Below are 57,671 nucleotides of genomic sequence, written 5' to 3'. Positions count from 1 at the left end.
GACAAACTACCGTAGATGAATCTATGTTAACTGGGGAATCTGTACCAATAGTTAAGCAAACCGGAGATGCTGTTGCAGCGGGAACAATTAATCAGTCAGGGGCGATCGCCATTCAAGCCACTAGAACCGGTGATGATACCACATTAGCCCAGATTGTCGCTTTAGTAGAAACTGCCCAAACCCGTAAAGCACCAGTTCAGAAATTAGCGGATACAGTCGCTGGTTATTTTACTTATGGGGTGTTAACTGCTTCCTTACTAACCTTTGTATTTTGGTACTTTTTGGGAACTCACATTTGGCCAGATATAAATATTGCTGGTGGAATGGAAATGATCAGTCATGGAACACATCAACAAGTAGCCAATATCAACAACTCTGGACTATTAATTAGTTTAAAATTAGCGATCGCCGTCATGGTGGTTGCCTGTCCCTGTGCATTAGGACTAGCTACACCCACAGCCATTCTTGTCGGTACTGGTATAGGTGCAGAACAAGGTTTATTAATTAAAGGTGGAGATGTGTTAGAAAAAGTCCACAAATTAAATACTGTAGTCTTTGATAAAACAGGCACTCTCACCACAGGTAAACCTCAAGTTACAGACTGCAAGACATTTACAGATTTAACAGCATCATCACTGCTAGAACTAGCAGCAGCAGTAGAAAGCGGTACTTATCACCCCCTAGCCAAAGCCATCAACCAAGCAGCAAAACAGCAAAATTTATCCATTCCCCATGCAGAAGAATTTCACACAGAACCAGGTATGGGAGTATCTGCGGTAGTAGAAGGAAAAACCGTACTTTTAGGAAACAGGGAATGGTTGAACTGGCAAGGAATTACAATCAGTGAAACAGCCCAAGCACAGGCAGAAACATTAGCCGCGACAGGTAAAACAGTGATTAATGTTGCCATTGGTGATACCTTAGCTGGTTTAATAGCCGTGACTGATACCTTGAGGTCTGATGCTAAAGCAACCGTGGATAAATTACATCAGATGGGTTTACGAGTCATATTATTGAGTGGCGATAGATTAGAAGCCGTCAATGCGATTGCTCAACAATTAGGACTAGATAGCAACGATATCATGTCAGGTATCCCTCCAGCCAAAAAAGCCAGTGCCATCCAATCTCTGCAAAATGGAGAAACTACAATCACTCCTCAATCCATCGTCGCCATGGTAGGAGACGGGATTAATGACGCTCCCGCCTTATCCCAAGCCGATGTGGGCATAGCCTTACATTCTGGCACAGATGTAGCCATGGAAACCGCCGAAATAATATTAATGCGTGATTGTCTCAGTGATGTTGTGCAATCAATTCAACTTAGTCGTGTAACATTTAGGAAAATACGTCAAAATTTATTCTGGGCTTTTGCCTACAATACAATTGGTATTCCCTTAGCCGCAGGAGTTTTATTACCTCATTTTCACTTTGTTCTCAGTCCATCCAGTGCCGCTGCTCTCATGGCTTTTAGCTCAGTTAGTGTGGTGACAAACTCAGTTTTATTGCGAAGTTTTACTCATCGGTTGTAAAATTATCACTGGGAAGTTAATTACGTGAATCTTATAGATTTGATGGTGAGAGATATTTGATTAAACAGCATCAAGACTCAGAAATAGTAATGATGCTAACAAATATACTCTTACCAAACTTAATCACAGTTTAATAATATGTAATTTCCTAGCTTATTAAATTGAATGTCAAAAAATTTTGTGAAGAATGGTCAACAAAAATACCAAACAAATTCTTTTACATCAAAATCAAAGTTCCACAAATTTTAGTAACCATCTTTCAATGCCAGCTGAACCGAATGAAAGCCATCTCCTGATTATTGAAGACGATCAAGGGAGAAAAGAATGCCCTCTTGAATGTCCCATCTATTCTATCGGTAGGGATAAAAAATGTGATATCCGCTTGTTTTCACAATTTGTTTCCCGTCACCATGCCACATTAGTCAGATTACCACGCAAAGGTAATAACTCAGGCTTCTATTACCGAATTCTTGATGGTGATCCCAAAGGTAAACCCAGTTCCAATGGTCTGATGATTAATGGACGTAAGGCTCTTGACCATGACTTAAAAAACGAAGACGAAATCACCTTTGGTCCCAATGTACGTGCTATTTATTATCTGTTAAAAAATACTCGACCTTCAGAACAAACTGATGCGAGTGAATACGATATTACACTAATTAATCCTGGCATGACTGAGGAGGAAGAAAACTAAACAAATCTGGCGTTGACAATTGTCATTAATTGATACAGCAGAATTCAGGAGTCAGGAGTCAGGAGTGAAACTAGCTTGGTGTCTAGGTTTCAATTTTGATTATGTACCTTATTGATCTGCAATCTGCTGTATAGACACTGTAGAGGCGTTGCGTTTAACGTCCCTAGAAAAGTTTTCATCATTGACTATCTTTAATAAGATACAGCATATAAGCGATCGCCAATAATTCCATAAATATCCTTAACTAATTGATCATAAACATGATCAGATAAAACAGGTTCTGAACCTTCTAATTCTACCTGTTCATATAAATCAATCCAAGATTTACAACCACCATATTTAGGTGAATAAGGAATATGCTGTACTTGAGGTAGTTTATAAGTTCGTAATAACAGCACAAATAAAGGTTTACTAGCTTTCCATTTTAGGCGATCGCTAATAAAATGCTCATTCCAAATATGAAAAGGCAATAATTCATTCACAACAGACTTATCTGCAACTGGTAAAATATCTGTAATTTCTGCCCAACTACTGATAGAAATTGTTTCTGGATGCCATCCTGATGTAACTGGAAAAACCAGGTTAGAATATTCATCCTTGAGCATAAAAGACTGTTGATGCTCATAAGTAGGGTAAAGTAAAACCTGTTCATGGGCAACCCTAAAACTTCCCCCCTGTTCATTGATACCGCCTTTACGCAGTAACATAATTGCTTGGCCGCTTTCCAAAGCATTTACAGCTATAGCCCATTCTTTGAGAGCATGAACAGTAGTAGTCATTTCCATGAGCATTTAATTTAACTTTAATGTGGTTTTGATACAGATGATAGATGACAAATCACAGGTAATCAGGTTAAAAGTTGATTGGGTTTCCTCATCACTGTAACAGGTGCAAAAAATAAAAAATTTAGAGAAAACAGAGAAAAAATTATGGAAAAACGCACATTAGGTACATCTACCGTCAAAATTACCCCTATTTTAATGGGAACTTGGCAAGCAGGAAAAAGAATGTGGGTGGGAATTGAAGATGCAGACTCAATTAAAACCATTCGTGCTGCTTACGAGAACGGAATTACAACTATAGATACCGCAGAGGTTTATGGTGATGGACATTCTGAACAGATTGTAGCTCAAGCTTTGTCAGATGTGCGCGATCGCGTGGAATATGCAACTAAAGTTTTTGTCCGTCATCTCAAATATCAACAAGTCATAGAAGCTTGTGAACGTTCCCTCAAAAATCTTAACACTGACTATATAGACCTTTACCAAATTCATTGGCCATCTGGTGCTTTTAACAGTGAAATTGTCCCTATCGAAGAAACCATGAGCGCCTTAAACCACCTCAAAGAACAAGGTAAAATTCACGCTATCGGTGTTTCTAACTTCTCTCGTGAACAACTAGCAGAAGCTGCCCAATATGGACGCATTGATAGTTTACAACCAGCTTACTCCCTATTTTGGCGCAATGTAGAAACAGATACCATGCCCTATTGTGTGGAAAACAATATCTCTATTTTGGCTTATTCACCTCTATCCCAAGGTTTATTAACTGGCAAATTTGCAGCAGGACATCAATCTCCCCCAGAAGATAACCGAGCTAAAAACAGATTATTTCAAGGCGAAAATTTTGAACGCGCTCAACAAGCTTTAGATAAACTTAGACCCATAGCTAAAAAGTATAACTGTAGTTTAGCACAGTTAGCATTAGCTTGGTTAATTGCCCAACCTCAAACAAATGCGATCGCCGGTGCAAGATATCCCCAACAAGCACAAGACAACGCCAAAGCCGGAGAAATCAAACTTTCTCCCGAAGATATCAGCCAAATAGACAATATCGGCCGCATCGTTACCGATCATTTCGACAATACAGGAATTATGTGGGAGTGGTAATTTGGTGAGTGGGTGAGTGGGTGATAAATAATTCAATTACCCATTACCAATATTGCTAATTGCAACAAAACATCAAGTTTAGTAAATAAGTAATTGCATTTGCATTAGGAGATGTTAGATTAAATATGTAAGGACACAGAACAAAAACAACCAACCGGGCAATGACCAAAGTGTCCCCTGTCAGAAGCCCAAGCAAGATTTAGCATCTAATATCAAAAAGTGGCATTCCGACTTAATAGTCGCGCCAAATCCTAAAACGGAAAAACGTAAAAATGCTGAACTTGTAGTTTTAATGTCCACCCTAGTTATTGACTTTCAATCACTTACTTAATCTAAACAATTTGGAAATTCTAATTCGCTAAAACCTGGTCAACCCTGATCAGGTTTTTAGATGTTTAGATATTTAGGGAAAGACTTAATTTTAAACTGAATGAAAATCTCCAATATCCAAAAAACTCTGACAGCAATTACTTTATCTATTCTTGCTGTGTCTTGTGAAGCGAACAAAGCTGAAAATCCTCAGCAAAAACCAGTAAATAATATCAATATATTTAACAATCCCGACAATATTACCTATGGTGATTTAATAATTCAGCAATCATCAGACCATATCATGATTCCTGTAAATTTACCTGATCAAGAACAAGATACAAATATTGACTTAAATCTCTCTCGTTCCTATGAAAGAGAAAATAAAACCTATAACATGATTTTTTATAATCAAAAAAGTGGTGAATCCCATCTTTTATTAGATAAAAAAGCAATTATTAAAGCATATAAATTATTAGAAATAAAACCAAAAGATCAACCAGCTACAAAATTTTGGTCATATCAAATTATTGATCAAGATACCAATAACGATAATAAACTGAATAACCAAGATGGCATCATCGGTTATACTTCTGATTTATCTGGTAAAAATCTACAACAGGTAACACCTAATAACACTCAACTGATAAATTGGGAAATTATCCCCAGTGAAAATGCCATTTTAATTAAAATTATCAAAGACTCCAACCAAGATAAAAAATTCACAGGGACAGATAGTACAAACTTTGTGAGAGTGAATTTAGAAAAACCAGAAATAGGTAAAGAAATTATTAATAGTCAACTAGAAGAAAAAATCAAATCCTATGTAGTTAAATAGAATATTTACAATTTACATATTCGTCGGGTTTGTTAGAACGAAGTTTGTAACGCACTAAAATTTTGATAATGATATTTTGATAATGGTGCGTTACGCTATCGCTAACGCACCCTACAGCTAACGCACCCTACAACTAATTAATTGATAAAACCCAATCTCGGAACAGAGAGTTTATTTGATCTGGTGCTTCATCATGGGGACAATGACCAGCATTGATAAAATGTTCTGTTAATTGGGGATAATATTGATGGAATTTTTGCGAACGTTCCCGTGCTTTCATCCAAGGATCACCTTCACCCCATAACAACAATAAAGGACAGGTTAATTTTTGGAGTAAAACATCCACCTTTTCCCCTTGAGGAGTGCTAAAAACAGAAACAAACACATCTAAAGCACCTTGATCAAAAGCTGGACGTTGAATTTCTGTAACTAATTGATCGGTAATTGCAGTTTTATCTAAATAAACCTTTTCCAAAGTACGACGAATTACCCAACGTTGACGCAGATATTGAAATAATACAGCCTGAAATAAACGTTGTTTAAAAGTCCATTTAAAGGTTTTACCAATCAGTTTTTGTACAGGATTTTGGGTTGGTTGAATTTGGGTTTTTACAGTTTCTACTTCAGAAAAAGGCCCCGCACTATTAAGTAATACTACCCCAGCAACAAGATCAGGATATTCTGCACCCACACACAAACAAGCATAACCACCAAGGGAATTACCCGCTACTACTGTTTTTTCACCAATAACTTCACTAATAAAATCTCGCAGTTGTTCCCGCCATAATTGCCCACTGTACTCTAATTTAGCTTTTTCTGATCTGCCAAAGCCTAAAAGGTCAATAGCGAATACTTGAAAATCTTGGCAAAGTTCAGTGATATTTTTTCGCCAGTGGTCAGTGGAAGCACCAAAACCATGTACTAAAAGTAAAGATGGACGCTGGGGGTGTGGATCTCCTGCTTTTACGTAGTAAATATTATGTCCTCTCCATTGCCAGTATTGTCCGGGAATGGGAGTTGTGGAGGGTGCTATGACTGTTTGCATATCAGGATTAATGTTAAGTATTGTTAATACTTTTAGAATAGCAGTCTAGTTATTAATTGGATAGGGATCTGGTTTAATTTTCAGTTGTTAATTTTTAGTTTTAGGGTTAACCGAACTATAAATATTCGTGGAAACCGAAAACATTTATCTACAAAAATATTGGTACGGTAATTATCATTTCATAAGTGATAAAAACCGAATTTACATTATTTTCAAACATTCCTAAGATAATAATCAAAGAGTTAAATAAACAACTCAAGCAACGAACACCTAACAATATAGAGGTACAAGTATATGACACTCATTCGTTACAACCCCTGGAAAGAAATTGACACTCTAGAACGTAGTGTTAATCGTCTATTTGAAGATTTTGTACCAGCTACTTTAAAAGATTTAACTAATGTTGCCAGAATTCCTGCTGCGGAAATGACAGAAACTGATGATGCGGTAATCCTCAGATTAGAAATTCCTGGCATGGAAGCTAAAGATTTAGATATTCAAGTTACAGAAGATTCTGTTTCTATCAGTGGAGAACGTAAATTCCAACATGATGCAGAAGATAAAACAAAAACCAGAAGTGAATTTTATTATGGTCGGTTTCAACGGGTAATTCCTTTACCTGTAGCCGTTCAAAATACTAAAGTTACGGCTGACTACAAAGATGGTATTTTACATCTGACTTTGCCTAAGTTGGTGGAAGAAAAGAATAAGGTTGTAAAAATCAATCTTGGTTAAAATTAATGATGATTTGGTGGTAGTAGTTTAATGTTTCCTATTATGCCTGGTTGTTTAATACAACTGGGCTATTTTATTTAATTAAAAACTCAGTTGATGATAAATAACCTTGGCGTTTTTTACCTTTTTGGTTAGCTTGCCAAATTTCTCCATTAGTGACATCTAAACAAGTTAACCAACCTAATCCATCTACCCAAGTATCTATACAAATAGCAGAACCTAAATCATTAGGAAAACCACTCGTTTGTGATGTATGACCACAAACCATTTTTTTACCAGAATCATGAGGAGTTGCGTCTTCAAAACCTCCCCAAAATAACATATATTCTGGTTGTTGATTTAATGGTTTATGGGGGTAAACATTAGCATGAACAAAAAAATGAGTATCTGTTTCCCAAAAGTCTAAACAAGTATTTTCTAAAAAGTCCCAATGGGATGCAGGAATATCTATTAATTTTAATGTTTTGGAGTAGGAAGCAAGGGTTTTTTCACCACCGGAACGTCAGCAGTAGCACAACCTTGTATATCTCCAATAGCTAAAATCCCCATGATTTTGACTTTAATTAAGTATAATTTTAGTTATAGCAATAGACAGGGCGGTTAGGACATTAACTGATCATAAGACTCAGATACAAACAGACTTTTAACCCAGTCACCAGTCACCTGCTATAAGTAGTCGTGCAAAATAAATTTTATATTTGGGAGAGGGAACAGGGAACTCTTAACAGGGAACAGCTAAGGAATACAGACGTTTTTGTTTTCACTCAATATGTTAAATTAATTTTGCTTGGGTACTTATAACTAATTTTTGCAATCTCTGTGATGATGAATAACCAAGATCATAATTTTTGTCAGCAAATTACTGGAAAATCTCAATTACTGGGAGTTATTGGCCATCCCATAGAACATTCCCTTTCACCTTTGATGCACAATGCAGCGTTGAGTAATTTGGGATTAGATTATGTTTATTTACCTTTTCCTATTGCACCAGAAAATTTAGAAATTGCGATCGCAGGTTTTGCTGCTATGGGTGTGGTTGGTTTTAGTGTGACTATTCCCCACAAACAAACTATCATCCCTTTATTATCAGAAATTTCTCCCGTTGCTGAAGCTATCGGTGCAGTTAATACTGTGACTCGTCAGGGTGACAAATGGGTGGGAACAAATACCGATGTAGAAGGTTTTATTGCTCCTTTACAAACTACTTATCAACAAAATTGGAGTCAAAAAAAAGCAGTTATTTTAGGAAATGGTGGTGCTGCTAGAGCGGTTGTTGCAGGTTGTATTCAGCTAGGTTTTTCAGAGATTCATGTAGTAGGAAGAAATATATATAAGTTAAAAGATTTTCGTCAAAGTTGGGAAAATTCACCCTTTATAGATAAGTTTCAAGTTCATAATTGGGAAGAATTACCAAACTTAATTTCTCAAGCTGACTTGTTAGTAAATTCTACTCCTGTGGGAATGTATCCTCATGTAGATCAATCTCCTTTAAGTGCTGAGGAAATGGAGAAATTACCAGCGGGTGCGATCGCCTATGATTTAATTTACATCCCCAAACCTACAAAATTTTTACACCTAGCAGCACAACAAGGTGCCGTGATTATTGATGGTTTAGAAATGCTAGTTCAACAAGGTGCAGCAGCATTAAAAATTTGGTTGCAAAGGGAAGAAGTCCCTGTTGCTAAAATGCGTCAAGCACTACAAAATCATTTAGGAATATAGGGAATTAGTAATTACAAATTATTGCGGATTCTTCATGTACCTTTCCTGTCCTTGAGAATTGTAGAGAAATACAGGTAGATTAGAATTCTCGCTAATTACCCCTAAAGCCTGTTGTAAGGTACTGAAATGATTTTGTAATTCAGGACTACCACTTAATAATCTTTGGTCATAATCCGCAGTCAACCGGACGATAATCCGGCCATTTTCAATGGTGAAGTTACAAAAACGTATTCCATTTACACAGGTACTGTTCAAATCAGCGCGAGTTTGGTCTAAATTTCCATAGAGTTGGAATTTTTCTTTTGCCTGTGCCAGAGCAATTGAATATGGTTCTATGAGTGCTTGCGCTTGACTGTATTGTAAACTGTCTTGAGAAACTTGTTGAGCCGTCTTTACAGCTTGCTCCCAAGATAATACTGCTGATTGCCATTGATTTTTATTCTCATAGGTTTTAGCCTGATTAGCAAAGCTAGTGGCTTGTTGATAATTCTGGACTGCCCTTGTTTCTCTTCCCGCAGTATTACGAGCTAAGGTCAGTTTCTGTTGATAATCTATTAACAGGGTTTGGGCTTCTGTGTATGCTGTGCTAGTGTTGGGGATGCTTTTTAAAGTGTTGACGGCTCCTTTCCACCCAAATTCTACCCTTTGCCAGTCGTTAGCTGATCTAGCAGCAGCTTGGCGTTTGATGGCTGCATCGGCTACGGTTTTGGCTGTGGCTAATTTTTTCTGCCAAGCTTCTTCTGTTAGTAGTTGCTTATTAATGGTCTGTAAGTTGTTTTTATAGCTAGGCAGTTTTGTCTTTACTATCTGACTCAGTTCGGAGCTAGATTTTACAGACTCTAGGGGTGTAATAGCTTTTCGCCATAAGGCTTGTCTGCTGCGGAGTTCATCTAAGCTAGTGGCTGGTTTTTGGCTACTCTGTTCCGCTTGAGATCCTGCTTGTAAAGCCTGAATTACTGAATTGATTTTTGTTAACTGTTGAGAAAAATTGTTAGTCAATTCCTGGGCTTCTTGATAACGAGGAGAAAATTGAGGAATTGTTTTTAAGCCATCAATTACTTGATTTAGTTGTTGTTGTAATGGTATTAATTCTTTCTCGGAAGTGGCTTTACTTAACACTTGTTGAGATTCAGTTTTGAATTGTGCGGCCGTTTGTAATTCTTGACATTGACCAACTATACAGGCGCGAGTCATGAAAAAAGTACCTCCACCAAAAATCACTGCTATTCCCAATACTGCACCGACGATGATGGGTATCGGTGGTGGTGAGAAGGGTTTTTTAGTGCTTGATAAATGTTCTTCATCCTCAAAAGGATCATATATTTCCTCATGCTCTGTTTCTAGATCATCATCATTCGATAATGAAATATCAGAGCCAAAGGAAACATCTGATTCAAAGGAATTAGCTGACTCGTTTTCTAGATCATCATCATTCGATAATGAAATATCAGAGCCAAAGGAAACATCTGATTCAAAGGAATTAGCTGATTCGTTTTCTAGATCATCATCATTCGATAATGAAATATCAGAGCTAAATGTGACATCTGATTCAAAGGAACGATTAAAACTAAGGATGGTGTCGGAATTAAAGGAATTATCAGAACTGTGATGATTATCTGAGATATTTTCGTCAGTTAAAGAAGCAAAATCAGGATTAGATGTTTCATCATCTATAAGAGAACTAAAGGGATTATTGGCAATAATATCCTCTGTAACAGGAGGTGAAATTTCAGGTATTTCCAGTGGTGGAAAAATTACTTGCTTATTGCTGCCGTTGTCATCTGAACCGTTGTCATTTGAACCGTTGTGATCTAAATCGTTGTTGAATTCTGGTAGTTGAATTTCTGGAACTTCCGGTGCTTCCTTCGCTTGAACTGTAATTAATTTTTTAGAGTAGGGTAGTTTTTCTCCTGAAACCCTGACATAAAGTTGGATTTTTTCATCATGATATTGAGATTGCCACTGGAGAGATTCTTCCAGGACTGTAAAAATTTTATCCGTATCAACTGATACACCAGGAGGGTGTTGAGTGAGAATCATCAGTTGGTCTTTTGTGACAGCACATTTGACCTCCAGAACTGGAACAGATGGCATCTCCAGTATTAATTCTTCTTGTAAAATACTGGATAGTAGTTGTATATCTTCTTGTTGGAATGCTACTTTCATAATGCTTACACCTAGTGTTCTATATAGTTTTTATTATTTTGGAGCAGATCAAATAAAGTCTTTACTTTTGTTACATAAGGATACATAAATTTATCAATTCCTACTTTATATTTTAAAGAATAACTTTTGAAAGCAAGGTAAGAATTTAGGAGTCAGAAGGCAGAAGGCAGAGGGCAGAAGGCAGAAGGCAGGAGAAATCCACCTTTAAAAAAGTGGTATTGAAACAAGGCCGTTTTATACTTCACTGCCAGCAGTCTCAGTATAATTATTGCTTTTTACCTGGCTTTAGACTAAAATTAAAGTTTTAATTGATACTCGTTACCCCTACCACTTGCCTCCGCACTCCTGCCTTCTTTGTAAGTTTTGACATAACCTTTAAAAAGCTGACTACTAAAAGCTGTTAGGCATTAGCTGAATGCTGACACAGCAAGTTCTTGTATCATTGGAACACAGGGAATCAATGATAATTTTAAGCTTTTGCTTTTTTATACTACTAGATAATAAAATAGGCAATCTCAATATGAGTATAAATTATCTGATGGAAAATATACAAGTATCTAGGAGTATTTTTTGTAACTTACTACTTAATCACAGCGGAGTAGTAGTTAATGCACTGGTAAATTTACCACCATTACCTGATTAGAAAAAATTGATTCGTACTACATTAATTTTCTAGCCAACTAAAGCGTAATTATGTAATCTAATGGCTGTGTAGTCAGCAAATCAGCACTAAAACACTTAAAATTTTAAATTATTAATACAAGGTGTGTATCAATGGATTTATTGGAGTACCAAGTTAAAGAATGGTTTGATCAGATGGGAATTCCTGTTTTACCATCTCAAAGAATTGACCATCCTACGGACTTAAAACGCTTAAACATAAATTATCCCCTTGTCCTCAAATCACAGGTACACGCAGATGACAGGGTAAAAGCTGGAGGAGTGAGAATTGTAGAGACTACCATTGATGCGATCGCCACTGCTCAGAATATCTTTAATTTGCCCATTTTGGGGGAATTTCCCGAAGTTTTACTGGCAGAGTCCAAATATGACGCTCAGAAGGAATTCTATTTAGCTATAGTTTTAGATACTGCATTATGTCGTCCAGTCTTGTTAGGTTGTAAAGAAGCAAATATTGATTGGGAATCTCCAGGGGAAAAAATGCAGTATGTGGTTGTAGAACAGGAGTTTTCATCATTTTACGCCAGAAGATTGACCTTAAAAATGGGCTTACAGGGGGCGTTAATGCAGTCGGTAAGCGACATAGTGGAAAAAATGTATGAGTTATTTATTCAGAAAGATTTAGACTTAGTGGAAATAAATCCTTTAGCTGTGAATGGGTCTGGCCAAGTGATGGTTTTAAATGGTAAAGTCAGAGTCAATGAAAGGGCAATTAATAGACATCCAGAAATAGCAGAAATGGCGGCGAAAATGATAGGTCGTCATAAAAATAGCAAAGTGAATGGCATTTTCGATGATTGGGATGGGGCAGAAATTCAAGGTGAAATAGGAATATTAGCTAATGGTACGGGTTCAGTGTTAACAACCTTAGATGCGGTTTTTAATGCTGGTGGTAAACCTGGTATGTCATTAAATTTAAGACATTCTTTTTTAACGGATACGAAACCTACAACTTTTTGCGATCGCCTAGAAAAAGGGCTAAAAATTCTGGCTGCGGACAACACTATTAAAGTAATTCTGATTAATTTTTTGGGGACTATTCCTGATGTTACGCAAATGTCAGAGGTTATTGCCAATTTTATCCAAATAGATCCACAAGAACTAACATCTTATTTATCTAATGGCAGTAAACCAAAAACTAACAAATTACCCAAATTAGTTATTCGTTTAGCTGGTGTTGATTTTGATGATGCTAGAAAATATTTAGCGACACTAGCAGATGAAAATGAACAACCGATAGTAGTAGAAAATTTAGATGAGGCAGTCAAATTAGCAGTGGATCTGGCTAAGTTACAAAAAATAGAAAAGTCAAAACTAGAAGATAAAAAGCAGAAGACAAAAGGCAGAAAGTAAAAAGATAGAGCAGCTGATAGGTGAGAGTTTTAAAGGTCTTTTAGTATCTGGGCTTGATCGTCTATAAATGTCCTATGACAATTAAAAAATAACAACTTGTATGAACTTAAAATCAGACAGTAAAGTTTTAATTCAGGGTTTCGGTGAATTCATATCAGCAACTCATATTGCTCAAATGAAAGCTTATGGTACTAATTTAGTAGCTGGTGTTGCACCTGGTTCTGGTGGAAAATATAAATATGATTTGCCAGTATTTGATTTAGTAGAAGAAGTAATTTTAAAATTTGGGCAAATTGATACAACAATTATTTGTGTCCATCCTTATCAAGTATTAGATGCAGCTTTAGAAGCGATCGCCTCTAATATCCGACAAATAATCATTATTTCTGCTGGTGTACCACCCTTAGACATGGTGACTTTACTCCGCAAAACAGAAACCCATGAAATTTTGGTAGTCGGTCCCAATAGTCCCGGAATTATTGTGCCTGGTAAAATCCTCTTAGGAACTCAACCCAGTGAATTTTATACCCCCGGTTCTGTGGGAATTGTCAGTCGCAGTAGTACCCTTACCTATGAGGTAGCTTGGGAATTAACCAAAGCTGGTTTGGGTCAGTCAATTAGTGTCAGCATTGGTAGTGATGCGATCGTTGGTTCTTCCTTTCCCCAATGGTTACAAATTCTGGATGAAGATGAAACCACAGAAGCGATCGTGTTAGTTGGCCAACCAGGGGGAGAAGGTGAAGAAATTGCCGCACAATACATAGCAGAAGCAATAGATAAACCAGTCATTGCTTATATTGCCGGTAAACACGCACCAGCAAGTAAATATTGGCATCAGAAAGGAAATGTCGCAACTGTTGTCAAACGCGATCCTAATTTTGGCTCAACAAAAAGCAAATTAACAGCTTTCAAAGCAGCAGGAGTTCCCATAGCCGAACATCTCCCCCAAATTCCTCAATTATTGAAAAAGGTAATGAGTAATAGGTAATGGGTAAATTCCTAATAACTTTCTAATAATTCGGGGATATAATCATAACCATCTACGCCGATGATAGAAATCATTTTAGGGCGGTTTTGTTGTAGCAAAACTTGAAATTTATCTGCTCCAACTTGTCCCCTTAAAATTGTTAGTAAACCTGCTGGTTGTCGCCATTCTTCAGAGGAAATTTGCTCTAACAAATACATTCCCAAACTGCCTGTATAAACAGACTTTTCAAAATTTTGTAACTGATAATAAGCCTCTGCTAAATAGGCTAAATTTCTACCTTGAGTATATAAATCTCCAGAAACTTGGGCTGTTTTAAAACCAAACTCTAAATATTTAATTGCATTCTCATACTGCGAAGTCACTAGATAAGCAATACCCAAACTACTAAAACATAAAGATTGAGTTTGAATATCACCTAATTTTTCAGCTAATTTTAAACCTTGTTCTAAATAATTAATTGCAGTTTCATAAACTTCTGTTTCCATAGTTTCTAACTGCTGTGCTTGCATGACTTCAGAGTAACCTAAATTTACCAGTGCGTTAGTTTCTCCAGTTTTGTCTCCCGCTTGTCTACTTAATATTAATGCCCTTTGACTATAATTAATTGCCTCACCATAATCTTCTGCTTTTACATAGGTACGACTAAGATGATTGAGATTAGCAATTTCGCAAGCTCTATCTTCAGTATGAATCAAAATTTCTAAAGCTTGTTGATGGAAATTAATGGAACGATCATATCTTCCTAAAGCTCGTTGAGAATAACCCAATAACGTTAAAATTCGAGCTTTTTCCTGTGTTCCTGCCGCAGAACTTAAAGGTGCATCTAAATAATCTAGTGCATCTTTTAAATAACCACCAGAAAAAGAAGCAAAAATTCCCCCATACATGGGAAAATAAGGACGTTGGGCAAAGGTTCGCAGAATTTGTAGCATTATTTGGGAAGCAGAATTACTAAATGTTTCTGCTTGAGTTTGTAAGCCGTTTGCTAATTGACTCCAAATAACTGCAAAGGTTAAAAATGTGGAAATTGATAATTTAGGCCCTGCTTGAATATCGTAAGCTTGTTGATCAAACCAAGTAATTAAACCCCGTTGTAAAAACTGTAAAACTATTGTTAATTCTACCCAATCTTTTAAAATCAGATTTTCTCGTGTTTGGATAAATTCAATGATTGATTCTTCTTTAGCTAAAGTCTGAAAAAATGCTGTGGGGATTTCGCTTTTAACTAATTTTGCCCAACTTGCCCAAGGGCCACTTTCTCCGGGTACTCCACCAAAACCGAGAGAACTTTTTTGTTCATACATCCAACTGAGGAGGTTTTCTTGGAGATGTTGCCAAGATGTAATTCCCTGGGTGATACCTATAGATATCTGCGTTAAATCTGCGTTAGCTGCGGCGAATTGTTGTAAACCTTTGGCTAGTTGTTGGAGTTGGGATAAATTGAGGGGATGTTTTTGATTAGGATCTATATAACGCAGGAATACTGCTAAACGCTCTTCGTTACTGGCGATGGTAATTTCTCGGACTGCTGAGGCTATGACTTCTGTAGCTTTGTTAGTTTCTTGCCAGCGTTTGTATTGGGTTTGGATGGTTTTGATGGCTCTTAAACTGCGGGTAGCTTTGGCTTTTTTGAGTTCGTCGCTTTCGCTGTCTACTTGGGTTTGCAGGGGGTTTAAGCGATCGCTCAAAGCTAACTCAAATATTTCCCCAGTACCGGAAGAAATACTTTTGAGTAACATTTGATATACCTGCTCCACAGAGCTAATTTTCCCTTTCAGAGTGGTTTCGACTATTTCATCAATTAATGCTAGGTATTTATCTTGTAGAGATTCAGACACTTTAACTAAATATAGAAAATAACAACAATCTCTATTTTATCTCAAGTTATAAGATCCCTGGCTTGTGAAAGCAGATAATACATAAATAAAGAGATAAATAAAGAAAAACTAAATCCGCACTTAGACTGAAACTGTCTAAAATCTGAATATTAGAAAATAATAGTTAATAAATACATTAGACCTGTTTAAAGAAGTAAAAAATTATGAATGCTTCAAGTATTTACACTTGGGAATAATTTCCCAGATAATAAGAAAATGTTAGGAAAACTCTATGGATTAAGAACATGGGTAGAATATAGTTTTCGGCAGTGTAAACAGGAATTAGGTTGGACAGATTAATGATTGATGCAGAAAATATTGATCTATAATCAAAAAAATATGATAAGATTAATAGTTCTCTAAAACCGTGCTGGGTGAAGAACGTAGAGATAAAACTCAGCACATCTACACACTCAGCACAAAAGAATTTAAGTTTATGGCATTGCCAATTGTTGCAATTATCGGCCGCCCCAACGTGGGGAAATCAACCTTTGTAAATCGTTTAGCCGGCGATCAAACAGCGATAGTCCATGATGAACCAGGTGTAACACGCGATCGCACTTACCGCCCAGCATTTTGGAGCGATAAAGAATTTGTAGTAGTTGACACTGGCGGCTTAGTATTTAACGATGATACCGAATTTCTGCCTTTGATTCGTCAACAGGCAATGGTGGCACTTGCAGAAGCCTGTGCAGCTATTTTTGTAGTTGATGGTCAAACAGGGCCAAATCCCGCTGATGAAGAAGTAGCCTCATGGTTGCGTCAACAACCAGTACCAGTGTTATTAGCTGTCAACAAATGCGAATCACCAGACCACGGCATCATCCAAGCCAGTGAATTTTGGGAATTAGGACTAGGTGAACCTTACCCCATTTCCGCCATTCATGGTAGCGGTACGGGAGATTTATTAGATGAGTTAATTAAACACATTCCCGAAGTCGTAGAAACAGAAGAAAATACGGAAATAAAAATTGCGATTATTGGTCGTCCCAATGTTGGTAAATCAAGTCTTTTAAATTCTTTTGTCGGCGAAGAGCGGGCAATAGTTAGCCCTATTTCTGGAACTACCCGCGACACAATTGATACAGTAATTGAGCATGAAGGGCAAACCTACCGCTTAATTGATACGGCCGGGATTAGAAAAAAGAAACATATCGAATACGGAACCGAATTTTTCAGCATTAACCGCGCTTTTAAAGCCATTCGTCGTGCTGACGTGGTTTTATTGGTTTTGGATGCTTTAGATGGAGTCACCGAACAAGACCAAAAATTAGCCGGTCGCATTATTGATGAAGGTCGCGCTTGTGTAATTGTAGTCAATAAATGGGATGCAGTAGAAAAAGACTCCTACACCATTTATGACTATGAAAAGAGTTTAGAAGCGAGGTTACACTTTACAGAATGGGCAAGTACCATTTTTGTCAGTGCAGTAACAGGACAAAGAGTAACTAAAATCTTAGAATTAGTAGATAAAGCCGCTGAATCTCACAAACGCCGTGTTACTACATCCGTAGTTAATGAAGTTCTCACTGATGCAGTTAGCTGGCATTCTCCCCCAACCACAAGAGGCGGCCGTCAAGGTAAAATTTACTATGGTACACAGGTAAGTAGCCAACCACCGACATTTGCCTTATTTGTGAATGAAGCAAAACGCTTCAATGATAACTATCGTCGCTATATAGAAAGACAATTCCGCAAACAATTGGGGTTTGATGGTACACCAATTCGCATACTATGGCGGAGTAAGAAAGTTCGGGATATGGAAGTAGGTAGTGTCAACCGAGCAACTCGCGTGTAATAGTAGTTTTTAGTCACTTGGTCATTCTTAGCAATGACTAATGACTAATGACCAATGACTAATCACTAAAATATGGACTTATTGCGATCGCTCCCCCTTGGCTTATACTTAGAACAACCAGAAACCTGGCTACACAAATTAGACCCCAGAGTTAAATTAATTTGGTTATTGAGTTTCCTTACCAGCTATGTAGTTGCTAACAACTATTGGCGGATATTTTTAGTGGTAATTTTGATTGTCATTACCCTATTTGCCAGAATTCCCCTGAGAGTGTGGCGGCAGCAAATGGGCTGGCTGTTAGTGCTATCATTTATGGTATTAGCAATCGGTTCTATTAGCCCCGATGGACTAGGTATTAGTTATAGTCCTAGATTACCAGCTAATGAACAGGTATTAAAACCTTTAACAACAGACAAAGAACAGAAAACTAAATCCGCTCCCAAAATAGTAGACAGTAATAAAAAATATAAGTATGTGCTATTTCATGAAGGTCCGATTAGAGTAAATCGTCGTTCCGTAGATTTAGCAATTAGTTTAAGTACCATCGTTTTCACCTTAATTTACAGCACTAATTTATATTTATTAACCACTGCACCAGAAGAAATTACTTCTGGGATGGAAAGCTTAATGCAGCCGTTGAGAAGATTTAAAATTCCAGTGACAGAATTGATGTTAACTTTAACATTATCTTTGCGGTTTATTCCCCTTGTTTTAGAAGAAATTCAAAACCTGATTCGTTCTGTCATGACTAGAGCAATTAACTGGAAAAAGTTGGGATTAAAAGGAGGTGCAAAAGTTTGGTTAATTGTGATTGAAAGATTGTTAGAAAATCTGCTATTGAGATCCGAACAAATGGCAAATGCAATGGTGGTTAGAGGTTTTACCAGTCCTAACGAACATCGAGTTAAATGGCAAGAGTTAAAATTAAGAATAGGTGATTGGTTAGCGATTGGGATTTTAATTGTATTTTGGGGATTAAGGATAGCTTTTGGCACGGATATTTCTTAGGATATTTCTTAAATTAAGCTGGCAAAATCTAAAATTTTCAAAGGTAGCATATTGTTTTAGTGATCATACTGAGTTAGATTAAGATTATTCCTTTAGGAAGATGTTTAAAATACTTATACTTTGTATACTTGAACATATTTTACCCTGAGTGAAGTCTGGGCTTGGTTCTTTCCAAGCCTTTTTTGTTTTTTAGTCAGTAGTTATTAGTTCCTTACTGTTGCTGATTTTTTGGCATTAAACCCGCACCGGGAGGAAGATCAGTTAAAAGACGAAATGGAAATAATCGAGTTGATGCAACTTGAGCATAACCAGGAGTCAAAAACGCTGCATATTGATCAGCTTCCGAGGTTGATTGTGCGGCCATTGCTAAAGTAACAGCTTTGATGTAATTGCGAACATCCACAGCTTTGTCACCGAAAACTTCCCGATTAGAAAAAGATAATTTCGGTTCTCCTGGTTTACCATCAGTCAAACTAGGATCTATCACACTTAAATGAGTAGCACCAACCGCAGCAGCTAACCATTTAGGAGAGGGAATTTTGGCAAAACTAGGAATATGTTCACTTAAAGTAGGGGTGATACTATCCGTTGAACCAGTCAAAATTAAAGTTGGTACTTGCACTTTAGATAAACCTGTTTCCCCAAACAGAAATGAGGTTGCAGGAGTTAAAGCTACTATCTTTTTAACTCTCTCATCTCGAAGTTGGTAACTATTTTCAGGTAAGTCCTTAGCCTGACACATGAACCCTTGTACCAAGTTTAATTTATCTATATTTTGTTCACAACTTTCTCGCAGACTAGATGTTTGAAATTCTCCACCAGCTAATGCTAAAGCTGTAGTACCACCAAAGGAATAACCCACAACCATTACATTATTAGTCGCTAATTTTCCTTGTAATGGATTATCAGTTGCTTGGTTGATTTTTGCTAATTCATCAATTACAAAACTCACATCTTGGGGACGGTCAACAAATTCTTGAGCTTGGAAAGAACCTTTATTTTGATTAGCTGTAAAATTACTACCAGGATGTTCTAAAGCTGCAACCACATAACCATGAGAAGTCAGATGTTCAGCCAGGTATTTTAAATCAGTCCGCACTGAACCATAACCATGGGAAAAGACAATTACAGGTTTTTTTGTATTGGCAGAATTTGACCAATAAATATCAACGGGAATATTACGTTGCCGTTTTTCATCATTTAAGTTTAAGTTGATTATTTGGACTTGGTTATTTCCTGATTTGGTCGGATCAAAAGAGCGATTGATTTTAATTTTGCGAGGATCAAGACGGGGAGTCATGGCCAGCATAAATTGCTGAGTCCGCCAAAAACCCATATTCAAAGTTCTACCCACAGTCAAAGCTTGTGGGACATTAATTTTTAAGTTTTGGCTAGGATAGGCAGAAATAAAACTGAGTATAGATAAACCTTCTGGTGAGTTTGCGGCTAAAATTAAACCTGCTCTCACTGCTTGCACTCCTGCGTCATCTTTGCGATCTAAAGCCGTAGCGATATCGCTCAGAACTGTCTGACCAAGTTGGGTATTCAGTAAGCGATTGAGAGTAACAACATTGAGGGGTATTCTCGCTTTTAATCCCCGCACTAAAAAATTATTTTGTTGTTCAGTTAATCTTTTGGTGAAAGTGCCTATACTATCAGGAAATTTACCATTATCTACTGTTTTTTTTAAATCTGTCAGGGAAGCTGTTTCTTCTAGGGGTCCATAACGGAGAATTACTTGTTCTGCTGCTTTTGCAGCGGAGTTTAATCCTAAAACTGGGGTAACTGCAATGGTACTGATGACACCTGCGAGTAATTTGGCTGTTTTCCAGCTGTTTCTTGTCAACATTTTTTGATTACGTCTCAACAGAAGGGATTTTAACTCACTTTTTGCACATTGTTAGCGATCGCCAGACTGGAAACAATTTATGGAACAATTGGATCAAGTCAAGAGGTAAAAATCAAATGAATAATTTTATAGGTGTACTACCACCGTTTTTGGTGTTAGATCAATTTTTACAAAGTTGGTTAATGGAAGATATTGGTAGAGGCGATCGCACTACTCAATCTCTTTTATCCCCAAACACAAAAACAGGACAAGCAAAATGGGTAGCAAAAGCACCAGGAATAATTGCTGGTTTACCTGTAGCAGCTAGAGTATTTCAATTATTAAATGATCAAGTCAGCTTTGTACCAATAATTTCTGAAGGGACAAAATGTGAACCAGGAGAAGTAATAGCAGAAATTCATGGTTCACTAGATGCGCTATTAATGGGGGAAAGGGTAGCCTTAAATTTGGCAATGCGGTTAAGTGGAATTGCCACCCTAACTAATCAATATGTAGAAAAAATCGCAGATTTACCAACAAAGTTTGTAGACACTCGTAAAACGACACCAGGTTTAAGAATCTTGGAAAAATATGCTACTGCTGTAGGTAGAGCAATTAATCATCGCATGGGTTTAGATGATGCAGTCATGATTAAAGATAATCACATTACTGCTGCTGGTAGTATTGGTGAAGCTATTTCCCTTGTGCGTTCTCAAATTCCCTATCCTCTAACTATTGAAGTAGAAACGGAAAATTTAGAACAGGTGAAAGAAGCTTTAAAATATCAAGCCGACATTATTATGTTAGACAATATGCCTTTAACAACAATGACTGAAGCAGTCAAATTAATTCGTCAATATAACAATCGTATTAAAATTGAAGCATCAGGAAATATCACCCTAGAAACCATTCATGCAGTTGCAGAAACAGGAGTTGATTATATTTCTAGTAGTGCGCCGATTACCCAATCAAAATGGTTAGATTTGAGTATGAAAATAATGTAAAAAATTCAGATTCTTGATACAACACTTCCCGATGTTATGAGGTACAAGAACCCCACCCCCAACCCCCTCCCCGCAAGCGATGAGGGGGCTAAGATGTATCTCATAAGAGCGGAAACCGCTGTATACAAATCCTCTGTAAAAACTGACATAAAGTCTGTCTGGGTTTAGAACTGCTAAACCCTTAATCCTGAATTCTAAATGATGTTAACCAACTTTAGGGGTTAAAGTCCTCTGCTTCTACAAGCAGCGCGTTTTGTGTCGGTCTAAAATCCCCGTTGCAAAACTTAATTCTAAATTCTGCATTCTAAATTCTGCATTCTAAATTCTTTTAATTATCTGCATTTTCTAGAAAAAACTTTTTCAAGATAGTCACACTACTTTCTCCATCAGCAGAACAAGCAGTCATCATGTACTTGAGTAAATTTTCTGAGAAAGGAACACGCAAATGAAAAGTACCATCAGGTTGGAGTTTAATTTGATGACCACCAATAGTCACAGTTGCACCAGGTTCTGTTGAACCATGAATCACTAACTCCGTATCTGCAACAAACCAAAAGTCTCCACTAGGACGACTAAAAATACGAACTTTACTAGAACGTGCCATACACAACCAAGTATTATTCTGAGTGAGATAGCCTATTTCCGCCAGATAGTCACGGTTGCTGGTGGGAATAGCTACATAACAATCACAAATCACTTCTTCACATTCATACTGCTGCACTAATTGAGGATTTTGGTAACTCAGATCAATGTCAGTAGCATCATACAAACGCACTAATAAAACATAACCACCTTGGTTTTTGGCTATTGCTTTCTGATTTTCCGAAATATACCAAGAAATATAAGCCCATTTTGGAGTACGTGGTGTAAAGACAATGCTACTGTTACCATTAATATCTGCAACGGTGAGTTCTGTCGTCTGGATTTGATTATTTAAATCTAAATTTAGAGAAACATTTTCTGTATTAATATCTGAAACTATCTCTTCATCAACTACGAAGTCTGGAAAATGATTTGAATTAACGGGTAAATTTAACGATAGCTCCCTAGCCAAATCTGCATTTAGTTCTTGTTCATCTACTTCATCTATCAAATCATTAAATACTTCACTTAATTCATCTGATAATTCAGATATTAATTGTTGAGCTTCATCTGTCACCGATTTTGTACCTAATTCTGTTTCTTCCTCTGCTGATGATGATATACCCAGTAAATCAGCAAGGGAATCAATTGATCTGGAATTAGATTGATCTGTAGATAAATCAAGTGACTTTAAAATTTCATTATTAGATTCTGCGTTAATATCACCTGAATTACTATTACTAATTATATCCAGTAATTCTGACAATGAAGTGTTGGGATCTATATCATTTCTCGCAACTAAGATTCCAACTTTTTCTAGTAATGAATTAGTAGATTTTTGATCTAATTCATTAGTATTTTCATCAAGTAAATCTGCCAGAGAAGTCTGAGATTCCTGACTGGATAAATCAGGATTTTCGTTTAGTATTTCTAACAAAGCATTAGTGGCTTCTTGACTTGACAAATCAACATCTTCATTAAGTAAATCTGCTAGAGAAGTCTGAGATTCCTGACTGGATAAATCATAACCGTTCAGCATTTCTGGCAAATTATTTTTATCTTCTGGTTGTATATCTGTTTCTTCATTGAGCAAATCTGATAGAGATTTATCTAGATCATAATCTGCTCTTATTTCTAAATAATTGACTGGTATTTTGGGAATATTAGAAACTGATGAGTAGGCAGTATTCACAACAGCAACTGGTGCTTCTGTATCCCACACAACTTCCCCACAATCTAGGGCAATTGTCGGATCATCAAAATCAATATTTTCTCCAATTTTTTCTGTTGTGTTGTTGTTCTTGGTTGTACCATTTGTATTTACAGAATGGTTTTCTTTGGAAATGTAAATAAGATTATCGTCAGTGTTGATGATAGTTGAATTATTGTTGTGAGAATTAGAGTTACCGTTAGTATTGGTAGAACTTGCCAACGGATCAATAATAATGTGTTCTTCCGTGGTTTCTGGTGTTGTTTCTGTAGTTGAGCTTATATAAGTCAAAGATGTTTCTTGACTATCTATATTTTGACTGGTGGATGACTGTTTTTTCTTTAACCACAAAGCTAAAAAGCTGGCCAAACCAATAATTGGTAGTGATGATAATGCAATCAAAAAGATGAGATTTTTATCTTCAAACGGATTATTATCTACAGGATTTACAAACTGTTGGTCATTTCTAGAATTAACTGCACTTGTTGCTGTTTCTGACTCTACAGCAGTCAATGAGGATTTGCTTTCAGATGGGGAATTTGTACCGCTTGTAGTGGTAACATTTTGCAATGTTTTAGCGGCAATCATGGCAGCTTCTGCTTCTCTGGCTGCTATTATTGCTTTTTTACCTATTGGTGCAAGAGTATAACCCAAAAAACTCGCTACTGCTGAGTTAGGATTTTTTTTATAAACGTAAACTAAAGGTTGGGAAAATGGATATTCAGAATCATCTGGAGTCAAACCCTCAACTGTTAAAACTCTAACATCTGCAAGTTTTGAGACTTGATTAGCTAGAGCATAGCTGATTCCTTCTTGACCTAATTCTTTAACAATCTTATCAATTTGATTATCTTCTACTAGAATGGCATTTTTACCTGTAGAAAAGTCCTGAGATTGAAAAAATGGATAATCACGCAAGGAATTTCTCGTATCACTATTTTCAGGATGATCAATAAATCTTATTTTTCCAGATTTTCCTCCTATTTCTGACCAGTCAGTGATTTCTCCTCTAAAAATCTGGGCAAATTGTTTACTGGTTAAATTCCCTGGAAAGGGATTATCTGCACTAACTATAATTGCTATTTTTTCTCTACGTAAGCGAATTTGTTCTAATCCTTGGACTTTTTCTGCTGGGGTGATTCCCCGGCCCATAGCTGCTATATCAATTTTCCCATCTAATAAGTCTTTAATTGCTAAATCAGCACCATTATTACTAATTTCTACTTGTGTCCCAGCAAACTGTTTCTCAAAGCTATCTTTGAGGCCTTGATTAATCATCAATAAGTTGCTAGAACCATCAATTCTAATTTTTGTCCCGCTTTCTACTATTTCTGGTAATGAAAAACCAGGTTGATCAGATTGTGATTCTGCTAGTACAGGTAATGAAGCAAATAGGCTAATTGATAATGGTGTGGTAGCTAATGCCAGCGATAATGCCAGATTAAGGATTACATTATCATTTTTCTTTTGTTTACGCATAGGTAAGCCCCTTATCTCTTATTAAGGTTAAATAAATAGTCAGTTCGGCTAGTTATCAAGATGTTTTTTATAGAGGAGACGGGCTAATTATACATCTTTTATCCCCGGTGATTTTAGTGACTTGAGGGAATATATACTGAGATGTAATTAGGCTAGTATAACAGCAATATTTATTAATGTTAATATTTTTAATTATTTCCTGGCCCTGCGTGAACAAAATTCAGTAGTTTTTTGGTAATTCCTGTGGAATCAAAAAATATGCAAAAAATCTGGACAAGAATTGAATCGTGGTGACAAGAAAACGCACCTTCAGCAATCAAATCATTACAACTAGGAGCTGCTGATGCTCAAATTCAAACCTTGGAAACTACGCTTGCAATTAATTTACCTGAAGATGTGAAACTTTCCTACCGCAACCAGGAGTCAGAAAAGATTGGTGGAATCCTTTGTGGATACCACTCACCTATGATGGTGGTGGTAATCACTGTTGTTTAGATTTAGATCCGGCTGAGGGTGGTAATCTGGGACAGATAATTACTATGTGGCATGATGATGGTGTTAGAGCGATTATTGCTCCTATTTTCCGCGCTTGGTTGCAGCAATACGCAGATAATTTGGGATCTGGTGATTATGGTTTCGAGGAAGATTGATCATCACAACATTTGTTTAGTGATGGTTAAATCTAATACCAATGAAAATGTCATAGACAAATTCGAGGAAGTCCTTTTTTTGCAATAAACCGGAAGTTTGGGGACTACCTTTTTGATCTAACAATGGTTTCATCAGATCATAGGTAGGTTGGTAATTATACCAAGGAATAGAAGGCCACAGATGATGGATGAGGTGATAGTTCTGTCCTAAAATGAGAATGTTGAGTATTTTACCAGGATAGACGCGGGCATTTTTCCAGCGATTGCGTTCTTCAAAGGGACGATGGGGTAAATAATCAAAAAATAAACCCAAGGCAATCCCGACTATAAAGGCTGGAATAAACCAAAAATTAAGAATATAACCCAGAAAATGATACTGGATAGAAATATAAAAGATAGCAATTACGATCGCACGGCTAATAAACCATTCTAGCAGTTCATACTTGCGCCACAATTTTCTCTGAAAGAAAAATACTTCATGATACAAAAATCTCACTGCAATTAACCACAGCGGTCCACCAGTGGAAACATAATGATCTGGATCGTTTTTAGGGTCATTAACATTACCATGATGCTGCAAATGTACCCGTGTAAATACTGGAAAAGCAAAGGCTAGAATTAGGGCGCTACCATGACCTAACATAGCGTTAATGATTGGATTGCGATGGGCAGATTGATGACAAGCATCATGAATGATCGTCCCAGAACAATGTAAGCACAGGGTATTGATAGTAAAACATAACCAATCTGGCCATTGCCAAACCCAATAACCAAAGTTAGATAATACCAACATTGTCACTACTACAAAAAACAGCAGTAGGGTGGGATTAAAATCACCAGGAGGTGCTAAAAGTTCTTTGGGTGGGATTGTCAGCGGCTTTTTTGCCTCCGACGTGAGCATTTTTAACTCCTTGTTGATGAAACATTACAAATATAAGATAAATCTTAGTAAAAAGTAAACTTATGTAAAGTTTTGTATGAGAAGATTTAATCGCAATGTTGATGATTGGCAGATAAATGGAGTTATGATGCCAAACTAGATGATTGCTTTGATTAAAAAAGCTTTGCCAGAAGCAGGTTGCAGATTCAGATTAGTGTACTATATCAAATCTATACCGTAGCTCCATTTTTCACCGCTGGCCACATTGATATAGCAGTGACTGAAAAGGATAGGCAGCTTAACTTACTATTATTTCCCAGATAGATCCAAAAAATTCCGAAATCAGCCCATGACGCAATTAAGAGATTCTCTGCGCCGAACTAAAATTGTTGCTACTATTGGCCCTGCTACCAGCAGTCCAGAAATGCTGAAGGCAATTATTGAAGCAGGTGCAACAACGCTACGGTTAAATTTTTCTCACGGAACTCATGCTGACCATCAACGTAGTATCCGCTTAATTAGACAAACCGCTTTTGAACTAAATCGCCCGGTGGCTATTTTACAAGATTTGCAAGGACCGAAGATTCGTTTAGGAAAGTTTGAAAATGGTTTTATAACTTTAGCTAAGGGCGATCGCTTCACTTTGACAAATCGCCAAGTTGTAGGAACTCAGGAAATTAGCTGTGTTACCTATGATTATTTAGCGGAAGAAGTCCCTGTCGGCTCGAAAATTCTCCTGGATGATGGACGAGTAGAAATGGTAGTGGAGGAGATTAACCGGGATAAAGGCGATTTACATTGTCGGATTACAGTTCCAGGTAAACTTTCTAACAATAAAGGAGTAAACTTTCCGGGAGTTTACTTATCCATCAAAGCCATGACCGATAAAGATCGTGAGGATCTAATTTTTGGCTTAGATCAAGGTGTAGACTGGGTAGCATTATCTTTTGTTCGTAACCCCCAAGATATTATAGAAATTAAAGAGTTAATTTCCAGCACTGGTAAAAACGTGCCTGTGGTTGCCAAAATTGAAAAGCACGAAGCGATAGAACAAATGGAAGCTGTTTTATCTCTGTGTGATGGGGTGATGGTGGCTAGAGGTGACTTAGGGGTAGAACTTCCAGCGGAAGATGTACCAGTCCTGCAAAAACGATTAATTGCTACAGCTAACCGTTTAGGTATTCCCATTATCACCGCTACCCAAATGTTAGATAGCATGGTCAGCAACCCACGTCCTACCCGCGCGGAAGTATCTGATGTAGCTAATGCAATTTTAGATGGTACGGATGCGGTGATGCTTTCCAATGAAACCGCAGTAGGTAGTTACCCGATAGAAGCTGTAGCAACAATGGCCAGAATTGCTGAACGCATTGAACAGGAAGAAATCCAGCAAAATTCCCGCAATATGCGAGATAACAAAAGTTCTATTCCTAATGCTATTAGTCAAGCAGTTGGTCAAATTGCGGAAAATTTAAATGCAGCAGCAATTATGACTTTGACACAAACAGGATCTACTGCTCGGAATGTGTCTAAATTTCGCCCGACAACGCCAATTTTAGCGATTACACCTCATGTTAATGTAGCGCGACAATTGCAGATGGTCTGGGGTATTAGGCCACTTTTGGTTTTAGAATTACCTTCTACTGGTCAGACTTTCCAAGCTGCGATTAATGTCGCTCAGGAGAAAAATCTGTTAACTGAGGGTGATTTGGTGGTGATGACTGCTGGTACATTGCAAGGTGTTTCTGGTTCAACTGATTTGATTAAGGTTGAGGTAGTAACAGCGGTGTTAGGTCAAGGTATTGGTTTAGGACAGGGTTCTGTGAGTGGCCGCGCTAGGGTAGCTCAAACTGGTATGGATGCGAGTAATTTTAATCCTGGAGATATTTTAGTTGCATCTAGTACCGGGGTTGATTTTGTAGAAGCAATTCGCAAAGCTGGCGGTATTATTACTGAGGATGAGAGTCTTACCAGTCACGCTGCGGTCATTGGTTTACGTCTTGGTGTACCTGTGATTGTGGGTGTGAAGGAAGCGACTAAGGTAATTAAGGATGGGGCAATTTTGACTTTAGATATGCAGCGGGGTTTGGTTTATTCTGGTGCGGTGGGAACACCTTAAAGAATTAAGAATTCAGAAAGATGATGATTTTTGGTTTTTAGTTTATTTGTTTTGTAAGTTCTGTTGATATATCTGACGATAGATAGAATGCTGGATTGAGGATTCTGTTTTTATCGTCAGATTCATTTTTATAATTAATTAAATTGTTTGAGTGAGGATGTTGGGGATTTGAGGAATTACAGGATTTAGATGATAGATAGCTGATAAAATTTATAATATTAATTTTTTTTTGGAAACTATTTACTGTTAATGAAAACAGATTCAATTTTTTATCAAATATTTCAAACTTTACCTACTGTTTTGTTTGAATTATTAGGAGAATCTCCTGATCAGGCAAGTGGATATAAGTTTGATTCAGTGGAAGTTAAGGAGTTATCATTCCGTTTTGATGGGTTATTTCTCCCACCTGCGGATGAAAATAAACTGATTTATTTTTTAGAGGTTCAATTTCAACAACGTGATAATTTTTACTGGGATTTGTTTGGGGAAATATTTCTGTATTTAAAGTTATATCGTCCTCAACAAAACTGGTATGCAGTGGCGATATTTCCTAATCGTAGCATTGATACAGCAGAACCAATTCAGTATCAAGAATTATTCCATTCAGGTAGAATATCACGGATATACTTAGATGAGTTAGGGGAAAAAACAGGTGATTCTGTTGGTTTAGGAGTGCTAGAATTGGTGGTAGCACAACAAGAACAAATCAGGGATAAGGTAGTTCAACTGAAAGAACAGGTACGGGTATCTTTAACAGAACCAATGATCCAGGAAAAGGTTTTAGAATTGGTAGATAAGATACTGGTTTATAAGTTTCCTTATTTAAGTAGTCAGGAGTTAGAAGCGATGTTTGGACTAGATGAGTTGAAGCAAACACGGTATTTTCAAGATGTGAAGGAAGAGGGTAAGGCGGAAGGTAAAGCGGAAGGTAAAGCGGAAGGTAAGTTAGAGATGATTCCTTTGTTGTTACGTTTGGGTTTAAGTGTGGAGGCGATCGCGTCTGAGTTGAATTTAGATATAGAATTAATTAGGTCAAGGATAGCGGAAAATAAGCAATCAGTGGATGTTAAGGAAGATTAGAAATTGGATAGATACTCAACTTCTTTAATAAGTTTTTAAAAAAGATTTAAACATTATATTTATACAAATTCGGGAATTATGAGTTCTAAGGTAGGAAAATAAGTGCGGTAACGATTGACATCTCTGGTTAAAAGTATCATATCCATGATTGCTGCATGAGAGCCTATGTAAAAATCAGGTAAAGGCGATCGCTTAGTTCCAGTTTGTTGACGATATTGTGCAAAACATTTTCCAGCTAAAAATGCTGCTTCCCAAGGTAGGTCTAAACGGTGAAAAAACTTTATGGGTAAGATAGCTTCTAACTCTTCTATCTTTTTAAACCCAATGGAAACTTCAGCATAAATAATCGGGTTGATGTTAAGTTTTGTCTGTTCAGCATATTCAGCTAATTTTTTGGATGACCAATCAAACCAATTTGGATCTTCTGTGACAATATCAAGGATTATATTGCTATCAACCAGTATTTCTTTCATTGGTCTTGTCGGGTTAGTGCCATGATTTCATCAGTTGTCATTTTGACGGTGGCTTTACCTCGCATCTGTTCTATTAGAGTTTTACCAGCGGTGGGTTTCGCTTTGATTTTTTTTACGTAAACTGCGTCTCCGATGACTTCAAATTCTACTTCTGTGTTGGGTGTAAGTCCTAATTGCTCTCGTATTTCTACGGGAATAGTTACTTGTCCTTTGGATGTAATTCTCATGTTCTTGCTCTCAAGTAAGAATTTTCTTACTCTTAGTATTACATATTTCTAATTTCTATTCAATAAGTTATGTTTTGGGTATTTTTTAGAACTTTTTAAACTCATTTTAAATATATTGTTTGAAAATCTTGCCTGGTGTGGAGGCGATCGCTTATGAATTGAATTTAGATATAGAATTAATTAGATCGAGGATAGCTGAGAATAATAAATCAATAGATGCTAAGGAAGATTAGAAATTGAATAGATACTCAACTTCTTTAATAAGTTTTTAAAATTGAATATCCATCCAGTTTTTTGCTTCAGCAAAGCGACTTAAATGTTTGACATTGGTAGTTGCTATGACAATATAGCGACCGGGAAAATCTTCTTTAAGTTTTTGCCAATGACTACAGATAATAATATCAATATCTAAACTTTTGTTATCTGCTGTTGGTATTCCTTGACTGCGAGCAGAAGCCCAAAGTGTAGATGCTTCTTTGAGTAATTCCCAGTCTATAGGTAAAAATGTGATTATTTCTGGAAGTTTATCTAAATTCTCAATACTATTTAAGTGAGGTTTTCTCTGATATTCTAGTATTAGATTTCTTCTAACCTCAAAATCACAAATCTGAGAGGAGCAGATATACACACCTTTTGAAAGCAATTTGTAAAGCCATTCTCTACATTTGCTTGGTTCACCAATTTTATTAGGATTGGCAATAATTCCTAGTACACTGGAGTCAATAAATACTATCATACTTCTGAATACAATTTTTGCCCTTGTGGTCTTTCAGCATCCATTCTTTTTTTGAAACTTTCAAATATTTCTTGTCTTTCCCTAGATTCTTCATCGGACATATTTTTATCTTGTTCCATAAGTTGTGCTAAAACTGCCATTGCTTTTTGATTTTTTTGAATTTGTTCCTGTTGATTCCATGTTGATTGGTGGGTAGTAGTTATGGTATTTTGTTTTGATTGCAAGATTGTTTTCAGATGTTGAGCGTCTGATGTTTCTAATTTAATGGGGTGGGGATATCCTTCTAAAATTAGTTGATAATCACTGTCAATGTTATTATTGGGAATTAGGGCAATAAATCGGGCGATGTTGATAATTTTACCGCTGGGAAGTTCTATGGAGTTGTTCATGGGTTGTTCCTTGGTTTAAGTAGTCAACATTTCTTATATTCTATCATATACCAAGAATAACAATTAATTATTAATTAGAAGATTAGTATAAACTTGTGCTGTTTTATCTGCCATATTCTGAGCAGAAAACATATCAGAAACGGTAATTTTACCATTTACGGAAAACTGCTCAAATTTTTGTTTATCTAATATTAATGAAGTCATTAACTCATATAAATTATCTACATCATTTGGATTTACCAAATACCCATTTATTCCATTATTAATAATTTCAGGAATACCATTAACATTAGAAGCAATACAAGGTTTACCCATTGCTAATGCTTCTAATAAAGCTATAGGTTGACCTTCCCATAATGAAGGTAATACAAAAATATCAATAGCTGATAAAAATTCATAAATATCTGAACGCGCACCTAAAAAAGAAACATGATTTTTAATTCCTAATTCTTGAGCGATTTTAATTAATTCTTCTCTTATTTCTCCATCACCTACAATTAATAAATGGGTGTTAGTATAGGAATTAACTATTTTAGCCAATGCTTGTAAAAGTATTTTATGTCCTTTTTGTGGATGCAATCTAGCTACATTACCAAAAATGATTTTTTCAGGTTCTATATTAAATATTTTTCTGGCTTTTTGTTGGTCTAAATTGCTGCTAAATTTATCAATCTCGATACCGTTGTAGATAATTGTATAAGCATTAGGAGCTACGACTTTTGCAGCTAACCCACTCACATAATCTGCTTTGCAAACACAGATGATTTGATTAGTTATAAGTAATAGTAATTGATCAATTAATTTAAAAATTTTTGATTTAATGCTATTTTGATTGAGATAGTGTAATCCATGATAAGTATGAATTATTTTGGATGATTTACTAGATATTTTACCTACTAATCTGCCCCAAAATCCTGCTGTTCCTCCATGAGTATGTATAATATCAAAATGATTTTTAATGAGTAGTTCTTGAACGTTTTTAAAAGATTTCCATGTTATTTTGTTGGAAATATTTAGCTGATGTAGAGGTATATTTAAAGCTGATGCTGTATCAAATAACCAACCTTGAGATTCTGTGGCAATAGATACTTCAAATTGAGATTTATCAAGATATTTTGCCAGTAGAAAAACGTGCATTTGTCCACCACCAAGGGTAGCATCATCTATCATTAATAATATGCGAGTTTTGATCACTTTTTTAGAAACTTATTAAGTAACTGAACTTTTATCATAAGAATTTAGTAGTGAAATGCAATCACAATTAATCGCTAAATTTTTACTCAACTTTACTTACCAGAAATTCTTAAATATAATTTTAAAATTGCCGTTTGAATTGTACCTAGATGTTTTTGATAGTAATATATTTGACTATTTCTATAATAATGGTTAACACTTTTTTTTGCATTTCTGGAACTTCCGCCTAACAAATGAATTAAACTCGTTTGTGGATAATAAACCACTTTAAAGGCAGCATCATTAACTCGTTTACAAAGATCCTTATCTTCAAAATACATAAAAAATGTTTCATCAAAACCTCCCAATTTGTCAAATACATCTCGCCTTATCATTAAACAAGCACCTGTTACCCAACCTACTTCTTTAGTTAATGAATTTTGTTTATCATAAAATCTTGACAATATACTATGAAATTTACTATCTAATCCGTATTTAATTTTGTCAAAAAATTCTACTATTAGGCTTGGTAATTTCCCGGAAGATAATTGATAACTACCATCTTTAAATATTATACGAGGACTTACAACTGCCACATCTTGATATTGTTGAAGATAATTTAATAGTATTTGAGGTGTATTCTCTATAAGAATTGTATCAGTATTTAAAAAACATAAAAATTCCCCTGTAGCTATTTTTGCACCAGCATTGTTTCCCGCTCCAAAACCAACATTTTTCATTAGTTTCATCAATTTAATATCAGCATATTTATTCTCTAAATTATCTATACTATTATCTTGAGAGTTATTATCAACTATGATAATTTCTAAGTTGTCATTAGAGGTAAATTTTTCTAATGAATTTATACAGTCTGTTAAGATATCCGCTCCATTATAGTTAACTAGAATTACTGATATTGATTTAGTTGATGGACAATTCATACTTGTCTTCTAGATATTTTTTACTGCATGGTAGCTATATTCAGTCATTTATAGATAAAATATTGCATAACTAACGTAATATTTTAAGTTTCAAAGCTGTTATCCTTAATACCTCCCAAGTACCCGGGAAACTCTTCTTGAAAAAGCGTGAGTGTTTTTTTATAAAATGTAAATACTTTTCCCTTTTTTCAAGAGATACCAGCTTGAATAAGCTAGAATCAATAACTTCTATTTTTCGTTGGTTATAATTATTAACATTGACTTTTTCTCCAAGTGATCTACTAATACCTTCTTCTATTCTTATTTTTAAACTATGAAAATTTTTTACTTTTAAATAAGCACTCTCAACTATTTTATCTCTTGCAGTATCATTTTTTAAATAAAATTCAAATTTATGTTTTAAATCTTTTTCATCTTCAAAGCAAACAAAATCAACATTTTCTATAAATCCTATCTGATGAAGAGCATTTACTGATGTTTTCTCTGTAAGCAGTAAAGTTTTACAAGCCATTAAGTCAAAAACGCGAATTGGTAGAGAGTGATTTGAAGCTTGATGATGCAAAATATTAATTCCTATTTTTGATTTATTATAAAGGTGTGCTAAATCCTCTGGTGTTCTTATAGGTTCATACTGGTATTTAGCAAGCATACTACTTTTATAAATGCTTAGATACTGAATCCACAGATGATTTGGTTCACCATATATTTTGATATTAAAATCATGCAATGTACTAATAAATCTGATCCTTTTTTCAATTGATATCTGATCGTCGAATATCATTTGCCAGTTTTCTCTAGTATGTTCCTCATAATTTGTATATCCTTTTTCTTGCAAAACAGTTGCTATATCAAAGATGTAGTTACTTTTATGAGATTCAAGAATATGTATCAATATATTCCTTTCCTCTACATCTTCAGCCACACAATTTAAGGTGTTGACAAAGGACTGATTAGAAAATGCAGTGCCTACAAAGCAACCATCAATGGTTCTTTCCTGATTCTGAGGATAGAAAACATCTGTATTAGTAGCAAATGGTGAAAAAATTATTTTATCTGTCTTTACTCCGTATCTGCAACAAAAATTATCAGTGTATTCTCTTAATCCTGTCAGCCAAACAATATCTTGAGTAGTAAATTTTAGTAGGTTTTCTGGAACTCTTTCGTAAGAATCAATGAACCAAGTAATATACACTGCATCAGTAGATATAACATCTGTCAATTCTTTTACTAAGCCTGCTCTATTAATAGAAAAAATAATATCGGGGTTAAACTTTCTTATATCCTCTACTACTTTGTTGAAGTTTTGAAAAAATCTGATATTGGAACTGTTACTATACAAAAAATGGTTGGTTATGACAGCCTTTGTTTCACTGCCATACAAAGATATGGCTTGCAATACTTCCTTTCTGAATGGGTCAAAAGATCCATCTTGCATATAAGAATCTGAAAGAAAAAGAATTTTCATATATCATCAACCTTTTTTGTGAGTAATCTCTATTTTACTATTTTAGCCTTAATTAGCCTTGCCAAATTAATCCATAGTTTATAAATTTTATAAAATCTTGTACTATATTTAGAGAAGATACCATTTAAATTATCTATATCATTAGTTAGCTCATATAATTGAGTTAATCCAAAACTATAATTTTCTTTGGCAATAGCTAGAATATGATGATTTTGTAAAAGGTAAAACAATTTCTCAGCACCAATATTTCTAACATAAATAAAATTAGAATTCAGATATAAAAAAGCCTTTTCTAATTCATATTCAATACCTTCATGAAAATCATTATTTTTTATTTTATCTCTAAAAGATTCTTTAAATAGTTCTATGGAAACATCATCGAAGAAATTTCTATATATTTGGCAACTTTCAAAACCAGATCGTAGATAATTATTGTTTGGATGGCTTAAATTTTTGGAATCATTACGAATTCTGTATTTGACTAATTTTTCTGGTATTACGGAAATTTCATATTTTTTTACTAGCTTTATCCACATATCAAAATCCTGCAACTGAATTGATGAGAGATTGAATAATCCAGCTTCTAATAGTATGTTTTTCTCAATAAATGCAGTTACACTGCATAGATAATTACCGTTAAAAAATAAGGATTTCAAAATTTCTGCTCTAGTTTTATTCGTAGCATTAAAAAAGTTTTTAGCAAAATGTTTACTGGCTAATTGATTACTATCATCATCTATAAAATCAACCCATGAAAAAATTATTCTTGTTGCTTCTAAATTGGAATAGTTATACTGCTTCTGTAAGCGTTCAGGATAACATATATCATCTCCAGACATGAGAGCAATGTATTTTCCATTTGCTTTCAAAATACCTTGATTAACAGCAGCACTAGGTCCTTGATTTTCTTGAAAAATATAAATAATTCTATTGTCATTTAAATAGCTTTGAATGATTTTATCAGTGTTATCAGTAGAGCCATCATTGACAATGATAAATTCAAAGTTGCTAAAAGTTTGTTCTAATACACTTCGTATGGATTCATCAATATATTTTTCGTGATTGTATGTAGTCATTACAACACTAATTAATGGTTGATTTACTCCCATTTAAATTGCCTCAATTAAATTTTTTATGACTGTCTGTACTTCTTCATACGTCATGTGAAATGACATCGGTATACTTAATATTTCTTGAGATATCTTCTCTGTGACAGGAAAACTTCCTACATCCCAATTGTTCCCAGCATAAGCACCTGATAAATGTGGAGGAATTGGATAATGAACAAGTGTCCCTATCCCATTGTTATGTAAGTGCTTTTCTATGTTCAGTCTATCAGAATGACGAATAACAAATAAATGCCACACAGGTTCAGCCCAACTCGGAATAGTAGGCAAAGTTAAATGAGTATATTCAGTCAGACTTTCTAAATATTGATTTGCTACATTTACGCGACGATTGTTCCAATCATCTAATTTAGATAACTTGACTCTCAAGAAAGCGGCTTGCATTTCGTCAAGACGAGTATTAAAACCTTGTATCTCATTCTCATACTTAACACGAGAACCATAATTACGCAACATACGTAATTTCTCTGCTAAATCAGCGTCATTAGTTGTTATTGCGCCTCCATCACCAATAGCTCCTAGATTTTTGGTAGGGTAAAAGCTGAAACCCGCTGCATCTCCCAAACTACCAACACGCTTACCCTTATATCTTGCTCCATGAGCTTGTGCTGCGTCTTCAATTACTTTAAGATTGTGTCTTCTGGCAATTTCTTGAATAGCATCCATGTCGGCAGGTTGACCATAAAGATGAACTGCTAAAATCGCCTTAGTACGTTTTGTAATAGCAGCCTCAATAAGTGTAGTGTTTATATTATAGGTTTGTTCATCAGGCTCTACTGGTATTGGTTTTGCTCCAGCATAAGAAACTGCCAGCCATGTAGCAATGTATGTGTGGGCTGGTACTATTACTTCATCTTCAGATCCAATTCCCATTGCTCTGAGAATAAGATGTAAAGCATCCAAACCATTACCAACTCCAACACAGTATTTTGTTTCAGAGTAATTTGCAAACTCACTTTCAAAAGCCTCAACTTCCTGACCAAGAATGTACGAACTTGATCGCATTACTCTATGGTAGGCTATGTCTAGTTCTTCCTGAATCTCTTTATAGTTAGCTTCCATATTAACAAATGGAACTTTTACTATTTTGTTTTCCATACATCTCCTAAAAAGTCTTCATAGTCTCTGTAGTAATCAGCTTCGTCATAAAAGTTAGATGCTAGAACCATACAAACAGAACCGGATGAGAAATTATCAATAGATCTCCAAATCATGGGGCAAATATAAAGTCCATAATAAGACCGATTTAAATAAAAACGTTTTTTATCATGCCCGTCGTCTAACAAGATATCAAAGCTGCCAGACATTGCGATAATTAATTGATGTAACTCTTTGTGAGCATGACCACCTCGTTCTGCACCACCTGGAACATCATATAGATAGTAAACACGCTGAATGTCAAATGGAATATGTTTTCCACCTTCTATAAAAGTTAAGTTTCCCCGAGGATCTTTTATTTTAGGTAATTCTATAATTTTACAGTTGCTTATCATAAATTTACAAGGTTTAAAAATGCCAATCAATACTGTTATGTGTAAATGAATTCATGATATCTGATAAACGCGGCAATCTATATACTTTATACTTGTACAATTGCGTTTTCAAAAAACTAAATTTATTTCTATCATGAATTTATTCATGCAAGATATTTACAAAATAGATGATTAATTAAATTAATGTTTTCATAGGTGGTTACATTTTTATTCACTTACAGTTTTAATTGAACGCGCTGGATTCCCCGCAACCATTTTGCCAGATGGGACATCTTTATTTACTACAGATGCAGCAGCAATGACAGATCCGTCACCAATGCAAACTCCAGGAAGAATGTTTGCTCCTGCACCAATAGCCACTTTGTTGCCAATTTTTGGTCCTTGAACACGTTCTTCATCATATCCCAATTTGCCAATTGCACGATCATTAGTAGTAGCTACTAAAACACTTATAAATACATCATCCCCAATTTCACAGTTACCTGTAATGTGAGTTAAATCCATAATTTTTGTGCGATCACCTATACAAGTATTATAATTTACAGTAACTCCTCTACTAAGAATACAAAATTCTCCTATCTTAACTCCTTCTCGGATAGAAGCGTTATCACCAATTAAAGTATTTTTTCCAATCTCCACATCATAATAAATTATGCTGTTAGGACCAATAGAGCAATTATCAGCTATAACTATTTTTCGCTCAAAATCTAATACTCTCGTTGTAGCACCTGCTCCTTTTGGCTGTTTACCAATATATGCTCCTGGAAATATTTCCACTCCATTTCCGATAACTACTCCCGATTCTATGGTTACATGAGGATGGATAATAACATTATTACCAATTTTTACGTTTTCTTCAATTACAACAAAGTTTTTAATTTCTGTATTTTCGCCAATGAAGTTACTCTTAACTATTGCAGTTTCACTAAACATAAGTTGGGATGCTTCAAGTTTCAAATATGAATATTTTGTAGTAACAATTTAATTACGAAATGCAAGTTAGCACTACATCAAATTTAAATTGGTTTCAAATTACTTAAATAACATTCTACTGTTTTATCGGCCTTGTCCATGAGGTTTAATTTACCTTTCTCAATCCAAACCGCGTGATCGCAAGAACTTTTTATGAATCCTAAATCATGTGAAACAACTAAAACAGTAGTATCCCCATCCCAAAAACTATCCATCCGCTGCTTACACTTATTCTTAAAACTCTCATCTCCCACAGATAAAACCTCATCCAAAATCAAAATATCCGGCTGCATATCCGTAGCAATCGCAAAACCCAAACGAGCCACCATACCGGATGATAAACCCTTGACTGGAACTAAAGCATAATCCTCCAACTCCGCAAACTCTAAAATAGACCTGGCTCTTTCTTTCATCTCAGACCTAGAAAATCCTAACAATACACCATAAAGGAGTATATTGTCCATAACTGAAATTTCTGGATCAAAACCCGCTCCCAACTCAATCAAAGGAGCAACTTGACCCTTTACTCTTACTGTTCCGGTGGTAGGTTGTAAGATTCCGGAAATTATTTTTAACAGCGTGGATTTACCAGAACCATTCGCACCTATTATCCCAATTTTTTCGCCTTTGTCAACTACTAAATCAACATGATCTAAAACTAATTTTTTGGCAGGTTGGCGATATTTACCTTCTACTATGGATAGTATAGTTTTCTTCAAGTCATAAGAAAACTCTTCCTGTGTACGTCTCCATAAACAAACTTGATCTAGTCGAATGACTTCCATTTACAATAAATCCATAAACTGATGTCGCCACAAATGAAAACAAGTCCATCCCCTGTTAGGTTTGTTGTAGTCATTATGTTCTCTTAACTTACACTATCAGGATCTATCCCTAAATCACGCAGTTTTGCCGCTAATTTATCCGCTCGTTGACGTTCACTTTCCGCTCTTTCTGCCAGTTCTGTTGGTATCAGTAATTTATCACCTGTATCTAATCGGTAAAATCTCAAAAGTTCTCCTTCTACTTCTAGACGTAATCCCAAAGGTTGAGATAGGTTATCTGTAATGGATTGATAAATCTCATTTTGTAATCTATAACCTTGCAATTTTTGATTTACCCATTCTCCCTTGGGATCAAATAACCAATATTCTAAAATACCTAATTGTTCATACAATAATTTTTTTTGTTCTTGATCTTGTTTCTGAGTGCCAGCACTTGTCATCTCAAATACAACTTGAGGAACTTGTCCTTCTTCCCAAACTTTATAATTATCTCTACCACCAGGAGGTACATCAAAAATTACCATGACATCTGGAGCAACTCTTAATTTGGGAAAACCTTGGGCGTAATATAAAAATTGATTTGCTAGTACCGTCGCTTGTCTGCCTGTAAGATATTGTTTGAGAACTTCTAAGGTTGTTAAAATTGCATAAAGATGTATGTAGGTTTCTGCCACTGGTTCATTATCACTACTAGGATATTCAATCTTGACCTCTGTTAATTTTACAGTTGTAGTCATAGTTTTTGCTTAATTTATGCCTAATTTACAAACTATCAGGTTCAATACCTAATTCTCTCAATTTTTGAGCTAGAATAGCTGCTTTATTCTCCGCTCCATCAGCACGCTGACGTTCAGATTCAGCTTTTTGGCGTTCAGCCTCAGCTTTTTCTGCTAATGTTGGCAACCAACCATCAGCATTATACCAACGCAACCACAAACCCTCTATATTTTGATAACTTCCCTGCCATAAACCTAAACCCATTTCTATTTCTTCTAACCAAAGGCGGTTTTCTGAGAGATTTATAGATTCATAACGAGTACCATGTAGTTTAAAACCACGAAATTTATTTTCATAGCGGTCATAAACAACATAATAAGGAATACGCAAAATGCGTTCATATACTTCCCATTTTGTTGGGGGTTTATTTACTTCCCGGAGAGTTCGTCCTAAGTCTTCTTGTTCTGTTCCTGGTGATAGTAATTCAACTGCTAGAAAAGGAGCAATTCCTTCTTGCCATACTACATAACTTAAACGTAAATGTTCCTGTTGATTACTATTAATAATCCCTAATACCATATACCAATCCGGGCGTTTATACCAACCAGGATGACGAGGATCATAATAAAGGTTTAAATCGCTGGCTAGTAAAATTTCCTCAGATGAATAATTGATAGGTTGACAAGTTTCACTGAGTAAATCTGCTTGTATACAATGAAATTCATCCGGCAATCCTGATTCTCCTACTAACTCGCTAGGTAAATCATACATTGTCGGCATAGTTTCTTCGGGTGGCAGAGGTGGATTATTTTGATACATACTCCATTCCCATCCTTAACTATCACAAATTCATTCCAAAAACAAAATAATTATCCCACCAATAACGCCTTCATTTACAAACTATCAGGTTCAACGCCTAGTTCTCTCAATTTTTGAGCTAGAATAGCTGCTTTATTCTCTGCTTCATCAGCACGTTGACGTTCAAATTCAGCCTTTTGACGTTCAGATTCAGCTTTTTTACGTTCAGATTCAGCTTTTCGTTCTTCAATTTCTGCCCTTTGGAGGGCAATTTCAGCTTTTCTAATTTCTTCTAAATTAGCTTCTTCTGGTGTAGGAACTAATTTTCCTTCAACCGTGAAATATCTTAACTTATCTTCCCAAACTCCTAAATATAAACCTAACTCTTGACTCCAATACCAGGAATTTTCTGATGCTGGAATAGTTTTATATTCACTATCTGTTAATCGCCATCCTACCAATTCTAAGGTATTAGGAGAAAACCAAAAATACTCAGGAGTGCGGAATTGATTTTGATACAACTGTTTTTTCAATCCCTTATCTACTTTGGCTGTAGAATCAGAAAGTAATTCAATGATCACATTGGGATATTTACCATCTTCTTCCCATGTTACCCAAGACAGACGCGGACGTTTTTGGGTGTCTTTGACTAGAAAAAAGTCTGGTCCTCTAAAGTCTCGATTTTTTAACTGTTGTCGGCTATAGTAAATGCTAAGATTTGCACCAATAAAAAAATCTTTCCGATCACGCCATAACCATTCTAAACAAGTGACTAATATTAATAATTGTGTATAGTGTAATGAGCTTTCCATTTCTGGTTCGTCGCTGAGAAGTTCGGTGCAATCTGGCATTAATGCTTCTATTTCTTGTGCGGTTAAAGCCATAGTTTTTATTAGAAGTATGAGGATAAATTACTATCTTTAAATTAATTATAAACTATCACTATCTAATTTGTATTATTATCAAATAATAGCTATATTAAACCGAATCAATAAACTGATATCGCCATCAATTAAAACAAGTCTATCTACAATAAATCCATAAACTGATGTCGCCACAAATGAAAACAAGTCCATCCCAAAGATAAAATAATTATGCCACCAAGTAACGCCCCCCATATTAACCCTAAATCTGGTGCTGCACCTGATAATGTAATTTGACGTAGACTTTCAATTATCGGTGATAAGGGATTTAAACTTAAAAATGGCTTAACTTGGGGTGGTACAATCGCTGCGGGATAAAATACCGGACTACTAATCCAAATCACAAATGTAACTAACTCATAAAAGTAAGGCAAATCTCTGAAAAATACATATAAAGCACTGACCAAAAACCCAATTCCTGTACAGACTAGAATTAATGCCAGAAATGGAAACACTAAGGCTAGGACATTGATCAGACTTTTGGAGTTGAATAAAGTGATTAATGCTAGTAACGGAAATGCCCCAACAGAAAATTGAAATACATTTGCTGCTATCATTGATACAGGAAAAACACTAACTGGCAAACGGATTTTATTTAATAATGCTCCATTCCCAACTACACTGGCTAGAGCTTGGGATGTGGAAGCTGAGAAAAAATTAATTACTATCAGTCCTGTAAATGCTGCTAATACGTAGTTAATGATCGAGTTTCCATAGTAAGATGCAAAGGTAGCTCCAAAAATGGCAGTGTAAAGTCCTGTCATGATTAAAGGATTTAGTAACGACCAATAAACACCCAGGAATGAACCCCGATAGCGTACTTTTAATGTCCGCGATACCAAGACGTGCAATAATTCCCAGTAACGCTGCACCTGTAATTTAGTTAAATTATTTTTAATAGAAAGGGTCATTCTTGAGTACCACCACAGGCCATTGCCAAATCATTCCGGCATTTTATCCTATTTTCAGCATTAATTTAACTCCAACTATCAGGATCTACACCTAATTATTTTAACCTTTGAGCTAGGATAGCTGCTTTAACCTCTCCTTTATCAATGCCAACAAAGTCCCAGATTCCGCTACACTGAGACTTGGATTATTGGATTGTAACTAAATATGGAAATCGGACAAAAGGTTAAAGTAGTTCGTTTGCGCGATCGCGTATCTGCCTCTATCGCTGGAAAACTCGGCAAAGTAGGCATAATTGAAGGCTACAAAGTTACTGATGGTATGGGTATTGGCGTAGTAGTCAAATTTGACGACAACTTCTCCACCTGGTTCTTTGATGATGAAATTAAAACTGTATAGTCAAGTGACAGTTTTAGATGAATGCTAAGTTAGGAGTTGAAACGATAGGCGGTAATTGGAACTCAAGAAATGGCCTTGATACTGACATTTTTAGGCAAAAACGGCATCGTTCGTAGCAAAATAGCGATCGCCGCAGCCAAGCTATTGGCAAACCAAGGCAAACGGGTACTTCTAGCAGGATTAGCAGAACCAACGTTGCCAATTTTACTGGAAACTACCCTGTCTCCTGACCCCCAAGAAATCGCTCCCAACTTGCAAGCAGTACAGTTTCAAGCATCTGTACTGCTAGAACGCAACTGGGAAGAATTGAAAAAACTAGAAGCTCAATATCTCCGCACACCAATTTTTAAAGAGGTGTACGGGCAAGAACTGGTAGTTTTACCAGGTATGGACAACGCCCTCGCTCTCAATGCTATTCGTGAATATGATGCCAGTGGCAAATATGACGTAATTATCTATGATGGCACAGGAGATAACTCCACTTTGCGGATGCTGGGAATGCCAGAATCCTTGAGTTGGTATGTGCGGCGCTTTCGGCAATTATTTGTTAACTCTGACTTGGGTAAAGCAATATCTGAATCTCCTCTGATTCAACCGGTGATCACCAGTTTATTTAATGTTAACTGGACAGCTGATAATTTTGCCCAACCCACTAACCAAGTTAATAATTTACTCGATCAAGGAAAAGCTGCTTTAGCTAATCCAAACCGGATCGCTGCTTTTTTGGTGACAACACCAGATACCCTAGATGTAGCAAGTTCCCGTTACCTTTGGGGTACTGCTCAACAAATTGGTTTAACTATTGGTGGCACTATTTTAGTATCTGCCGATAATAACACTGACCTAGCCGCAGAATTTACACCTCTACCAGTGACCATTGTTCCCGATGTATCTCAAGGTGAATGGCAACCCCTGATAGATGCCCTACCTAATTTTATGGAACAAGCATCAAAAGCACCTAAACCAATGGAAATAGACGTACATAATCGTCAAGTACGCTTATTTTTACCAGGTTTTGATAAAAAACAAGTCAAACTCACTCAACAAGGGCCAGAGGTCACGGTGGAAGCTGGAGATCATCGCCGTAATATCTTCTTACCCCCCGCTCTCAGTGGTAAACCCATAACCGGGGCAAAATTTCAAAATAGTTATTTGATAATTTCTTTTTAGTTTTGACAGGTGACAGGTGACAGGTGACAGGTGACAGTAGGAAATAGCGAGATAGTGAGAAAATTCCCTGTTCCCTGTTCCCTGTTCCTTTCTTTTCCTAGCACCAATTACCTATTACATCTGATGTCTGAATCAAATCCCATTAATCAAAATCCTCAACCAAATGAGGCAGTAGAATCTACAAATCAGCCAGCAACAAACCTAGAAGATCGTAATGCGAAAACTCGTCAACTTCTGGGTATGAAAGGTGCTGCAACCGGAGAAACATCAATCTGGAAAATTCGTTTACAGTTGATGAAACCTATCACCTGGATTCCTTTAATCTGGGGTGTGGTCTGTGGTGCAGCATCTTCAGGAAATTACACCTGGAGTTTGGAAAATGTCTTAAAAGCAGCTTTGTGTATGTTGCTTTCTGGTCCTTTGTTAACTGGTTACACCCAAACCATCAATGATTATTATGACCGGGAAATAGACGCAATTAATGAACCTTACAGACCGATCCCTTCTGGGGCAATTTCGGAAAAACAAGTAATTAGCCAATTCGTGCTTTTAGTATTATTAGGATATGCAGTAGCCTACACTTTAGATTTATGGGCAGGTCATGAATTTCCTAATGTTTTAATGTTGTCTGTTTTTGGGTCTTTTATCGCCTATATCTATTCTGCACCACCATTAAAATTAAAACAAAATGGTTGGTTAGGAAACTATGCTTTAGGTGCAAGTTATATCGCTCTACCTTGGTGGGCTGGTCATGCTTTATTTGGTGAGCTAAATTGGAAGATTGTAGTTCTCACTTTATTTTATAGTTTGGCTGGTTTAGGTATTGCTATTGTTAACGACTTCAAAAGTGTTGAAGGCGATCGCCAACTCGGTTTAAAATCATTACCAGTCATGTTTGGTATCCAAACTGCGGCTTTAATTTGTGTAGTCATGATTGATTTATTCCAAGGTTTAGTTGCAGGTTATCTCGTCACCATTCACGAAAATCTCTACGCTGCCATCCTGGTATTATTAATCATTCCTCAAATCACTTTCCAGGATATGTATTTTCTCCGTGACCCCATCGCTAATGATGTTAAATATCAAGCCAGCGCTCAACCTTTCCTAGTCTTTGGAATGTTAGTCACAGGTTTAGCATTAGGACACGCAGGAATTTAGCTTAATATATCTTTAGCTAGAAGTGATCAATCAGGAGTTAGGAGTTATATTAGTTCCTAACTCCTCACTTTTATTAGAATTTGCCGTGTTAAGTTTTTTATCTTTTCTCATTCATGGAATACAACCATTCCTAATTCCGATTTGCTTTGTTGTTGCTTGGAGTATGATTATTTTAGTATTTCTAAACTTATGGATAGTAACTAAAAATACTGTAAAAACTGCCAAAAAAATGCACCAAATCCCCTGTCATAAATGCCAGTTTTTTACTAATAATTACCGCCTTAAATGTACGGTAAATCCTTACATTGCTAACACAGAAGAAGCCATTAATTGTAAAGATTATCAGGCTAATTAATATTTTAGTTTGTGGAAAAAGGCTCTGTACCTCTATGATAATTAATCTGATAAATGAGAAGATTACTAAAAAACAAGTTGGGGATCTGATACCATCCTCTATATCCTTAAATCCTGTACTTCGACTATCGCTCAGTAACCAGATATCATGATTCTGACATCAAATTATGTAAATTCCCATACAAACTACAAATATTTGTTACAAATATTGCCATCTTCACAACTTCCTCAACTTTGTAAGTTAAATTACAACAAGTAAATAGCAAAGCTAAAGGATAAATTATGAGTATAGATCCAGTAGTATTTATGACTACCTTAGTCAGAAGATTTGATTTTACAGAAAAAGATAAAGAAATTTTAAAAGCAAATGCAGATTGGGGATTAGAAATTGCCGCAGAAATGGCAGATCATTTCTATGGTTATTTAGGACGTGATGAGGAAATGAACGCGGTTTTAAACGAAACCGAAGGAAGAGTTCATAGATTAAAACAAACCTTTGTTACCTGGTTTCATGAAATGTTTACAGGTATTGATAATTGGGGTGATAACTATGCCCAAAGAAGATGGAAAATAGGTTTAGTTCATGTTAAAGTTGGCATTCAACCCCAACATATAGTCCCAGGTATGGCTACAGTAGTTAATGAAGTTGGGAAAAAGCTGAAAACTGAAGGAAAATCAGAAGAATTACAAGCAGCTTTGGGCAAAATTTGCATGATTGATTTAGCATTTATTGAACAATCTTATATAGATGTTGCCACAAATGCAGTTTTAAAAGAAACCGGTTGGTCAGCAGCTTTATTTAAACGTTTAGTTAGCAATGGTGCAGCATCAATGTGAGTTGATTTGTTTTTTAAATTTACTAATTCATATCCAACAATACCTTTAAAACTCCCTTCGTTTGGGCTTTTTCAAAAGCTGCTAGACCTTCACTTAGGGAATAATAACTATTAATTAGTGGTGTGACATCTACCTGGTTTGTCGCTAATAATTCCAACGCGGGAGAAAAGGGACCACAACGAGAACCTATCAGGGTGATTTCATCTACCACTAATGAAGACATATCCACACTTAAATTACCAGCATAGGTACTTTTTAAAACTAATGTACCTCTAGGACGTAAAGCGCGACGTGCAGTAGCAAAACCTTCAGGATTTCCTGTACAATCAACAGCAATATCAAAACTTCTATCTTTGATACTATCAGCTAAACCTGTTTTTATTCCCAGATTTTCTAAATTTTGTAATTTATCTTTGTGTCTTCCCACTACTAATAAATCACAACCAGTTAAAGCTAAAGTTTGAGAAATTAATTGTCCTAATTTTCCATCTCCCACTACTAAAACTCTATCATCTGGAGTTATTTTTACCTGTTCTTGAATTTCTAAAGCTGCTGCAATAGGTTCAGTAAAAGTTGCTGCGTCTGTAGAAACGTTTTCTGGAACAATATGCAGGTTTTTTTCAGGTAAAGATAGATATTCAGCAAAAGCACCATTTCTATTCACAATACCTAAAACGGTACGATTTTCACAATGGGTAGGTACTCCTTGCAAACAAAAACGACAATAACCACAAGCTGCGTTAATTTCTCCAACAACTCTTTTATTAATTAAATGTTCTGAACCTTTTTCAACAACTCCTACAAACTCATGACCTAAAATTCCTTGATAGGGATAATAACCTCTGAGTAATTCTAAATCAGTGTTACAAATTCCTGCACGCAAAACTTTTATTAAAGCTTCTCCATCTGCTGGTTGAGGAATGGGAATATCTGTTTTTAATTGTAGTTGATTATTTTCTAGCCAAAGTGCTTTCATGATTTTATTATTAGTCATTAGTCATTAGTTATTAGTCATTAGTTTTTCCCAATCACCAATTACTAATTACAATTTAATACCTTCTAGAAATGGTGTAAATACAGATTCCACTTTTGGATCACTAACAACCATTGTGGGAAAAGATATATTGCTATAATCTGTCCCTGATATTAATGGAAAAGGGTCATTTTTTAATGATATCCAACTTCCACCAGCAGCTTGTAGAATTACCCATGCACCTGCAATATCCCATACTTTGGGAGTCGCTTCAATACCTCCCAAAACTGCACCAGTTGCAACGGTTAAAAAGTTATAACTTGCAACTCCTAACATTCTTAATTTACAAGGAAATCCCGGTTGAATAATTCCCGTACTCCGAGAACAAAGATTAAAAAAGTGATTCCCACTCGGATAATCTTTACTGGTATGAATAGGATGGTTATTTAAAAATGCTCCTGTTGGTGTTTGTAACCCTGATGAACCAGGCCAAAAACCATGAAATGCTTGATTTAATGGTGGGGCGTAAACATAACCAAAAATGGGTGTACCTCGATAAAGTAAACCGAGAGAAATTGACCAAATAGGAATACCCCGTGTAAAGTTGGTTGTCCCATCTAAAGGATCAATTACCCAACACCATTCTGTATCGGGAAAAGTTTTATCACTTTCTTCACTTAAAATACCATAACCAGAAAAATTAGAGGCGATCGCATCTCTAATTTCTTGATCAGCCCATTTATCAGCTTGAGTAACTAAACTACCATCGGCTTTTTGAGAAGCTTGTACTTTGCCAAAATCCCGCATTAATTGTTTTCCGACTCTGGTAGTAGTAGTTTCGGAAAAATCTAAAATCGAATTCCAAAAATCATTCATTTGTTATTTGTTATTAGTCATTGTTCATTAGTCATTAGTTATAGGAAAGTAGATAAATTAAATTACCTATTACCTATTATCTAATCTAGATCACTTTCTAAAACAGAAGCTAAAGCTTGTTTAGTATTAGTTTGAAATTCCTGCACATTTATTTTACTTAAAAAACTTAGTGATATGATCATTCCTAATGCTTCTAAAGCAAAAACTAAACCGTAAGCTAAGACTAAATTATTAGGTAATAAATTACGACCTATATCTAAAACAGTACCACCGATAAAGATAGCTATACCTCTAGATATAGATTGTGCTAATCCCCAAGCACCAATAAAAGTACCTGCGGCTTCTGCAACAGTTAAATCTAACATTAAACTAACAGCAGCAGTTGTTAAGAAACCTGTAGATAAACCAAATATCACTAACCCAACTTTTAGCACGTTAGGATTAGCAGAAAACCCAGAAAAGCCAAGTAGTAAAGCCGAAAAAGCGACTAAAAAACAACCTAATCTTATAGTTCTTTTTTTACCTAATCTTGGCACAATAAAAAACCCTGTGATCCCATAAGCAATTAAAATTCCTGTCCCATAAAAAACGTTGAGTTGGGTACTTTCAGATAAAGGCATATTAAAAACTTGACCCGCATAAGGTTCTAAAATTGGGTCTTGCATAAACAAACTAATTGTCATCACTAATAAAAATGTGAAAAACAAACCTGTTTGGGGACTAGCTGTTAATATTGACCATGCTTTACCTAAACCAATACTATCTTCTCGGTTTCCTGGTGTGGAACGTTGGGAAAATCGGGAATATTTTTTTTCTACACCAAAGGTAGCAATTATTGATAACCCAAAAACAATACCGGGAACAACCATAAATAGGCGATTAACGGCATTTTGTAAGGTTTCCAAGGTTGCATCACCATCTAGTTGTTTTAATAAACTGGAACTAACAATTGCTCCAACTATAATTCCTACCATTAGCATTGACCAAACAATACCAACGACTTGGGAACGGTTATCTTCTTCGGAAATATCTACTAATAAAGCTGCAAATGTTGTCCCACTTAAACAAATTGCTAAACCATAAATAGCAAAAACTAAACCTAAAAGTGCTGTTAAACCCATGGTTTGGGTTGTCCATACCCAGGTATCACCACTTGCTGCGTTTAACAACCATATCACTTGTATCGCTAAAAAGGCAGCGATCGCAAATATTCCCGCTCCTACCCATACATAAGCTGTGCGATGATAACCTAAAAAGGGTTTAACATCGGAAATCTGTCCAAACCAAATCCTTGTCGGTGCAACAAAAGCTGGTAAGGCTAAAACTAAGGAGACTAAGGTTGCAGGAATAGCTATTTCTTGAATCATGACTCTGTTCAGTACCCCCAGAGTCAAAATAGACATCATACTTAACCCCATCTGGAATAATCCTAGCCTAAACATTGTCACTATATTGACTTTTGGTTTTGCTAGATATTCTGTTGGGGGATCAAAAATTTCACCTGCCATAGTTACTTGCTGCTATTGCTTACAGAATTTAACCTTTCATTAAATAAGATAAACTGAAATCCCTCAACTCTTTCGATTCACCTGAACAAGTTGAGAGAAGACGCTAAACTAAAAAAGGTAAAGAAATGTAAATATAATTATTTTAACAACATGGAAACTATCACACTAGGTAAAACTGGCTTAACTGTCCCCCCCCTATGTATAGGAACTTGGGCATGGGGTGATAAACTTTTTTGGAATTACGGTGATGCTTACGGGGAAGAACAGTTACAAGCGGCTTTTAATGCTGCTGTAGAAGCTGGGGTGACATTCTTTGATACTGCGGAAATTTACGGGTTAGGACTTTCTGAACAGTTTTTAGGAAAGTTTATGAAACAAAACCCCGAAAAAGTGCAAGTTGCGACTAAGTTTGGTCCTTTACCCTGGCGTTGGGATGGCAAATCTGTATCTGAAGCGTTGACAGAAAGTCTCAAACGGCTACAGGTTGAAAGAATAGAATTATACCAAGTTCATTGGCCATTTACATTTTTACTTAGTCAAGAAACTTTGATGAATACCTTAGCCGACGAAGTACAGCGGGGAAGAATTGGCTCAATCGGTGTCAGTAATTATTCGGCGGCGGAAATGCAAGCAGCACACAAAACTTTATCCGCACGGGGAGTACCTTTAGCAGTTAACCAAGTGCGTTATTCTTTATTAACAAGACAAATCGAGACTAATGGTATTTTACAAACTGCCCGTAATTTAGGCATCACAATATTAGCTTACAGTCCCTTAGCTCAGGGATTATTAACAGGTAAATATACAACTGCTTACAAACCTACAGGTGCTAGAAGCATAGACCCGCGATTTAGTCAAGATGGTTTAAATAAAATTGCGCCAGTTTTATCTTTATTAACAAAAATTGGGGAAAAATATGATTGTACCCCTGCCCAAGTAGCCCTTAACTGGTTAATTGCCCAGGGGAACGTAATACCCATTGCGGGAGTCAAAAACGCCGATCAGGTAAAACAGAATGTCGGCGCTTTAGGTTGGAACATGACCGATGATGAGTTAGGCGAGTTAGAGCAAATCACCCAACCCTGGAAATAAGAAATTTCCACACAAAATCCCATTTTTGATTGAGAAAGGGAAAAATAGTCAATCATCCGTCATCTGTCACAGAGGCGTAGTGCCTGTTACCTATTCTCTATGAGAGCCTAATTTCTGATTACCGGGTGTAATGGAAGGTTCACGGCGATCATTCCGTAATTTTGGTTTGGGGGTTGGACGGTTATCACCACCATTTCTGTCAGATTTAGACCAAGAACGGTTGCGATCGCCACCATCACGACGCTTTTTGGGTTTGGGGGTAGGTTCTTCTGCGGGAACATCTACACCATTTTGCAACCAAGCGGGACGGGTTTGATCATAGGCAATTTGTAAAGCCGCAGCAGCGATCGCCTGAGCATCATATTTTTCAGTCAATTCGCTAATAATAGGCAAGAATGAAGCCAACCGTTCACCGGCTAAAGCTTCGGAAACCTGATCTTTCAACTTCTGAATATGTCGAGCTTCAATTTGCGCTCTGGTAGGAATTGTCAACACCTGCCAAGTTTGGCGGTTATGGCGTTCAAATGCCTGTTGCTTACGACGTTCAAAGGGTTGTACTAAAGAAATTGCAGTTCCTTCCTTACCAGCACGACCGGTTCTACCAATCCGGTGAACGTATGTTTCTGCGCTATCCGGTAAGTCATAATTAATGACGTGGGAAAGCAGATCCACATCTAAACCACGGGCGGCAATATCTGTAGCTACCACCCAGCGCACTTGACGGTTACGGAAACGAATCAATAATCTTTCCCGTGCTTGCTGAGATAAATCACCATGATATTCGTCCACACTATGACCGGCGGCTTGCAATTGATTGGTTAATTCTGCTGCTGTCCGTCGAGTCCGCACAAAGATTAAAGCTGTTTCTGGATCTTCCATTTCCAAGATTGGCTGTAAAGCTTTAGCCTTTGTCCAATGTCGAGGAATTAAATAAGCTACCTGGTTAATTTTGTTAGGTGTAGCTTTAGGTTGTTGCACGGTAACGGTAACTGGAGAATTGAGGAACTTGTTCACCAGTTGACGAATAGATGGGGGCATGGTTGCCGAGAATAACGCGGTTTGACGCTCGTTAGGAGCTTGGGACAAAATTTTGATCACATCATCAATAAAGCCCATACTCAACATTTCATCAGCTTCATCTAAAACAAACCATTTCACTTGGTCTAGTTTTAAAGAACCCCGATCTAATAAATCAATCATTCGACCGGGAGTACCGACAACAACATGAACACCACGTTTGAGTTGGGAAATCTGCCGATCAATTGACTGTCCACCATAGATAGCTAATACCCGCAATCCATCGTCACCCATAAATTGGGAGATGGCATCATGAACCTGCATTGCTAGTTCACGGGTGGGTGTTAACACAATGGCTTGCACTGCTCTTTTGCCCACATCCAATTTTTCTAACATTGGTAGCGAGAAAGCAGCGGTTTTACCTGTACCTGTTTGGGATTGACCAACTACATCACGACCTGATAACAGTTCAGGAATGGCTTGAGCTTGAATATTTGTAGGTGCGGTAAAGCCAATTTTTTCTAATTGCTCAACACGCTCTTGGGAAATACCTAGTTCTTGGAAAGTAAGACTCATTAATTCTCCTAGATTTTTTTGTGTTTTTTGGACTTTTAATACCGATACTTATTAAATTTGGTCATGGGTAATAGGTAGTTAATTGAAAATCATCTCTTACCTGTCACCTGTCACCATTCCTTAGCTGACAATTTGACCATAGAGGTCGTAAGCATCGGCACTGTGAATTTTTACTTGTACGATAGTTCCTAGCCTGGCTTGGCCTGCAACATATACTTGACCATCCACTTCTGGAGAAAATCTGCCAGAACGACCGATTAATTCTCCACTCTGGGGGTTTTCTTGCTCAATCAGGACATCAACTATTTTGCCGATTTCCTGTTGGTTTTTTTCCAGGGAAATTGGTTGTTGGAGTGCCATAATTTGGTCACGACGCTCCGCCATTACTTCTGTGGAAACTTGATTAGTTAAGCTGTAGGCAGGTGTTTCTGCTTCTGGGGAAAAGGTGAAGACACCAACATGATCAAATTCATGTCTTTGAGTAAAGTCTAGTAAATGCTGGAAATGCTCTTGTGTCTCTCCAGGAAAACCAACTATAAATGTGGTTCGCAACACAGCTGATGGTATTTCCACTTTCAACCGCTCAATAATGCTGTCATTAACACGACCCTGCCAAGGACGATTCATGGCACGCAGTATTTCTGGATGAGAATGCTGTAAGGGCAAGTCTAAATAGGGTAGGACGTTTGGCGTGTCTTGAATTGCCGCTATTACATCTGGAGTCAGCCCGGTAGGATAGGCGTAGTGCATTCTAATCCACGGTATCTCTACTTTCCCCAAAGCTCGCAGTAATTCCGCTAGTTTTGGCTTACCGTAAATATCTAAGCCGTAGTTGGTGGTGATTTGGGATATGAGAATGATTTCTTTTACCCCTTGTTGAGCCAGTTGTTCGGCTTCGGCCACTATTGATTCAATAGTACGCGATCGCTGGTTGCCTCGAAGATGAGGAATGATACAAAATGCACAACGATAATCACATCCTTCTGCAACTCTTAGGTAGGCTACTCCTTCCGTTGTAGTCCTATACCTTGGTGTTGTTTCATCAGCTATGTAGGTCGGTTCAGCACTGATTTCTTTGACTCGCTCTCCCTGCTCTACTCGCTCAATCACATTGACTATTTTGTGATAATCTCCTGTCCCTACTACTGCTACTGCTTCTGGCAACTCTTCCAATAATTGCTCTTGAAAGTGTTGCGCCATACAACCAGTAATTACTACTTTTTTGTTGGCTTCTGCCAGTTCTACTAAGGTTTTTACCGATTCTTCCCTAGCGGCTTCAATAAAACTACAGGTATTAACGATTACATAATCAGCTAACTCTTCATTGGAATCAACACCATAGCCTGCTTCTACCAACAGTCCTAACATATGTTCTGTGTCTATTCGGTTTTTCTCGCAGCCCAGGTGTGAAATGGCAATTGTTGGCTTGTCACCCATATTTTGAAAATATCTTCAATTTTTTTTCCGTAAAGTTAAACATTTTCAAGCATTACAGAGATTTTCAGGCGCTTTCTCCTGCACCTTTTAATAGGACTTGACAATGGTTTTTACCACTGCTAGTAAATGCCCGTAGAAGTATCACCCTAATCATTATTCATGATTAAGGTCATGCTATGATGTTTTTATTAATTTGTTTCCCAGGGTAAATTCAAGTGTCTTGGGTTAATTTTGACACTTTCAATATTTGTTAACGATTCGCCTATTTGGTATTTTACACCACCGCAGCGTGTGCGTTGTTAATTTACCCATCGGGAAGCCGCCCAAAGGGCTGTTTTTGAGAAGTCGCTACCCTCAGGGAAATCGCACTATGCGACTACGCCTTATAAACCAGTAGTGCTGCCCTATATCTGAGACTGCTGCTACGACTGTGTGCGTACAAGATGCCTAGTTAAAGGGAAACTGCCTTAGTTCTTGTGAGTGGCAAACTCCTCTTCGAGTCAGGTTTTATCTTAACATATCTTATGAAAGGTTTAACGTTAATTTCCATCTTCAGCAAGAGGAGATTGATTAAATCTTGAATGAACCGCCGAAGCAATTAGCTATTAGCTATCAGCTATCAGCTTTTTAAAACTTTTGTTTGATATGGATCTGAAAATTTGTGATCGCTGTATTTTGACCAATAATTTTTTGATGGTACAAGCAATTGATTCTGGGAATCAATCCTCAATCGAAAATTCAAAACCAGGGCAAATTTCTGAATTTTTGCTCTTGCTGTTATTGGCTAATTGCTGATTGCTTACTTAAAAACTTTGAATAACGCATTAGTAAATTTAAAGACGTGGAATTACATCAACTTTTCAAAACTCACAGACCGATTATTGGGGTGGTTCATTTGCTACCCCTACCGACCTCAGCCCGTTGGGGAGGTAGTCTCAAAGCTGTAATTGACCGCGCGGAACAAGAAGCTACAGCCCTAGCTAGTGGAGGGGTAAATGGTTTAATTGTGGAAAACTTTTTTGATGCTCCGTTTACAAAAAATCATGTTGATCCGGCTGTTGTCAGTGCCATGACGGTGGTAGTACAACGGATACAAAATTTAGTCACTTTACCTGTGGGTTTAAATGTTTTAAGGAATGATGGTAAAAGTGCAATGGCGATCGCCAGTTGTGTAAAAGCCCAATTTATCCGGGTAAATGTCCTCACAGGAGTGATGGCCACTGATCAAGGATTAATTGAAGGGGAAGCCCATGAATTACTGCGCTATCGTCGGGAATTAGGTGCTGATGTGAAGATATTGGCTGATGTGTTAGTTAAACACGCCCGTCCTTTAAGTTCTCCTAACCTCACAGTTGCAGTTAAAGACACGATAGAGAGGGGTTTAGCTGATGGGGTAATTTTATCAGGTTGGGCAACTGGCAGTCCGCCCAATTTAGAGGATTTAGAATTAGCCTCCAATGCAGCTGGAGATACTCCCGTCTTTGTTGGTAGTGGTGCTAACTGGGAAAATGTGGGTACTTTAATGCAAGGAGCAGATGGTGTAATTGTTTCTAGTTCCTTAAAACGTCATGGTCAAATTTCCCAACCTGTTGACCCAATTCGTGTGAGTCAATTTGTAGAAGCTGCCCATCGCAGTTGGAGTTCTAAAGGTGAAACTAAATCGAATTCTTCATTAAAATTACATTCGTAAATGTGTAATGAGGTAATGGGTAATATCACCAATTACTAATCACCAATCACCAATTACTAATCACCAATTATGATTCGTCGTCGTTCTACTCCTTGGATTCATAAATGGTCGCGTCCTTTGATTGGAGCGATCGCTGGTCTTGGTATCCTCAATACAGGGTATCTCACTTACGAAAAGCTCACAGGAGGTAGTCCTGTTTGTACTACCCCAGAAAATGTTAAAGGTTGTACTGATGTCCTTTCTAGTCCTTGGGGAACAGTGTTTGGCCAACCCTTAGCTTTGTTTGGGTTGTTGGCATATATGAGTATGTTGATCTTGGCTTTAGCTCCCTTAGCATTCAAGTCAGGGGAAAAAGACAGCAAGAAAAACCTTAAACAAATAGAAAACTTGACCTGGTGGTTTTTACTACTTGGGGCGATCGCCATGTCAGTTTTCAGTGCATATTTAATGTATGTGCTGGCATTTGAACTCAAAGCCTTATGTTGGTACTGTATTGCTTCGGCCTTATTTGCTTTGAGTATGTTAACTTTGACCATTTTAGGCCGAGACTGGGAAGATGTTGGGCAAATCCTATTTAATGGTTTGATTGTCGCTATGGTGACGTTAATTGCTACTTTGGGGGTTTACTCTGGCATTAATAAAGATGGAACTGTGGGATCTACCGATGGAGTCCAGCAGATAGCTGCTTTTTCTCCCAAAGAACAGCCTAACCCTGAATTTGGCTGGGAAATTACCACTGTATCTGGAGAAGCAGAAATCGCTTTAGCAAAACATTTAATCCAAACTGATGCCAAGGAATATGTAGCTTATTGGTGTCCTCATTGCCACGAACAAAAGCTATTGTTTGGTAAAGAAGCTTATCAAATCATCAGTGATAATATTGCTGTAGAATGTGCTGCGGATAGTCCTAAAGGTAAACCACAAGTTTGTCGAGATGCCAAAATTCAGGGTTTTCCTTCTTGGATTATTAATGGCAAAATTTATGGTGGTGTACAAAATTTAGAAGAACTAGCAAATATTACTGGTTATACTGGTCTGCGTAATTTCAAATATTTTAGGTAAACGTCTGTCACAAATTAAGCCATAATTAGGGGTTGCTGATAAAGTCTTGTCGTGGAGACAGGTGACAGGTGACAGGTGACAGGTGACAGTTTCAAGAGTTGGATGGGAACTATTTTTCCTTGAAGCAGGAATTAAATGCAAGGTTTTTCAGTTCTCACCTCATCAAAGCTTGCATTTTTTGAAAGTCAAAATCGCTAAAATCGTTTACCTGTAATGTTTTGAGATTTATTCAGCAAGCCCTAATTAAATCCCTAACTTCAGCATTAGTTTTAGTTAGGGATTTTGCGACGATTGCGGGTCATCCGACCAATTTATTTCTACAAAAACCTTAATTCTCCAAACACTGAGTATTACTCCAAATTCCTCCAGAGTTTTGACATTCTTTTTGATCTTTAATACCAACCATGGAGGTAGGGGTAATAGTGTTTAAGTTGGATGTAACATAGGAGATCATGAAAGAACCGATATAAAAACCACAAAATATTAAAGTTCCAAAAAAAAACGTAAAGCTGACACACTTAATAGCAAATAAAGCGGAGAAATTGAGTTCTTTGCCTGATGGGGGAAAGCGCATAGATTTCCTTGGTGTAATGTTAGTGGTAGATAACACCTTGGGAATGTTTACGCGCTGATTCATGCGACGTACAAAATTAATTGAATTAATTTATGGCAGAAAATTTTCGATATTTCTGTTATCTGGTAACTCTGTGATTTATCAGTTTTAGTTTTTAGATATTGGTATTGATGTTAAAAATTTCTAATATTTGTCGGCAAATCTGTTTGAGTTTGTCACTCACCGCAGGAGAAGGCAAAGATTCACCAAAAAAACTCCATTGTTCGACTGTAGATAATCGCCAGACTTGGCCACGATGATCAAATCCCGATACTTCAATCCCAATAGCGCGACGAGATTTATGAATAGGATCTTGA

At 36.6% G+C, this 57,671-nt stretch carries 54 protein-coding genes (2 of these 54 cut by a window edge); 23 read left to right on the top strand and 31 right to left on the bottom strand.

Features of this window, described 5'->3' with window-relative positions:
• Both WJM97_RS04460 and WJM97_RS04455 read left to right on the top strand, forming a co-directional pair.
• Positions 1–1,529, top strand: partial view of a heavy metal translocating P-type ATPase gene (locus WJM97_RS04460; protein ID WP_353931841.1) — the 3' portion only. 865 nt of this gene lie to the left of the window's left edge; only the last 1,529 of its 2,394 coding nucleotides appear in the window; its start codon lies off the left edge, out of view; it ends in the stop codon at positions 1,527–1,529.
• Positions 1,530–1,716: 187 nt separating this feature from the next.
• A complete protein-coding gene (locus WJM97_RS04455) occupies positions 1,717–2,223 on the top strand; it encodes an FHA domain-containing protein (protein ID WP_353931840.1) in 507 nt (168 codons plus the stop codon).
• Between the two features lie 191 nt (positions 2,224–2,414).
• Here the strand turns inward: WJM97_RS04455 and WJM97_RS04450 are convergent, their stop codons facing one another.
• On the bottom strand, positions 2,415–3,014 hold the full coding sequence (locus tag WJM97_RS04450; protein ID WP_353931839.1) for a DUF1802 family protein: 600 nt from the start codon (positions 3,012–3,014) through the stop codon (positions 2,415–2,417).
• Between the two features lie 138 nt (positions 3,015–3,152).
• Here WJM97_RS04450 and WJM97_RS04445 point away from each other — a divergent pair, with 138 nt between their 5' ends.
• Entirely contained in the window at positions 3,153–4,112 is a 960-nt protein-coding gene (locus tag WJM97_RS04445) for an aldo/keto reductase (protein ID WP_353931838.1), read from the top strand.
• Positions 4,113–4,542: 430 nt separating this feature from the next.
• A complete protein-coding gene (locus tag WJM97_RS04440; RefSeq protein WP_353931837.1) occupies positions 4,543–5,259 on the top strand; it encodes a hypothetical protein in 717 nt (238 codons plus the stop codon).
• Between the two features lie 133 nt (positions 5,260–5,392).
• On the opposite strand, the gene WJM97_RS04435 is transcribed toward WJM97_RS04440, so the two are convergent.
• Positions 5,393–6,304, bottom strand: coding sequence for an alpha/beta fold hydrolase (locus WJM97_RS04435; protein ID WP_353931836.1), 912 nt, complete (start codon positions 6,302–6,304; stop codon positions 5,393–5,395).
• A 294-nt stretch (positions 6,305–6,598) separates the two neighbouring features.
• Between WJM97_RS04435 and WJM97_RS04430 the strand changes: the two genes are divergently transcribed.
• The gene (locus WJM97_RS04430) at positions 6,599–7,039 is read left to right on the top strand and encodes an Hsp20/alpha crystallin family protein (protein WP_353931835.1); all 441 of its coding nucleotides are present in this window, start codon (positions 6,599–6,601) and stop codon (positions 7,037–7,039) included.
• A gap of 73 nt (positions 7,040–7,112) precedes the next feature.
• Here WJM97_RS04430 and WJM97_RS04425 read toward each other — a convergent pair whose 3' ends face one another.
• Positions 7,113–7,361, bottom strand: a complete 249-nt coding sequence (locus tag WJM97_RS04425; RefSeq protein ID WP_353931834.1) for a hypothetical protein — start codon at positions 7,359–7,361, stop codon at positions 7,113–7,115.
• 503 nt (positions 7,362–7,864) lie between these two features.
• On the opposite strand from WJM97_RS04425, the gene WJM97_RS04420 reads away from it, so the two are divergent.
• A complete protein-coding gene (locus WJM97_RS04420) occupies positions 7,865–8,761 on the top strand; it encodes a shikimate dehydrogenase (RefSeq protein WP_353933106.1) in 897 nt (298 codons plus the stop codon).
• A gap of 18 nt (positions 8,762–8,779) precedes the next feature.
• Here the strand turns inward: WJM97_RS04420 and WJM97_RS04415 are convergent, their stop codons facing one another.
• Positions 8,780–10,927 (bottom strand): hypothetical protein, encoded by a 2,148-nt coding sequence (locus tag WJM97_RS04415; RefSeq protein ID WP_353931833.1) that lies wholly within the window; start codon positions 10,925–10,927, stop codon positions 8,780–8,782.
• 774 nt (positions 10,928–11,701) lie between these two features.
• Here WJM97_RS04415 and WJM97_RS04410 point away from each other — a divergent pair.
• Positions 11,702–12,961, top strand: coding sequence for an ATP-grasp domain-containing protein (locus WJM97_RS04410; RefSeq protein ID WP_353931832.1), 1,260 nt, complete (start codon positions 11,702–11,704; stop codon positions 12,959–12,961).
• Positions 12,962–13,061: 100 nt separating this feature from the next.
• Positions 13,062–13,949, top strand: coding sequence for a CoA-binding protein (locus WJM97_RS04405; RefSeq protein ID WP_353931831.1), 888 nt, complete (start codon positions 13,062–13,064; stop codon positions 13,947–13,949).
• 11 nt (positions 13,950–13,960) lie between these two features.
• Here WJM97_RS04405 and WJM97_RS04400 read toward each other — a convergent pair whose 3' ends face one another.
• Positions 13,961–15,787 (bottom strand): tetratricopeptide repeat protein, encoded by a 1,827-nt coding sequence (locus WJM97_RS04400; RefSeq protein WP_353931830.1) that lies wholly within the window; start codon positions 15,785–15,787, stop codon positions 13,961–13,963.
• Between the two features lie 207 nt (positions 15,788–15,994).
• Here WJM97_RS04400 and WJM97_RS04395 point away from each other — a divergent pair, with 207 nt between their 5' ends.
• The 3 genes from WJM97_RS04395 (at position 15,995) to WJM97_RS04385 (ending at position 18,632) form a co-directional block, all read left to right on the top strand.
• A complete protein-coding gene (locus WJM97_RS04395) occupies positions 15,995–16,126 on the top strand; it encodes a hypothetical protein (RefSeq protein ID WP_353933257.1) in 132 nt (43 codons plus the stop codon).
• Between the two features lie 136 nt (positions 16,127–16,262).
• Positions 16,263–17,624 carry a ribosome biogenesis GTPase Der gene (gene der / locus WJM97_RS04390; protein WP_353933105.1) on the top strand — a complete coding sequence of 454 codons (1,362 nt, stop codon included), beginning with the start codon at positions 16,263–16,265 and terminating at the stop codon, positions 17,622–17,624.
• 72 nt (positions 17,625–17,696) lie between these two features.
• Positions 17,697–18,632, top strand: coding sequence for an energy-coupling factor transporter transmembrane protein EcfT (locus tag WJM97_RS04385; RefSeq protein WP_353931829.1), 936 nt, complete (start codon positions 17,697–17,699; stop codon positions 18,630–18,632).
• 211 nt (positions 18,633–18,843) lie between these two features.
• Here WJM97_RS04385 and WJM97_RS04380 read toward each other — a convergent pair whose 3' ends face one another.
• Complete coding sequence (locus WJM97_RS04380; RefSeq protein ID WP_353931828.1) at positions 18,844–20,481, bottom strand: alpha/beta hydrolase; 1,638 nt, start codon at positions 20,479–20,481, stop codon at positions 18,844–18,846.
• A 116-nt stretch (positions 20,482–20,597) separates the two neighbouring features.
• Here WJM97_RS04380 and nadC point away from each other — a divergent pair, with 116 nt between their 5' ends.
• On the top strand, positions 20,598–21,464 hold the full coding sequence (nadC, locus tag WJM97_RS04375; RefSeq protein WP_353931827.1) for a carboxylating nicotinate-nucleotide diphosphorylase: 867 nt from the start codon (positions 20,598–20,600) through the stop codon (positions 21,462–21,464).
• A gap of 328 nt (positions 21,465–21,792) precedes the next feature.
• Here nadC and WJM97_RS04370 read toward each other — a convergent pair whose 3' ends face one another.
• Positions 21,793–24,735 carry a substrate-binding domain-containing protein gene (locus WJM97_RS04370; RefSeq protein ID WP_353931826.1) on the bottom strand — a complete coding sequence of 981 codons (2,943 nt, stop codon included), beginning with the start codon at positions 24,733–24,735 and terminating at the stop codon, positions 21,793–21,795.
• A gap of 446 nt (positions 24,736–25,181) precedes the next feature.
• On the opposite strand from WJM97_RS04370, the gene WJM97_RS04365 reads away from it, so the two are divergent.
• Positions 25,182–25,385, top strand: coding sequence for an SMI1/KNR4 family protein (locus WJM97_RS04365; RefSeq protein WP_353931825.1), 204 nt, complete (start codon positions 25,182–25,184; stop codon positions 25,383–25,385).
• Between the two features lie 16 nt (positions 25,386–25,401).
• On the opposite strand, the gene crtR is transcribed toward WJM97_RS04365, so the two are convergent.
• Positions 25,402–26,286 (bottom strand): beta-carotene hydroxylase, encoded by an 885-nt coding sequence (gene crtR, locus WJM97_RS04360; RefSeq protein ID WP_353931824.1) that lies wholly within the window; start codon positions 26,284–26,286, stop codon positions 25,402–25,404.
• 328 nt (positions 26,287–26,614) lie between these two features.
• On the opposite strand from crtR, the gene pyk reads away from it, so the two are divergent.
• Entirely contained in the window at positions 26,615–28,384 is a 1,770-nt protein-coding gene (pyk, locus tag WJM97_RS04355) for a pyruvate kinase (RefSeq protein WP_353931823.1), read from the top strand.
• 249 nt (positions 28,385–28,633) lie between these two features.
• On the top strand, positions 28,634–29,464 hold the full coding sequence (locus tag WJM97_RS04350) for an Rpn family recombination-promoting nuclease/putative transposase (protein ID WP_353931822.1): 831 nt from the start codon (positions 28,634–28,636) through the stop codon (positions 29,462–29,464).
• A gap of 59 nt (positions 29,465–29,523) precedes the next feature.
• Here WJM97_RS04350 and WJM97_RS04345 read toward each other — a convergent pair whose 3' ends face one another.
• The 16 genes from WJM97_RS04345 to WJM97_RS04270 form a co-directional block, all read right to left on the bottom strand.
• Positions 29,524–29,937, bottom strand: a complete 414-nt coding sequence (locus tag WJM97_RS04345) for a type II toxin-antitoxin system VapC family toxin (RefSeq protein ID WP_353931821.1) — start codon at positions 29,935–29,937, stop codon at positions 29,524–29,526.
• The gene (locus WJM97_RS04340) at positions 29,934–30,164 is read right to left on the bottom strand and encodes an AbrB/MazE/SpoVT family DNA-binding domain-containing protein (RefSeq protein WP_353931820.1); all 231 of its coding nucleotides are present in this window, start codon (positions 30,162–30,164) and stop codon (positions 29,934–29,936) included. Before WJM97_RS04340 ends, WJM97_RS04345 begins: the two co-directional genes overlap by 4 nt.
• A gap of 268 nt (positions 30,165–30,432) precedes the next feature.
• Positions 30,433–30,900 (bottom strand): type II toxin-antitoxin system VapC family toxin, encoded by a 468-nt coding sequence (locus WJM97_RS04335; protein ID WP_353931819.1) that lies wholly within the window; start codon positions 30,898–30,900, stop codon positions 30,433–30,435.
• The gene (locus tag WJM97_RS04330) at positions 30,897–31,289 is read right to left on the bottom strand and encodes a hypothetical protein (protein ID WP_353931818.1); all 393 of its coding nucleotides are present in this window, start codon (positions 31,287–31,289) and stop codon (positions 30,897–30,899) included. Before WJM97_RS04330 ends, WJM97_RS04335 begins: the two co-directional genes overlap by 4 nt.
• 63 nt (positions 31,290–31,352) lie before the next feature.
• Entirely contained in the window at positions 31,353–32,483 is a 1,131-nt protein-coding gene (locus WJM97_RS04325; protein ID WP_353931817.1) for a glycosyltransferase family 4 protein, read from the bottom strand.
• A gap of 92 nt (positions 32,484–32,575) precedes the next feature.
• Entirely contained in the window at positions 32,576–33,403 is an 828-nt protein-coding gene (locus WJM97_RS04320) for a glycosyltransferase family 2 protein (protein ID WP_353931816.1), read from the bottom strand.
• A 70-nt stretch (positions 33,404–33,473) separates the two neighbouring features.
• Positions 33,474–34,868, bottom strand: a complete 1,395-nt coding sequence (locus tag WJM97_RS04315; RefSeq protein ID WP_353931815.1) for a glycosyltransferase — start codon at positions 34,866–34,868, stop codon at positions 33,474–33,476.
• A 29-nt stretch (positions 34,869–34,897) separates the two neighbouring features.
• Positions 34,898–35,977: a glycosyltransferase family 2 protein gene (locus tag WJM97_RS04310; protein WP_353931814.1), complete on the bottom strand. Its 1,080-nt coding sequence runs from the start codon at positions 35,975–35,977 to the stop codon at positions 34,898–34,900.
• On the bottom strand, positions 35,978–37,093 hold the full coding sequence (locus tag WJM97_RS04305; RefSeq protein WP_353931813.1) for a DegT/DnrJ/EryC1/StrS family aminotransferase: 1,116 nt from the start codon (positions 37,091–37,093) through the stop codon (positions 35,978–35,980).
• Positions 37,078–37,488 (bottom strand): FdtA/QdtA family cupin domain-containing protein, encoded by a 411-nt coding sequence (locus WJM97_RS04300; RefSeq protein WP_353931812.1) that lies wholly within the window; start codon positions 37,486–37,488, stop codon positions 37,078–37,080. The genes WJM97_RS04305 and WJM97_RS04300 overlap by 16 nt, the downstream gene beginning before the upstream one ends.
• Before the next feature lie 207 nt (positions 37,489–37,695).
• Complete coding sequence (locus WJM97_RS04295) at positions 37,696–38,445, bottom strand: DapH/DapD/GlmU-related protein (protein WP_353931811.1); 750 nt, start codon at positions 38,443–38,445, stop codon at positions 37,696–37,698.
• Positions 38,446–38,504: 59 nt separating this feature from the next.
• The gene (locus WJM97_RS04290) at positions 38,505–39,245 is read right to left on the bottom strand and encodes an ABC transporter ATP-binding protein (protein ID WP_353931810.1); all 741 of its coding nucleotides are present in this window, start codon (positions 39,243–39,245) and stop codon (positions 38,505–38,507) included.
• A gap of 83 nt (positions 39,246–39,328) precedes the next feature.
• On the bottom strand, positions 39,329–39,982 hold the full coding sequence (locus WJM97_RS04285) for a Uma2 family endonuclease (protein WP_353931809.1): 654 nt from the start codon (positions 39,980–39,982) through the stop codon (positions 39,329–39,331).
• Between the two features lie 25 nt (positions 39,983–40,007).
• Positions 40,008–40,781, bottom strand: a complete 774-nt coding sequence (locus WJM97_RS04280; protein WP_353931808.1) for a Uma2 family endonuclease — start codon at positions 40,779–40,781, stop codon at positions 40,008–40,010.
• 74 nt (positions 40,782–40,855) lie between these two features.
• Positions 40,856–41,644, bottom strand: coding sequence for a Uma2 family endonuclease (locus tag WJM97_RS04275; protein WP_353931807.1), 789 nt, complete (start codon positions 41,642–41,644; stop codon positions 40,856–40,858).
• Between the two features lie 143 nt (positions 41,645–41,787).
• On the bottom strand, positions 41,788–42,594 hold the full coding sequence (locus WJM97_RS04270; protein WP_353931806.1) for an ABC transporter permease: 807 nt from the start codon (positions 42,592–42,594) through the stop codon (positions 41,788–41,790).
• Positions 42,595–42,799: 205 nt separating this feature from the next.
• Between WJM97_RS04270 and WJM97_RS04265 the strand changes: the two genes are divergently transcribed.
• From WJM97_RS04265 to WJM97_RS04245, 5 genes are all read left to right on the top strand, one after another.
• Positions 42,800–42,991, top strand: coding sequence for a DUF2862 domain-containing protein (locus tag WJM97_RS04265; protein WP_353931805.1), 192 nt, complete (start codon positions 42,800–42,802; stop codon positions 42,989–42,991).
• Between the two features lie 69 nt (positions 42,992–43,060).
• Positions 43,061–44,161, top strand: a complete 1,101-nt coding sequence (locus WJM97_RS04260) for an ArsA family ATPase (RefSeq protein ID WP_353931804.1) — start codon at positions 43,061–43,063, stop codon at positions 44,159–44,161.
• A gap of 123 nt (positions 44,162–44,284) precedes the next feature.
• A complete protein-coding gene (gene chlG, locus WJM97_RS04255) occupies positions 44,285–45,319 on the top strand; it encodes a chlorophyll synthase ChlG (protein WP_353931803.1) in 1,035 nt (344 codons plus the stop codon).
• A gap of 85 nt (positions 45,320–45,404) precedes the next feature.
• Positions 45,405–45,674: a hypothetical protein gene (locus WJM97_RS04250; RefSeq protein ID WP_353933104.1), complete on the top strand. Its 270-nt coding sequence runs from the start codon at positions 45,405–45,407 to the stop codon at positions 45,672–45,674.
• A 281-nt stretch (positions 45,675–45,955) separates the two neighbouring features.
• A complete protein-coding gene (locus WJM97_RS04245) occupies positions 45,956–46,510 on the top strand; it encodes a protoglobin domain-containing protein (protein WP_353931802.1) in 555 nt (184 codons plus the stop codon).
• A gap of 22 nt (positions 46,511–46,532) precedes the next feature.
• Here the strand turns inward: WJM97_RS04245 and WJM97_RS04240 are convergent, their stop codons facing one another.
• From WJM97_RS04240 to WJM97_RS04230, 3 genes are all read right to left on the bottom strand, one after another.
• Positions 46,533–47,486 carry an alcohol dehydrogenase catalytic domain-containing protein gene (locus WJM97_RS04240; RefSeq protein ID WP_353933103.1) on the bottom strand — a complete coding sequence of 318 codons (954 nt, stop codon included), beginning with the start codon at positions 47,484–47,486 and terminating at the stop codon, positions 46,533–46,535.
• Between the two features lie 66 nt (positions 47,487–47,552).
• Complete coding sequence (locus WJM97_RS04235) at positions 47,553–48,359, bottom strand: inositol monophosphatase family protein (protein WP_353931801.1); 807 nt, start codon at positions 48,357–48,359, stop codon at positions 47,553–47,555.
• 80 nt (positions 48,360–48,439) lie between these two features.
• The gene (locus WJM97_RS04230; RefSeq protein ID WP_353931800.1) at positions 48,440–49,867 is read right to left on the bottom strand and encodes a BCD family MFS transporter; all 1,428 of its coding nucleotides are present in this window, start codon (positions 49,865–49,867) and stop codon (positions 48,440–48,442) included.
• Positions 49,868–50,017: 150 nt separating this feature from the next.
• Between WJM97_RS04230 and WJM97_RS04225 the strand changes: the two genes are divergently transcribed.
• A complete protein-coding gene (locus WJM97_RS04225) occupies positions 50,018–50,959 on the top strand; it encodes an aldo/keto reductase (RefSeq protein WP_353931799.1) in 942 nt (313 codons plus the stop codon).
• 90 nt (positions 50,960–51,049) lie between these two features.
• On the opposite strand, the gene WJM97_RS04220 is transcribed toward WJM97_RS04225, so the two are convergent.
• Both WJM97_RS04220 and rimO read right to left on the bottom strand, forming a co-directional pair.
• Positions 51,050–52,552, bottom strand: coding sequence for a DEAD/DEAH box helicase (locus WJM97_RS04220; protein ID WP_353931798.1), 1,503 nt, complete (start codon positions 52,550–52,552; stop codon positions 51,050–51,052).
• Positions 52,553–52,672: 120 nt separating this feature from the next.
• On the bottom strand, positions 52,673–53,989 hold the full coding sequence (gene rimO / locus WJM97_RS04215) for a 30S ribosomal protein S12 methylthiotransferase RimO (protein ID WP_353931797.1): 1,317 nt from the start codon (positions 53,987–53,989) through the stop codon (positions 52,673–52,675).
• An 841-nt stretch (positions 53,990–54,830) separates the two neighbouring features.
• Between rimO and btpA the strand changes: the two genes are divergently transcribed.
• Entirely contained in the window at positions 54,831–55,679 is an 849-nt protein-coding gene (gene btpA, locus WJM97_RS04210) for a photosystem I biogenesis protein BtpA (RefSeq protein WP_353931796.1), read from the top strand.
• Positions 55,680–55,748: 69 nt separating this feature from the next.
• On the top strand, positions 55,749–56,741 hold the full coding sequence (locus WJM97_RS04205) for a vitamin K epoxide reductase family protein (RefSeq protein ID WP_353931795.1): 993 nt from the start codon (positions 55,749–55,751) through the stop codon (positions 56,739–56,741).
• A 328-nt stretch (positions 56,742–57,069) separates the two neighbouring features.
• Here WJM97_RS04205 and WJM97_RS04200 read toward each other — a convergent pair whose 3' ends face one another.
• Complete coding sequence (locus WJM97_RS04200) at positions 57,070–57,378, bottom strand: hypothetical protein (protein WP_353931794.1); 309 nt, start codon at positions 57,376–57,378, stop codon at positions 57,070–57,072.
• Positions 57,379–57,469: 91 nt separating this feature from the next.
• On the bottom strand, positions 57,470–57,671 hold the final stretch of the coding sequence (locus WJM97_RS04195) for a hypothetical protein (RefSeq protein WP_353931793.1). The gene runs 230 nt beyond the window's last position; 202 of the gene's 432 nt are visible here — the last part of the coding sequence; its start codon lies off the right edge, out of view; its stop codon occupies positions 57,470–57,472.

The organism is Okeanomitos corallinicola TIOX110, from assembly GCF_038050375.1.
GTDB classification, from domain to species: domain Bacteria; phylum Cyanobacteriota; class Cyanobacteriia; order Cyanobacteriales; family Nostocaceae; genus Okeanomitos; species Okeanomitos corallinicola.
This window is presented reverse-complemented; position numbering and strand designations above follow the sequence as displayed.

Bases quoted from the DNA above. Each gene is read 5' to 3' on its own strand.
- WJM97_RS04200 (WP_353931794.1), bottom strand. From the start codon at position 57,378: ATGAATCAGCGCGTAAACATTCCCAAGGTGTTATCTACCACTAACATT.
- WJM97_RS04240 (WP_353933103.1), bottom strand. From the start codon at position 47,486: ATGAAAGCACTTTGGCTAGAAAATAATCAACTACAATTAAAAACAGAT.
- WJM97_RS04280 (WP_353931808.1), bottom strand. From the start codon at position 40,781: ATGTATCAAAATAATCCACCTCTGCCACCCGAAGAAACTATGCCGACA.
- WJM97_RS04340 (WP_353931820.1), bottom strand. From the start codon at position 30,164: ATGAGAATTACATCCAAAGGACAAGTAACTATTCCCGTAGAAATACGA.
- WJM97_RS04455 (WP_353931840.1), top strand. From the start codon at position 1,717: ATGGTCAACAAAAATACCAAACAAATTCTTTTACATCAAAATCAAAGT.
- WJM97_RS04300 (WP_353931812.1), bottom strand. From the start codon at position 37,488: ATGATAAGCAACTGTAAAATTATAGAATTACCTAAAATAAAAGATCCT.
- WJM97_RS04220 (WP_353931798.1), bottom strand. From the start codon at position 52,552: ATGAGTCTTACTTTCCAAGAACTAGGTATTTCCCAAGAGCGTGTTGAG.
- WJM97_RS04430 (WP_353931835.1), top strand. From the start codon at position 6,599: ATGACACTCATTCGTTACAACCCCTGGAAAGAAATTGACACTCTAGAA.
- WJM97_RS04275 (WP_353931807.1), bottom strand. From the start codon at position 41,644: ATGGCTTTAACCGCACAAGAAATAGAAGCATTAATGCCAGATTGCACC.
- chlG (WP_353931803.1), top strand. From the start codon at position 44,285: ATGTCTGAATCAAATCCCATTAATCAAAATCCTCAACCAAATGAGGCA.
- crtR (WP_353931824.1), bottom strand. From the start codon at position 26,286: ATGCTCACGTCGGAGGCAAAAAAGCCGCTGACAATCCCACCCAAAGAA.
- WJM97_RS04395 (WP_353933257.1), top strand. From the start codon at position 15,995: ATGCTTCAAGTATTTACACTTGGGAATAATTTCCCAGATAATAAGAAA.
- WJM97_RS04345 (WP_353931821.1), bottom strand. From the start codon at position 29,937: ATGAAAGAAATACTGGTTGATAGCAATATAATCCTTGATATTGTCACA.
- WJM97_RS04420 (WP_353933106.1), top strand. From the start codon at position 7,865: ATGAATAACCAAGATCATAATTTTTGTCAGCAAATTACTGGAAAATCT.
- WJM97_RS04435 (WP_353931836.1), bottom strand. From the start codon at position 6,304: ATGCAAACAGTCATAGCACCCTCCACAACTCCCATTCCCGGACAATAC.
- WJM97_RS04260 (WP_353931804.1), top strand. From the start codon at position 43,061: ATGGCCTTGATACTGACATTTTTAGGCAAAAACGGCATCGTTCGTAGC.
- WJM97_RS04235 (WP_353931801.1), bottom strand. From the start codon at position 48,359: ATGAATGATTTTTGGAATTCGATTTTAGATTTTTCCGAAACTACTACT.
- WJM97_RS04285 (WP_353931809.1), bottom strand. From the start codon at position 39,982: ATGACTACAACTGTAAAATTAACAGAGGTCAAGATTGAATATCCTAGT.
- WJM97_RS04410 (WP_353931832.1), top strand. From the start codon at position 11,702: ATGGATTTATTGGAGTACCAAGTTAAAGAATGGTTTGATCAGATGGGA.
- WJM97_RS04320 (WP_353931816.1), bottom strand. From the start codon at position 33,403: ATGAATTGTCCATCAACTAAATCAATATCAGTAATTCTAGTTAACTAT.
- WJM97_RS04270 (WP_353931806.1), bottom strand. From the start codon at position 42,594: ATGACCCTTTCTATTAAAAATAATTTAACTAAATTACAGGTGCAGCGT.
- WJM97_RS04425 (WP_353931834.1), bottom strand. From the start codon at position 7,361: ATGTTATTTTGGGGAGGTTTTGAAGACGCAACTCCTCATGATTCTGGT.
- WJM97_RS04310 (WP_353931814.1), bottom strand. From the start codon at position 35,977: ATGGGAGTAAATCAACCATTAATTAGTGTTGTAATGACTACATACAAT.
- WJM97_RS04245 (WP_353931802.1), top strand. From the start codon at position 45,956: ATGAGTATAGATCCAGTAGTATTTATGACTACCTTAGTCAGAAGATTT.
- WJM97_RS04305 (WP_353931813.1), bottom strand. From the start codon at position 37,093: ATGGAAAACAAAATAGTAAAAGTTCCATTTGTTAATATGGAAGCTAAC.
- nadC (WP_353931827.1), top strand. From the start codon at position 20,598: ATGAATAATTTTATAGGTGTACTACCACCGTTTTTGGTGTTAGATCAA.
- WJM97_RS04205 (WP_353931795.1), top strand. From the start codon at position 55,749: ATGATTCGTCGTCGTTCTACTCCTTGGATTCATAAATGGTCGCGTCCT.
- WJM97_RS04330 (WP_353931818.1), bottom strand. From the start codon at position 31,289: ATGAACAACTCCATAGAACTTCCCAGCGGTAAAATTATCAACATCGCC.
- WJM97_RS04350 (WP_353931822.1), top strand. From the start codon at position 28,634: ATGAAAACAGATTCAATTTTTTATCAAATATTTCAAACTTTACCTACT.
- WJM97_RS04230 (WP_353931800.1), bottom strand. From the start codon at position 49,867: ATGGCAGGTGAAATTTTTGATCCCCCAACAGAATATCTAGCAAAACCA.
- WJM97_RS04385 (WP_353931829.1), top strand. From the start codon at position 17,697: ATGGACTTATTGCGATCGCTCCCCCTTGGCTTATACTTAGAACAACCA.
- WJM97_RS04450 (WP_353931839.1), bottom strand. From the start codon at position 3,014: ATGCTCATGGAAATGACTACTACTGTTCATGCTCTCAAAGAATGGGCT.
- rimO (WP_353931797.1), bottom strand. From the start codon at position 53,989: ATGGGTGACAAGCCAACAATTGCCATTTCACACCTGGGCTGCGAGAAA.
- WJM97_RS04415 (WP_353931833.1), bottom strand. From the start codon at position 10,927: ATGAAAGTAGCATTCCAACAAGAAGATATACAACTACTATCCAGTATT.
- pyk (WP_353931823.1), top strand. From the start codon at position 26,615: ATGACGCAATTAAGAGATTCTCTGCGCCGAACTAAAATTGTTGCTACT.
- WJM97_RS04265 (WP_353931805.1), top strand. From the start codon at position 42,800: ATGGAAATCGGACAAAAGGTTAAAGTAGTTCGTTTGCGCGATCGCGTA.
- WJM97_RS04370 (WP_353931826.1), bottom strand. From the start codon at position 24,735: ATGCGTAAACAAAAGAAAAATGATAATGTAATCCTTAATCTGGCATTA.
- WJM97_RS04335 (WP_353931819.1), bottom strand. From the start codon at position 30,900: ATGATAGTATTTATTGACTCCAGTGTACTAGGAATTATTGCCAATCCT.
- WJM97_RS04380 (WP_353931828.1), bottom strand. From the start codon at position 20,481: ATGTTGACAAGAAACAGCTGGAAAACAGCCAAATTACTCGCAGGTGTC.
- WJM97_RS04315 (WP_353931815.1), bottom strand. From the start codon at position 34,868: ATGAAAATTCTTTTTCTTTCAGATTCTTATATGCAAGATGGATCTTTT.
- WJM97_RS04225 (WP_353931799.1), top strand. From the start codon at position 50,018: ATGGAAACTATCACACTAGGTAAAACTGGCTTAACTGTCCCCCCCCTA.
- WJM97_RS04445 (WP_353931838.1), top strand. From the start codon at position 3,153: ATGGAAAAACGCACATTAGGTACATCTACCGTCAAAATTACCCCTATT.
- WJM97_RS04440 (WP_353931837.1), top strand. From the start codon at position 4,543: ATGAAAATCTCCAATATCCAAAAAACTCTGACAGCAATTACTTTATCT.
- WJM97_RS04290 (WP_353931810.1), bottom strand. From the start codon at position 39,245: ATGGAAGTCATTCGACTAGATCAAGTTTGTTTATGGAGACGTACACAG.
- der (WP_353933105.1), top strand. From the start codon at position 16,263: ATGGCATTGCCAATTGTTGCAATTATCGGCCGCCCCAACGTGGGGAAA.
- WJM97_RS04405 (WP_353931831.1), top strand. From the start codon at position 13,062: ATGAACTTAAAATCAGACAGTAAAGTTTTAATTCAGGGTTTCGGTGAA.